Origin of the sequence: Paraburkholderia sp. BR10872, assembly GCF_040965835.1 — a bacterium.
In the GTDB taxonomy this organism is placed as follows: Bacteria; Pseudomonadota; Gammaproteobacteria; order Burkholderiales; family Burkholderiaceae; genus Paraburkholderia; species Paraburkholderia nodosa_A.
The window spans coordinates 1-56,459 of sequence record NZ_JBFRCN010000032.1 but is presented as its reverse complement, the minus strand read 5'-3'; the positions used below and the strand labels follow the sequence as shown (position 1 = coordinate 56,459).

Below are 56,459 nucleotides of genomic sequence, written 5' to 3'. Positions count from 1 at the left end.
CTCGTTCGGCCTGCAGATCGGCGCGCAGTCCAAAGCCATCATCTTCGCGTTCATGAACCCGGTCGCGCTCAACGATTTCACGAGCAGCCAGGGGTGGTCGGCAGGTGCGGACGCCACGGTTGCGCTCGTCACGGTGGGCGCGAACGGCAATGTCGATACCTCGACCGCGACGAGCCCCGTGGAAGCGTTCGTGCTGACCAACGCGGGCCTCATGGCCGGGGTGTCGCTGGAAGGCGTGAAGGTGTCGCGGCTCGTCATTTGACGCTGCCGCGCGCAGTGACGAGTTGGCATGAAAGGAGACACACGCATGGCGACGCTCACGTACCGCCGCAAACACAAGATTCACTTCTCGGAGTGCGATCCCGCCGGGATCGTGTTCTATCCGCAGTATTTCGTCCTCTTCAACGATCTCGTCGAATCGTGGATCGACGAGTTGTTGCCGCAGGAGGGCTATCACGGCGTGATAGGCGCTCGCCGCGTGGGCATGCCGACCGTGCGGCTCGAAGTGGATTTCAAGGCGGTCAGCAAGATGGGCGACGAGGTCTGGCTCTCGCTCGACGTCGAGCGCCTGGGCGGGGCGTCGCTCACGCTCGCGTGGGCCTGCACGGGCGTGGACGGCGTGCTGCGTATGGCGGCACGCCAGACCATCGTGACCACCTCGCTCGACACTCACAAGTCGATTGGCATTCCTGATGACATTCGCGATGCGATCGCGCGGGCGATGACGGCCGCCGCGCGCGATTGACCATTGGACCACGTTCAGGCGGCAGCGCCGAGTGCCGCTTGCAACGTGACAAACGTTTTTTCGTCGGTGCGTTCGAAATGCAGCGGCGTGACCGAAACGCGGCCGGAGTTCACCACGGCCGTTTCGCTGTCGGGCCCGTTTTCGCGCGGGCCGCGATTGAAGCGCAGCCAGTGGTAGTCCATGCCACGCGGGTCGATCTGCGGCACGACGTCGATGCCCTGCACGAGCCCGACGCCCTGGCGGGTGACCGTGAGCGGGCCTGCGGCGCTGGCGTCGATATCGGGAAAATTCACGTTCAGGCAGACCGGCGCGTCATGCGCGACGGCGGCGAGGCGGCGAATCACGTCCGGCGCGAGCGCGCGGGCGGTGTCCCAGCGCACCCGCTCGCGGTCGCGGAAGGTCTGGCTCAAGGCGATGGACGGCAGGCCGAGCAACAGGCCCGTCATGGCTGCGCCCACCGTGCCGGAGAACATCGTCTCCACGCCGAGGTTGCCGCCGCGGTTGATGCCCGAGAGCACGAGCGAAGGGCGCACGTCGCCCATCAGCTGGCGCACCGCCATCACCACGCAATCGCCGGGCGTGCCGAGCACCCCGAAGCGCCGCGCGCCGCGCCGGCTCACGCGCAGCGGCGTATGCAGGCTGATCGAGTGCGAGGTGCCGCTCTGGTCGTGCTCGGGCGCGACGACCCAGACTTCGTGCGCGAGCTCGGCGGCCACGGCTTCGAGCACGGCGAGGCCGGGCGCGTCGATGCCGTCGTCGTTGGTGAGGAGCACGCAGGGCAGTTTCGTATCGGTTGCGGTCATGGCTGGCTCTTCTTCGTGGCAAGGTCGGGGGAAAGGGGCATTATTCCAGAGTGCGTTCCGTGCTGCCGTGCGGGACTTTTGAAACGGATTCGTAGCCTATCCGATATAGACTAGCGCGTCGGCGCCATGAGGCGCGCCCTGCATCGAGGAGAAGTACGTGAAGCCGCAAGCCCTGCCGGACCTGGCCCGCATCCTGTTCGTTGTTGCCATACTCTGCGCGCTGACGATCGGCAGCCTCTATGTCATGCGCCCGTTCCTCCCGGGGCTGATCTGGGCCACGACCATCGTCGTCGCGACCTGGCCCGCCATGAAAGCCATCGAGAGGCGCTGCGGCAACCGCCGCTGGCTCGCCACGCTCATCATGCTGCTGATCCTTCTGGTCGTGATCGTGCTGCCGCTCTATGAAGCCATCTCGACGCTCGCGGTGCACGGCGGCGAGATCATGGAGCTGATCCGCAAATTGCCCGACTATGCGTTGACCGCGCCGCCGCAGTGGGTCAGCGACATTCCCGTGGTCGGCTCGCGCATTGCCGCCAAGTGGCAGGAGTTTTCGGACGCCGGCCCCGGCGGTCTGCTCGCGCAGCTCGAACCGTACGTTTCGATCGCGGCGCACTGGTTGATCGGCCACGCCGCTTCGGTGGGCGTGTTCGTCATGCACATGTTCATCACCGTCATCATCACGGGCATTCTGTACAGCAACGGCGAGCAGGCCGCCGACTATGTCACGCGCTTCGCCATTCGCGTGGCTCCCGCTTATGGCGAGCAGGCCGTCAAGCTCGCGGGCGCTTCTGTCCGCGCGGTGGCGCTCGGCATCGTCGTGACGGCGGTCCTGCAGTCGGCGCTGGGCGGCATCGGTCTGTGGGTGGCGGGTGTGCCGGGCGCGGGCGTGCTCACGGCCGTGATGCTCATGCTGTGTCTCGCGCAGATCGGCCCGACGTTGCCGCTACTCGGCGGCGCGATCTGGCTGTTCGTGCACGACGCGCATGTCACGGCGATCCTGCTCGCGGTGTGGTCGGTGATGGTCGCCATGCTCGACAACCTCGTGCGTCCGGTGCTGATCCGGCGCGGCGTCAATCTGCCGATGCTGCTCATTCTCTCCGGCGTGCTCGGCGGCCTGTTCGCCTTCGGCATCGTCGGGCTCTTCATCGGGCCGGTGATCCTCGCCGTTTCGTCCACCTTGCTGAGCGCCTGGATACGCGACCCGGCGGCGCAAGCCCACGGGGCGTCCAGTTCGGCCGCCCATCAGGACGTTTGACGCCGCGCACCCAACACCATCGATTAGCAAACGTCTCCTCTTGCCGACGCGCAGTTCGATTCGACGTTACGATGACGTCTGAACTTCGCTTCGGCATTCGTTAGAGCATTCATGCGGCGCTCGCGTAGGCATGCCTCGTGCCGTTCCTGGTCGCGGGCAGCGCACCGCGCGCACCGCGCATCGCTTCCAAGGAGACGAAATGGCTCAGTTCAACTGCGATATCTGCGGCGTGCGCCCCGCGACGGTGCGGGTCGCCGTGTTGCAGGACGGCAGGCGGCGCTTTCTCGATGTCTGCGACTATCACTACGCGCAACTCACGCGGCATCAACGGACCTTGAGCCCGCTGGAGGCGCTGTTTCGCGCCTCGCAGCAGGGTGACGGCACGGACGATGCGGGCGGCCCGGCGGCTGAACCTACGCCACAGGCCATGGAAGCGGGCGACGGCGCCATCGTCGAACGCTATTTCAGCGACGTGGCGCGTGAATTGCTCCAGCGCGCGGCGGAGCGGGCGGTGCAGTTCGGGCGGCGCGAAGTCGACACCGAGCATCTGCTTTACGAACTCGCGGGCAACGACGCGGGCGCGGCGATCCTCAAGCGCCTCGGCATTCAGCCCGACGATGTGCGCGCGTTCATCGACGCCAACGCGCAAAAGCGCGAAGGCGCGCCCGCGCGGGAGGACGGCCGTATCGGCGTCTCCCCGCGCCTGAAGGGCGCGCTCGACCGTGCGTTTCTCGTCTCGCGCGAACTGGGTCACAGCTACGTCGCGCCCGAGCATCTGCTCTTCGGGCTCACGCAGGTGCCGGAAAGTTTTGCGGGCCATCTGCTGGGCCGCTACGGCGTCACGCCCCAGAAGGTGTTGCAGCGGCTCGTGGAGGCCCAGGGCGACAAACGCGAGCGACCCGCCGCGAAGGGGCCGAGCGCGACGCCGCAGCTCGACCAATACAGCCGCGATCTCACCGCGCTCGCGAGCGAGGGCAAGCTCGACCCCGTGATCGGCCGTTCGAGCGAGATCGAGACCGTGGTGGAAGTGCTCGCGCGCCGGCGCAAGAACAATCCGGTGCTGATCGGCGAACCGGGGGTGGGCAAGACCGCGATCGCCGAAGGCCTCGCGCAACGCATGCTCAACGGCGACGTGCCCGAATCGCTGCGCGGGCGGCGCCTCGTCGAGCTGAACGTCAACGGGCTGATCGCGGGCGCGAAGTATCGCGGCGAATTCGAAGAGCGCGTGAAAGGCGTGATGGAGGAAATCTCGGCGCAGCGCGAAAGCCTCGTGCTCTTCATCGACGAAGTGCACATGATCGTCGGCGCGGGCCAGGGCGGCGGCGAGGGCGGGCTCGACATCGCCAATGTCTTCAAGCCCGCGATGGCGCGCGGCGAACTGAACCTGATCGGCGCCACGACGCTCTCCGAGTACCAGAAGTACATCGAGAAGGACGCGGCGCTCGAGCGGCGCTTTCAGCCCGTGTTCGTCTCCGAGCCGAGCGTCGATCAGACGATCAACATCCTGCGCGGCTTGCGCGACAAGCTCGAGGTGCATCACCACGTCACCATTCGCGACGACGCGCTCGTTTCGGCGGCCGAGCTCTCGGACCGCTACGTGATGGGGCGCTTCCTGCCCGACAAGGCGATCGATCTCGTCGACCAGGCGGCGGCACGCGTGCATCTTTCGGCCACCTCGCGACCTGCGGCGATCCTCGAACTCGAGGCGGAGCTGGCGCAATTGCGGCGCGAGCAGGACTACGCGGCGACGCGCAAAAATTTCGAGCGCGCCCATACGCTGGACGAGCCGATCGCCGACAAGGAAAAGGCGCTCACGCAGGCCACCAACGACTGGAAAGGTCAGCTCGGCACCGTGACCTCGGACGTGACGAGCGAAGACGTCGCGGAGATCGTCTCGAAGCTCACGGGCGTGCCGGTCACGCAATTGACCGCCGAGGAGCGCACGCGGCTGCTCGAAATGGAAGCGCGGCTGCATGAGCGTGTGATCGGGCAGGAACAGGCCATCGTCGCGGTCAGCGACGCGGTGCGCCGTTCGCGCGCCGGGCTGCGGCGCGGCCGGCGGCCCACGGCAGTCTTCCTGTTCCTCGGGCCGACCGGCGTGGGCAAGACGGAGCTTGCGAAGGCGCTGGCCGAAGTGGTGTTCGGCGACGAAGACGCCATCGTGCGCATCGACATGAGCGAGTACATGGAGCGCCACGCGGTGTCGCGGCTGATCGGCTCGCCGCCGGGTTACGTCGGCTATGACGAAGGCGGCCAGTTGACCGAGAAGGTGCGCCGCCGACCCTATTGCGTGATCCTGCTCGACGAAATCGAGAAAGCACACGCCGACGTCTACAACGTGCTGCTGCAGGTGTTCGACGACGGCCGGCTCACCGACGGCAAGGGGCGCGTGGTCGACTTCAGCAATACGGTCGTGATCGCGACGAGCAATCTCGGCTCCGACGTGGTCTCCGGGCAAAAGCGCTCGGGGCCGGGTTTTCTGTCGAGCGCAGAAGGGTCGATGCAAGGCGCGGTGATGGGCGAGCTGCGCCAGCATTTCCGGCCCGAGTTCCTGAATCGCATCGACGAGATCATCATGTTCCAGCCGCTCACGAGCGACGAGCTGCGCTCGATCGTGCGGCTGCAGCTCGAACAGGTCCGGCGGATGGCACACAGCCAGGACATCGACCTGACGTTCGACGACAGCGTGATCGATTACCTCGCGGCGGAGGGATATCGGCCGGAATTCGGCGCGCGCGAGTTGAAGCGCAAGATGCAGCAGGCGGTGGAGAACGAGCTGGCGAAGGAAATGCTCAAGGGCGGCGTGAAAGAGGGCGCCAAAGTCGTATGCCGTTACGACGCGGCGGGCAAACGCATGGCATTCGCGTTGCAGGGGGCGGCCGCAAGCTGATGCAGGCGGCCGGGCGGCGTTGCCCGTGCTCGCGCGCCTAACGCACCAGCTTCGGGCGCGAGACGGGTTTGACGCCCGGACGTTCGACGGCCCGCCGGATCCTGGCGAGCAGGTCGCCCTCGTGGAATCGCCGGTCCTGCGCAAAACGCTCGGCGACCGTGAGATAGGCGCCGTGCAGGCGGCTCATGATTTCCTCGCCTTCGGACTGCCGCAGGCCGAGGCGCCGGGCGAAGGCATGGAGTTCCGCCGGCAGCGGGAACGTCTTGCTCCGGTTGAGGCCGAGCGCCATGCGCCCATCGAGATCCGGATAGATGTCCGTGCAGACCACGTCGAACACCGGAGCGAGCCGGCGCGGTCCGGTCGGATCGATATAGAGGATTCCCAGGTTCTTCATGTGGGCGTCGCCGTCGCGCAACAGGCACGAGAGGGCGATGCGCTCGAACAGGCGGCGTTTCTGCGCCGGGTCCGATCGTGTATAGATGTCCACGGCCTTGGCGATCATCTCGTAGCTGCCCTCGTATTTCGCCTTGCCGGTGAGCACGCTCATGTCTTCGAATCCGATGGGCGTGCCGTCCGCCTCGCGGTCGAAGCGTGACATGACGAAGAGTTTGCCGTCTTCGGAGAGCCAGAAGTCCGGGACTTCGAGCGCGGCTTCTTTCGCCACCGACATGCAGAAGTATTCGTTGCGCGCGAGCCCGGGGAAGTCGTCGCCTTCGGCCTTCACGATCACCGTGCGCAGGGGCAGCGCCGTGTGTTCGGCGGGGCGCGGGGCGTTTTCTGCGGCGAGCGGGACGACCGCCTTCGGCTGCACGCCGGAGATGCCCGAGCCGAGTGCATAGCGGTCGATCAGGCGCTCGAACAGCCGGCCCGACGGCGAGGAAAGCAATTCGTCCAGACGTTCGCCGTCGCTCTGCGGCACCCGCTCTCCCGGCACGGAATAGGTGAGCCGCCCGATTTGATTGGTGCCGGCGAGAAAGAGCAGAAACATGTCGCTCGGCGCACCGTAACGCGCGAGCCGTTCCTCGATGACGAAACGCAGGTAGCCCTCGGGCCGGTTCATCGCGAAGATGCCCATCAGGTCGCCGCTCGCGTAACTCTGGCGCCGCACGGGCATGGTGAGTGATACGGCGGCCATGTCGGGCGCGTCGCCGTAATTGAAGACGAAGCGGCTCTCGCGCGCCAGCAGACCGCTCGGTCCCTGCGGCGTATGGACTTCCAGGTTGCGGATTTCGCGCAGGAGCCGCTCGAGGTCGAATGAGGCGCTCGCAGTCATTCGTCGTCCCTGAATATGTCGTTCAGGTCCTCGAGGATGACGGTATCCATGGGGCGAAGCACGACTTCATAGCCGAGCGCGTTCACGAGCCGGCAGAGTTCGCGTACGCCGACGTTGCCTGCGTGTTCGGCGTTCGTGACGGTGCGACGGGCGACGCCGGCCTGCTCCGCCAGGGCCTGCTGGGTCAGCTTGCGCTCGCGGCGCGTCGCGCGCAGGCCTTCTGCCAGGCGCTCGGCGTTGGAGATCGAGAGGTTCGCGGGTTTTTTGCGCATCATAGTGCGCATTATAGGTCGTTATCCAGCAGCTTGCGCAGAATTCTGCGCACCCAATCAATCGGGATTCGTGGCGGAAAATGCGCGCAATTTTGCGCAAGATGGTGGATAAAACGCCGATATGCGCAATATCGTGCGCATATCGGCGTTTCAGGGGTCAATGCGTGTTCGTTGAAGATTCAACGGTTTACGTCGTATTTTCCCGCCAGGGGCCGCTTCACATCGACCGCAGCGCCGAGCGCTTGAGCTTGCCGGTCTCGGTGCGCGGCAATGCGTCGATAAAGGCGATCAGGCGCGGATATTTGTACGCCGCCACCGCGTTCTTCACGAAGTTCTGCAACTCGGCGACCAGGGCGTCGCCGGCGCTGAAGCCCGGGCGCAAGACGACGAACGCCTTCACCACCTGGCCACGCACTTCGTCGGGCACGCCCGTTACGCCGCACTCGGCCACGGCGGGGTGCTGCATGAGCACCGTCTCGACTTCGGGACCCGCGATGTTGTAGCCCGACGAAACGATCATGTCGTCGGAGCGGGCCTGGTAGAACACATAGCCGTCGGCGTCGATGGATACGGCGTCGCCGGGCAGGTTCCAGCCGCCGCGCACGAACACGGCCTGGCGTTCGTCGGCGAGATAACGGCAGCCGGTCGGGCCGCGCACGGCGAGATTGCCCGTCACGCCGGGCGCCACCGGCTGCAGGTCATTGTCCAGCGCCTGCACCACGTAGCCAGGCACCGCGCGGCCGATCGAGCCGGGGCGCACATCGGCGCCGGCGGACGACACGAAAATATGAATCAGCTCCGTGCCGCCAATCCCGTCGATCATCTCGATGCCCGTCGCGTCGCGCCATAGATCGCGCGTGGCCTGCGGCAGCGCTTCTCCGGCGGATACCGTCTTGCGCAGGCTGGCCAGGTCGTACTGCGTGACGAGCGCCGCCATCTGCCGGTAGAACGTGGGCGCGGTGAAGACGATCGTCGCGTGAAAACGCTGGATCGTGTCGAGCAGCAGCGCCGGCGTGAGCTTTTCGATCAGCACCGTCGACGCGCCGACGCGCAGCGGAAAACACAGCAGCCCGCCCAGTCCGAACGTGAACGCGAGCGGCGGCGTGCCGCAGAACACGTCCTCGGCCGTGGGCTTCAGAATGTGGCGCGGGAACAGGTCGCACATGGCGATCACGTCGCGGTGAAAGTGCATGCAGCCCTTGGGCGTGCCCGTCGTACCGCTCGTGAAGGCAATCAGGCAGACGTCGTCGCTGGCCGTGTCGCAGGCCGTGAAGTCGGCGGGCTTGTCTGCCGCGAGCGCTTCCATCGTGCCCGGCGCGGTGTCGTGAAAGTAGCAGACCTGCTTGATGCCTTCGCAAAAGAACTCGTCGGCGGGGTCCATGCATCGCGCGAGCTCTTCAGTGAGCCGCACGTCGCACAGCGCCGCGCAAACCTGCGCCTTGTCTGCGATCTGCTTGAGTTCCTTTGCACGCAAGAGCGGCATGGTGGGAATCACCACGAGCCCCGCCTTGAGCGACGCGAGAAACGCCACCGCCATTTGCAATGTGTTCGGCCCGCGTAACAGGACGCGGTTGCCCGGCTTCAGTCCCATGTCTTCCACCAGCACGCGGGCGCTGCGATTGACGAGCGCGAGCAGTTCGGCGTACGTGGTGGCTTGTGGCTTGCCATCGATATCCGACCAGATGGCCGGGCGTTCGCCGTGTCCCGCCTCGATCGCGCGGTCAAGCAACTCGACCGCGCAATTCATGCGCGCAGGGTAGGCAACATCGGGATTGTCGAGCAGCATGTCGGGCCACTGCGACTCGGGCGGCAGATGATCGCGTGCGAACGTATCGACATGGGCGGTGGGTTGCATGGCGTCTCCGGCTGTCTGTATGAGCTGATCGTGCTGTTGCGCGGGCGCCGGTCTACTGGCGCGAGAGACGCGCGTCGTCGGGAATCACGGCCGTCGCTTCGATTTCCACTTTGGCGTCATCTTCCATGAGGGCCACCACCTGCACCGCGCTCATGGCGATGTCGTAGTCGCCGATCAGCTCGCGAAACGCAGTGCCAATTTCCTTCAGCGATGCCAGGTACTCCTTCTTGTCGGTGACGTACCAGGTCATGCGCACGAGGTGCTCGGGCTTGCCGCCCGCGGTTTCGAGAACGGCAACGATATTGCGTAGCGCCTGCACGGCCTGGGCGCCGAATTCGCGGCTCGTGAAGCGCGCGTTCTCGTCCCAGCCGATCTGGCCGGCGATATAGACCTGCGTGCCGGCAGCGGCGACGCCGTTGGCATAACCGCGCGGCTTGACCCAGTCTGCGGGAAGAAGGGCTCGTTTCATGTTTCGTCCGGTTCCGTAGTGAAGCGTCGCGCAGCAGGCGCTTACGCGGCGTTGTATGCCTTGAGCAAGTCACGCCCGACAATGAGCTGCTGCACCTCGGTCGCGCCTTCGTAAATGCGCAGCGAGCGAATCTCGCGGTAGAGCGACTCGACGATGTTGCCGCTTTGCACGCCCATGCCGCCCCAAAGCTGCACGGCCGCATCGATCACCTGCTGCGCGCCTTCGCTTGCATGCCACTTCGCCATGGCGGCTTCGCGCGTCACGCTTTCGCCCTGGTCGCGCAGCCACGCCGCGCGATAGACGAGCAGGGCGCTGCTGTCGATGGTGAGCGCCATCTGCGCGAGTTTTGCCTGGGTCAGCTGAAAATCGCCGAGCGTCTGGCCGAACATCTTGCGCGAAGCGGCGCGCGCGAGCCCTTCGGCCATCGCGCGGCGTGCGAAGCCGAGCGAAGCCGCGGCGACCGAGGTGCGGAAAATATCGAGTGTGCGCATGGCGATCTTGAAGCCTTCCCCCGGCGCGCCGAGCATCTGGCTGCGCTTCACGCGCGCGCCGGTAAAGCGCAGGCGCGCGAGCGGATGCGGGGCGATCACGTCGATGCGTTCGGCGATTTCGAGCCCCGGTGTGTCGGCATCGACCACGAACGCGCTGATGCCGCGCGAGCCCGGCGCCTCGCCGGTGCGGGCGAATACCACGTAGAAGTCGGCGATGCCGCCGTTCGAGATCCACGTTTTTTCGCCGTCGAGCACGTAGTCGTCGCCCTCGGCGCGTGCGGCGAGCGCCATCGCGGCGACGTCGGAGCCTGCTTCGGGCTCGGAGAGCGCAAACGCGGCGATCGCCTCGCCGCGCGCGACGCGCGGCAGATAGCGCGACTTTTGCGCTTCGTTGCCAGCCAGCGAGATCGCGCCGGAACCGAGGCCCTGCATGGCGAGCGCGAAGTCGGCGAGACCCGAGTGTTTCGCGAGCGTTTCGCGCAGCAGGCAGACGGCGCGCGTGTCGATCGTGTCGCCATGGCCGCCATAAGCGGTGCCGCCCACGCCGTAGCGTAGCCAGCCGGCTTCGCCCAGCTTGCGCACGAGCGCGCGGCAGGTCGCATCGACGTCGTCGTGCGGCACGTGCACGAGATGCTCACGCGCCCATGCTTCGATTCCCGCGCCGAGCGCGCGATGGCGATCTTCGAAGAACGGCCACGCGAGTGCGTCGTGGAGATTCGTTTCAACGGCAGCGTTCAATTCAATCCCCTTCGAAAACCGGGCGCGTTTTGGCCGCGAACGCCTCATAGGCGCGGCCGAAATCGCGCGTGGCCATGCAGATCGCCTGCGCCTGCGCTTCGGACTCGATGGCCTCGTCGATGCTCATGGTCCATTCCTGATGCAGCATCGTCTTGGTGATGCCGTGCGCAAAGGTCGGACCGGAGGCGAGATCGGCGGCGAGTTTCTGTGCATCGGCGAGCAGCATTTCGGGCTCGCAGATGCGGTTGTAGAAGCCCCATGCGTGGCCTTCTTCTCCGCTCGCGGAGCGGCCCGTGTAAAGCAGCTCGGCTGCGCGGCCCTGACCGATGATGCGTGGCAGGATCGCGCACGCGCCCATGTCGCAGCCCGCGAGCCCCACGCGCGTGAAAAGGAACGCGAGCTTGCTGCGCGCGGTGGCGTAGCGCATGTCGGAGGCCATGGCGAGAATCGCGCCCGCGCCGGCGCAGACGCCGTCCACGGCGGCGATGATCGGCTGCGGGCAGTGGCGCATGGCTTTCACGAGGTCGCCGGTCATGCGCGTGAACATCAGCAGTTCGGGCATCGGCAGATCGATGAGCGGCGCGATGATGTCGTGAACGTCGCCGCCCGAGCAGAAGTTTTCGCCCGCGCCATGCAGCACGATGGCCTTCACGTCCGTCGCATAGGCGAGCTGGCGAAACAGATCGCGTAGTTCCGCATACGATTCGAACGTGAGCGGATTCTTGCGTTCGGGGCGGTTCAGCGTGATGCTTGCGACGCGGCCTTGAACCGACCAGCCGAAATGTTGCGCCTCATAACCGGCAAGCGTGACGCGGTTGCCCGCGAAGAGCGCTTCGGCGCTGGAACGTGTCGTCAAGATATGTCTCCCGGATCTTTGCAATTTCAGTGTGATCAGCTTTCGAGCCCGTTGCGCAGATGCTGTTTGAGCTTGCCGAGCCGCTCGTGCATCTTCGACTTCTCGTCGAGCGAGAGGCCGCCGAACAGTTCCACCACCCATTGCTCGTGCGCGGCCGCCATGCGGTCGAACAGGGCGCGGCCCTCGGGCGTGAGGCGCACCACGAAGGCGCGCCGGTCGTCGGGGGCGACGTCGCGCACGACGAGGCGTTCCTTTTCGAGCTGATCGGTAATGCCCGTGACGTTGCCGCCCGTCACCATCAGGCGGCGCGAGAGTTCCGTCATGCGCAGACCTTCGGGGTGGCGCTCGAGCTGCGCCATCAGGTCGAAGCGCGGCAGCGTCGTGTCGAACTCGACGCGCAGGCGGCGGCGCAATTCGGCCTGCACGAGGTTCGTCGTGGTGAGCAGGCGCAGCCACAGGCGCAGGCCCATGTGGCTGTCGGCGCCCGTGCTCATTTCCATGTCGACGACATTCTCCGCCGGCTTTTCGACGCCCTTGCGCGGCGCTTTCGTTGCGGCCTTCGCGGTGGCGTTCTTGCGCGTGGATGCGGGCGATGTCATGTGATTTCTCCACCGGAAACGGATAGGGACTGGCCCGTGATCGCGGACGATCCAGGCGCGCAAAGCCACAGCACGGCGTTGGCGACTTCTTCCGGCGTGACGAAACGCTGCTGCGGGTTGTGGCGCACGAGAATGCTGCGCGCCTCGGCTTCGCTGCGCGAAGTCTTGCGCGTGATCTGTTCGAGCGACGCCTGCAGCAATTCCGTTTCCGTGTAGCCGGGGCACACGGCGTTCACGGTTACGCCCTGGGTGGCCACTTCGAGCGCAAGCGCGCGCGTCAAGCCGATCACGCCATGTTTCGAGGCGCAATAGGCGGCGACATACGGATAGCCGACCTGGCCCGCCGTGCTCGCGACATTGACGATGCGTCCGGCCTTGCGCGCGAGCATGCAGGCCAGCACCGCGCGCGTGCACAGAAACGCACCCGTGAGATTCACGTCGAGCATGCGCTTCCACAGCGCGAGGTCGGTTTGCGTGAACGGCGCGGCCTGAGCCTGGCCCGCGTTGTTCACGAGGATATCGACGGCGCCGAGCGATTGCGCCGCATGCACGAACGCGGCGTTTACGGCGTCTTCGTCGGTGATATCGACGCTCACGCAAGCCACGTTCTCGCCGCCGCCGAGCGCGGCACGCTGGGCGTCGAGCCGCGTGGCGTCACGGCCCATCAGTGTGACGCGCGCACCGGCATGCAGGAGCGCGGCGGCAGTCGCCGCGCCGATGCCGCTGCCGCCGCCGGTCACGACGGCATGACGATCGTTCAGGATTGCCTGGTTCATGCTCACACGGTTCCTTCGGCGCGTTGCGCACGCTCGATCGGCGACAGGCCGGCCGCGGCTGCCGCTGCGGCGCGTTCGCGCTCGATGTTGCGTTCGAGTTGGGTCTTGGCCGCCATGTACTGGTTCGGCCACTTGATGTCGAGATAGCCGATGCGCGCCGCTTCGGTGAGCGTCCACGAGGGGTTGGCCAGGTGCGGCCGCGCCACGGCGCACAGGTCGGCGCGACCGGCAGCGATGATGCCGTTCACGTGATCCGCTTCGGAAATCGCCCCGACAGCGATCGTCGCGATGCCCGCTTCGTTGCGGATGCGGTCGGCGAAAGGCGTCTGGAACATGCGGCCGAAGACGGGTTTTTCTTCCTTGCTCACCTGGCCCGACGAAACGTCGATCATGTCCGCGCCTGCCGCCTTGAACGCGCGCGCGATTTCGATGGCGTCGTCGGGCGTGTTGCCGCCTTCCACCCAGTCGTGTGCCGAGACGCGTACTGAAATGGGCTTGTTTTCCGGCCAGACCGCGCGCATCGCCTTGAAAACCTCGAGCGGATAACGCAGCCGGTTTTCGATCGATCCGCCGAACTCGTCGGTGCGCTGGTTCGTGAGCGGCGAGAGGAAGCTGGAAAGCAGATAGCCGTGCGCGCAGTGCAATTCGAGCCAGTCGAAGCCCGCTTCGTCTGCCATTTGCGTGGCTTGGACGAATTGCGCCTCGATGTCGCGCAGTTCCTGGGTGCTCGCTTCATGCGACCACTGGCTCACACCGCGCAGATATTGCTGCGGCGAAGCGGAGACGAGCGGCCAGTTGCCGTCGTCGAGCGGCTGGTCGATGCCTTCCCATGCCACGCGCGTCGAGCCCTTGGCGCCGGAATGGCCGAGCTGCATGCCGATTTTCGCGTCCGAGTTCGCATGCACGAAATCGACGATGCGCTTCCACGCCTGCAGATGCTCGGGCGCATACATGCCGGGGCACGCGGGCGTGATGCGGGCCTCGGGGGAGACGCAGGTCATTTCGGTCATCACGAGCGCGGCGCCGCCCATGGCGCGCGCGCCCAGATGCATGAGGTGATAGTCGCCGGCCACGCCGTCATGGGCGGAGTACTGCGCCATCGGCGAGACGATCACGCGGTTTTTCAACGTCACGCCACGCACCGTAAAAGGCGTGAACATGGGCGGCACGGCGCGCGCCTCGCCACCCGCACGTTGCGCGAGCCACGTTTCGAAGCCGGACAGATAATGCGCGTCGCGCTCGCGCAGATTCTCGTGCGAGATGCGCTGCGAGCGCGTGAGCAGCGAATAGGCGAACTGCTCCGGATCGAACTTCGCGTAGCGGTCCACGTGCTCGAACCACTCCGTGGAATTGCGCGCGGCGTTCTGGATGCGCAGGACGTCCACGCTACGCACGTTCGTGTAGTGCGTGAGCGCCGCGCGCAGATCGCCGGGATGCGCTTGCATGCTGTTGGCGAGTTCGATCGCGTCTTCGAGCGCGAGCTTCGTGCCTGAGCCGATCGAGAAGTGCGCGGTGTGCGCCGCGTCGCCCATCAGCACGACAGGCGTTTGCTTACCGTCGGCCGCGGTTTTCCAGTGCACCCATTCGCGATTGACCACGCGGGGAAAGCGGATCCATTGCGACGAGCCGCGCAGATGCGACGCGTTCGAGCGCAGCGCGTGGCCGTCGAGATAACGCGCGAACAGCTTCTCGCAGAACGCGATGCTGTCTTCCTTGCTCATGGTGTCGAGGCCGGCTGCGCGCCACACCTGATCGGGCGTTTCGACGATGAACGTCGACGTGTTGTCGTCGAAGCGGTAGGCGTGCGCCTGGAACCAGCCCCATTCGGTTTCTTCGAACGCGAACGTGAACGCGTCGAAGAGTTTCGACGTTCCGAGCCAGACGAAGCGGCAGTTGCGCAAATCGATATCCGGCTGATACGTGGCGGCGTACTTCTGGCGCGTGGCGCTGTTCAGGCCGTCGCTCGCAATGATGAGGTCCGCGTGGGCGACGTCGTCGTCGGTGATCTGCGATTCGAATACGAGCTTCACACCGAGCGCCTCGCAGCGCGCCTGCAAGATGTTGAGCAGACGCTTGCGGCCAATGCCGCAGAAGCCATGGCCCGACGAGCGGATTGCGCTGCCGCGAAAGTGAATCTCGATGTCGTCCCAATGATTGAAGGCGTCGAGAATTTCGTCCGCGCTTTCGGGGTCGGCCGCGCGCAGGTTGCCCAGCGTCTGGTCCGAGAACACCACGCCCCAGCCGAACGTGTCGTACGGGCGGTTCCGTTCGATTACGGCGATTTCGTAGTCGGGGTGACGGCGCTTCATCAAAAGGCCGAAATAGAGGCCTGCGGGCCCGCCACCCATGCAAACAATGCGCATGCTCGCTCCTTCGTTCAGTCTGCAAGGCCAATGTAGGTTCAATTACTTTAGGTGTCAAGTAATATGCGAGCGAGGGCGGGATGACCCTGGGCGCAGCGGCGAAACATCTGAATATTTGTGGAACCCTTGGTGCGGCGCGGCGTCAACTCGCCAATGACGCAAGCAAAGGGAACACGCAGGCTTTCGTGCGCCTTTCCACGAGACGCGACGGCCCAAATGCCGCGACGGTGCAGACGCCGGGACGCCATAGGATGTGGCACCAGAAACGGGCGGACGCCGATTCCGTGTGCATGGCGCGCACCGTCCGGGGCTGCGCGCGCGACTGCGTGCAACCGTGAAGTGGGCGAAATGCTTACCATGGGTTACGCAGGCCCATTGCGCGTCGAGCTGGCATTAAAGTCGCTTGGTGAGGCGGCGCTCCGGCGCGGCCTTTTACGGAACCCTTTCATGCGTTGCGCGTGTGGCCATGAATCGATCAGGCATCCTTACAAAAATAGCCGTAAAGCTGACAGCTTCATCGAATCGAAGTCGCGCACCCCTTCAATCGTAATCTTCGACACGAACGGGAGTCGTCACCCATGAGTCAGACAGCGAAGCGATCGCTCGAAATCGACTTTTTCCGGGGTTTCGCTTTGATTTCCATCGCGCTCGATCACATTCCTTCCAGCGTGCTTTCGCATGCGATGCTGCACAACTTCGCGTTCTGCGACTCCGCGGAAGTGTTCGTGTTCGTGAGCGGCTATGTATGCGCGGCGAGTTGGCTCGCCATTGCCGGACGCAAGGGCGAGGGCGCGGCCAACCGGCGCTTCTGGCGTCGCGGGCGCGAGATCTACGCCGCCTACCTGTGCACCGCTGCGCTCATGCTGCTGTCGGGCGCCGCCGCGGTAATGATGCGGGTGGATTCGCCGCTGGTCGCAGAGTCGGGTTATCTGCGCTTCGCCGCGCAGCCGTTCACGATGCTCGCCAATATCGCGGTGTTTCGCGACCAGCCGTATCTGGCCGGCGTCTTGCCCATGTACATCGTGCTCGTGATGCTCCTGCCATTCGTGATGCCACTTGCGCGCCGCTCGCCCGATCTCGTGCTCGTGGGCAGCTTCGTGCTGTGGTTCGGCGGGTGCTGGCTCGTGGGGTATTTGCCTACCGCGCCCGGCGCCATCTGGCCGTTCAACCCGTTTGCCTGGCAGGCCATGTTCATGCTGGGGCTGCTGTGCCGCATCTATCCGGTGTCGCATGCGTTCCAGGTCTCCTGGACGGGCCGCGCGTTGACAGCGTTCGCGCTGGTGCTCGTCGCCACGTTCGCGTTCATCCAGTTGTTCGCCGATCTGGACCCTCAGCCTGGCTACATGAAGCAGAATCTCGCGAGCGTGCGCATCGTGAACTTCGCCGCCGTGGCGTGGCTCGCCGCGCAGGCGGTGCGCAAGGGCTGGATAGCGTGGCTTGCGCAGCGGCTGCCGGCCGTCGTCACCGTGGGGCAGCAGGGCCTCGTCTGTTTCGTGGGGGGCGCGGTGGCTTCGAACGTCATCGACACGCTGCTGCGTGCAACGCATGTCACCGCTTCGTTGCCCGCACGGCTCGCGGGCGACGTGCTCGCGGTCGGCGCATTGCTCGCGCTCGCGGGTGGCATGCGGCGCCTGAAAGCGGTACGGCCGCGCGTCGCGCTTACGTGAAGCGCGACGGCAACGATTCAACGCACGACGCGCTCACGCCTTGCCAGGTTCGCGCACATCAGTGACGGGCAACGAGCCGAAGGCATCGCTCAACGCATAGTCGATCAATTGTTGCGCGGCCGCTTCGGGCGTGGACAGCAAACCGTTCTGCTTGAGCTGTTCGAAGCGCTCGCGCATCGGGAACTGGTCGACGCTCGTCGCGCGGATCATCTTTTGCATGCCGGTATCGATCACGCCAGGTGCGATGCTGCAAATGCGCAGGCCGGCCGGCGCATCGAGGGCGACGGCGCGCGCGTGGTGGTCGAGCGCGGCCTTGGTCGCGCAATACACGCTCCAGCCCGCATACGCGTTGCGCGCGGCGCCGCTCGAAATATGCACGATGCGTCGTGATGCGCTCGCGCCGGGCGCAGACGTGGCGGCGAGCGCATTCGCGAGCATCAACGGCGCTGCCACGTTGAGCGTCACGGCGCGTGCGATGGCGAGCGGGTCCTGCGCGCCGAGCGGGGCAATCGGCTCGACGCTGCCCGCGTTGTTGAAGAGCAGCACGCACTGCGCGCCGAGCGCGAACGCATCGAGCGTGTCGCCCGCCAGCCAGCGTTCGAGTGCGGCGGGATCGGCGAGGTCCACGACGGCCTCGGCGAACCGTTCCGGATGGCGGGAAGCCAGTTCCGCATGCGCGCCACGGCCGAGGCCGAGCACCTCGATGTCCCGTTGCAGCAGCGATTGCGCGAGCGCCGCACCCAATCCGCGCGTATGGCCGGTCACGATGGCGCGAATGGTGGAACGGGGGGCGGATGTCGAAATCGTCATGGTGTCGTGATGATAAAGGGATGCGATCCTTGCGTGCGCAAGGTGTCGATGCATGAAATCGAGGGATTTTGCCGCGCGCCGCGTGCAGTCGCGGTGTGGCGCGGCACACGACGGCGGACGCGAAACGGGGCGCAACAAACGATTGCCCGGTTGGATCGGCCGTGTTTTCGGTATCATAGCGTCCGGTTCCATATGGAAGAGATCTGGACGTGAAAGCCGCATCGCAACAACGCCGTACCCTGAGCTTCAAGGAAGGTCTTCTTGAGATCAAGAAGAGCATGGGGGGCGGCTCAGGCCAGCCAGCCGAAGAACAGGCGCAAAAATCGCAAGGCAAGCCCGCTCACAAGGGCGCGAAGGGCCATGGCGGCTCGCACGCCCCGAAGGGCCCGCGTGCGCCGAGAGAGGGTTCGGCGGCTGCTGGCGCAGCCGGCGGCAAGGACGAGCGTGCGCGCTCGCGCCATGGCCGGCCTCAGGGCGCGCGAGCGCAGGAGCAGAATCAAGGTGAGCAGGGGCAGCGCGCGCAGCAGCCGCGCCGGCCGCAGCAGCCGAAGCCGGCCCGCGGACCTGAGGCGGCCGAGCGTTCCGGGCAGCAGCAACGCCGCCGTCCGGCGCGTCCCCAGCAGCCGCCGGCCGCGAATCTGAGCGAGGCCGAAAAGGCGCGCATCGAGCGCAATCGCCAACTGAACACGGTCTGGAATGTGTTCGCGAAGCACTACCCGGCTTTCCGCGACCGTTTGCCGCTCAAGATCGGCGTGGCCGAGGACCTCGTCGCGCGTCACCCCGAGTACGAGCGCACGATGATCGTCGCCGTGCTCAAGCGCCATGTGAACCATCCGCGCTATCACGAGCGCGTGGCCGCAGGGGGCTCGCGCTACGAACTCGACGGCACGGCTTCGGAAGGTCCGGGCATCGACCCGTCGCACGTCGGCCGCGCAAATGCGGCGCTGGCGCGCCAGAAGGCCAAGGCCGAGGCGCAAGCCAAGGCGCGCGAAGAGGGCAACGCCCAGCCGGAGGTCAAGACAGAGGCCAAGGCCGAGGCGAAGACCGAACCCGCGCCCCAGCTCGAAGCCCAGAGCGTAGAACCGCAAGCGCCGTCCAGCGCGCCGGAAGCCGCGGTACAGCAACCGGAAAACGGCGAGACGCCCGCAAGCGGCGCCTGAGCCCGCGCGCCGGAAGTTCCCTCGTCGAAACGCCCCTCTCGCGGCACCGCCGCGCGAGGGGCGTTCGCACGTCTGGCGAGGCGCTGCCGATCGATGCGCGCGCAACCTTCGGCGCGCACGTCGGCCTTCGTATCGGGAACTCGGGTGCTTTCGATGCGCATCGCATGGCCGCCGATCCCACGCGAGGCAGCCTGAGCGAAGCAGGTAGCAGTGTTAGCGCGCGCTGGCCGAAGCGGTGCCTTGCGCGGCAGCCTGCGCGGAGGCCGCCGATGTCGCGGAGGGTGCAGCGGCAGGGCCGGATGCGCCGATCGCGGCCGTTGCCGCCGCAGCCGCAAAGGCGGAAGCCGCCGATGCCGCCAGCCCGACGCTCGCCCGCGCATCGCTCGCGGCAGGCGTGCTAGCGGTGTCGAGCACCCGGCTGAACTCCACGGCGCGCGTGCGGATCTTTTCCGCATAGGCCTTCGAGCCGCCATAGTTCTTCATCGCGGCATTGAGGTCGCCGCCGGCCGCGCGCTGGTAGCCATAGAGGATCGACGAGCCCACGTCGATGTTGACCTCGGGGTCGGTGAGATCCTTGTTGTGCAGGAGATTGCGGTGCGCCGACGGCACGACCTGCATGAGTCCGGTCGCGCCATTCGCGCCGTGCGCCTTCTCGCGAAAGCGCGACTCGATCGAGATGATGGCGAGCAGCACCGCGGGCGGCAGCGAATATTTCTCGGCGGCGCCCGTGACGGCTTGCGAGATTTGCGCCGCTTTCCCTTTCGCGATACCGAACTTTTGCGTGAGGTATTTCGAAACCGCGCCGGACATGGCGCTGGAGCTTGCGGGAGCAACCTCGCTCGCAGCCGATGCGCTGACGACGTCGCTAGCGGGCGCCTGCTGCTGCGCCTGCGCGGCCGCGGTCTGCACGAGGCCCGGAAACAGGACGAGCAGGCAGAGGAACTGCCTCATGGCCGGTGCATAGGAGAAAAAGAAGGCGCAAGTATAACCGGCCCCGATTAATGAGGCCGGCTGCGTGTCATCCCGTTTTCACATCCCTGACAGGTGTCGTGCCGGGCGCGGCGCCCGGCGCCCGGCGCGGCTTGAGGCCGAGTTCAGGCCGGGTTCAGTCCTTCCGCACCGAAGCCTTCCAGATTTCGTCGATACTCGCGGCGAGCGCGGCATCGAACTCGGCATCGCTCATCGACTTCGTCAGGTCGTTGATCAGCGCGCGCGAAAAGCTTGCAATCATGCGATGGTTTTTGGCGAGACGCTCGCACGCGTCAGTACGCGAGTAGCCGCCCGAGAGCGCCACCACGCGCACCACGCGCGGATGTTCGATGAGCGGCAGGTAGAAGTCGGGCGTATCGGGAATCGTGAGCTTGATCATCACGTTCTGCGAGGCGGGCAGCGCGTCGAGCCCTTTGAGCAGTTCGTCGCGCAACAGCTTCTCGGCCTTGGCCTTGTCGGGGGCCTTGATGGAGACTTCGGGCTCGAGGATCGGCACGAGTCCGTGCGCGGAAATCTGCGCGCCGAATGCGAATTGCTGCGCGGCGATGGAAGCGATGCCGGAAGGCGAGGCGTGCTCGATCACCGAGCGCATCTTGGTGCCGAAAATGCCGGCCGTCACCGCACGTTCGAGCAGGGCGTCGAGGCCCGGAATCGGCTTCATGAGGCGCACGCCGTCGGACTCGGCCTCCAGCCCCTTGTCGACCTTGAGGAACGGCACGACGCGGCGTTCGTTCCAGAGGAAGTCGGGCACCGGCTTGCCTTGCGCCTGGCCGTCCATGGTCGCCTCGAACAGGATCGCGCCAATCACCTTCTCGCCCGTGAATGCGGGGGCGCTGACGATGCGCACCCGCATTTCGTGGATGAGGCGAAACATTTCGGCGTCGCCGCTATACGCGCTTTCGGGGATGCCGTACTGGCGCAGCGCGCCAGGCGTCGAACCGCCGCTCTGGTCCAGCGCGGCGATGAAGCCCGGTTTGTCGCGCATCTGCGCCAGCATTTGCTCGTTTGCCATCGTCGTATCTCCCGTATTTGGGGCGCCCTTGCGGGCGCGGTTACTCGAATCGGGTCGCCGCCTGCTGCGACGAGTGTACTTGCGCCGCTGCGCCGCGTCTTTGCCATTATGTGGGCATGGCCGCGCAACCGCGCTGAAGCAGGGGGAACGATAAACCGCAGCAATTACGGTGCCAGGGAAGATCGCGGCAAGCGCCGTCACACGATGACTTGCGCCTGCGCGCTGCGGTCGTTCGCGAGCAGCGCCGAGAGCTTGCGCAGCGCGGCCTGCAATTGTTCGCGCCCGCCCGTCGCGCCCAGAGAAATGCGGATCGCGTTCGCGGTCTCCGGGCCTTGCTGGAAAGCCGTGGAGGGCGCCACGGCGAGGCCTTCGGTGCTCGCGGCCGCCGCCAGTTCGCGCGCCTGCCAGTAGCGCGGCAGCGCGTACCAGAGGTGAATGCCCGCGCCCGCCGACGATCCCAGCGTATGCGCCGCGATGCGCTGGCGCTCGCGCGCTTCGGCCTTCACGTCCGCGAAGATCTGCTCGGCCACGCCTTCCTCGATCCAGTGTGTGGCGAGCGCGTTGGTGAGCGGCGCGGCCATCAGCGAGAACGTGCGCAGCGCGGTCACGAGGCGGGTGCGCGCGTCTTCGTCGGGCAGCGCGAGATAAGCCGTGCGCAGGCCGGGCGAGAGCGTCTTGGAAAGCGTCGCGAGATAGCAGACCTGAGCGGGCGCGAGCCGGGCAAATGGCGCTGGCGCATCGGGCGCGAAACGCCAGTAAGGATCGTCTTCGACGATCAACGCGCCGCAGCGCTGCGCCACCCGCAGGATTTCCAGGCGGCGTGTCTCCGGCATGGTCGCCGTCGTCGGGTTCTGCAACGTGGGGTTCACGTAGATGAAACGCGCCGCGTGCTTGCGGCAAGCCGCTTCGAGCGCGTCGGGGCGCATGCCGTGGTCATCCACGGCAACGGGGGCGATGCGGCGGCCCAATTGCGCCGCCGCGTGCGGCAGACCCGGATAGAGCAGCGGCTCGGCGAGGATGACCTCGCCCGGCTGCGTGAGCGCAAGGATCAGCGCGGCCAGCGCCGCCTGCGCGCCGGGACAGACCACCACGCGATCGGGCGCGACGTGGCCGAGCACGGGCTGCAGCCACTTCGCGCCCGCCTGCCAGTCGGCGCGGCCGCCGCCGCCCATGTGGTAAGTCATGAGCAGATCGGCGTCGCTGCGCACCAGCACGCGCGCCATGCCTTCGCGCAGCAGCGCGTTCATGTCGAGGTCGGCTGGCGCAGGCGGGATGTTCATGCTGAGGTCCACGCGTTGGAGCAGCTCGGCGCGCGGCGCGGCGATGAACGTGCCTAGCGGCCCGCGCGCCTCGATCAGGCCGCGCCGCCGGGCTTCGTTGAAGCCGCGCGTGACGGTGGTCAGATCGACCGCAAGCAGGGTGGCGAGACTGCGCTGCGCGGGCACGCGCTCGCCGGGGCGCAGCGTGCCGTGCGCCACCGCGGCTTCGATGAAATCGGCGAGCCGCAGGTAGCGCGGGCCGTTGCCGGACTGCATCGCCGTGGCCCATGCATTGATATCTCCGGCGCTTTCAGCAGGTCGGTCGTGTGTCATTCTGTCGCGGATGTATGCGTCATGTCTTACTCTAGCATGCGTGCATGAAGCGCGTAAATCCATACATATAGGCTATGTATGGCTTCTGCGGCGGCCCTCCAAAGCCGCTCGTGCGGCAGCAGAGTGAGCACGTATGGATGGGTTTGCGCGAACGTCAACCTTGGAACCAGACATGCGCAATCCAGACCCTCGCTCGGGGCGGGCCGCTACCGCCGGCCCGCCTTCTTCATCACGTCCACTCCTCATTACCCGCTTTCTGCGGCGCGCCGCTCTCGGCGCGGCGGGCATCCCGCTCGTGCTGCTCAGCGGCTGCAACATGGCGCTGCTCGCCCCGAAGGGCGACATCGGCGTGCAGGAAAAGAATCTGATCCTGATCGCGCTCGGCTTGATGCTGCTCGTCGTGATCCCCGTGATCGTGCTCACGTTATGGTTCGCGTGGCGCTATCGCGCCTCCAACCCGAACGCGACTTACGCGCCGCGCTGGTCGCATTCCACGGTCATCGAAGTGGTGGTGTGGACGATTCCCTGCGTGATCGTGCTCACGCTCGCCGTGCTGATCTGGCGCACGACGCATTCACTCGACCCGTATCGCCCGATCGAATCGCAGACGAAACCCGTGCGCGTGGACGTGGTTGCGCTCAACTGGAAGTGGCTCTTCATCTATCCGGATTACGGCGTGGCCTCTGTGAACCAGCTGGCGATTCCCGTGGATACGCCCGTCGAGTTCAACCTCACCGCCGAGTCGCTGATGAATTCGTTCTTCATCCCGCAGCTGGGCAGTCAGGTGTATGCGATGCCGGCCATGCAGACGAAGCTGCATCTCATCGCGAACGAGCCCGGCATCTATGCGGGCCGGTCGGCGGCATTCAGCGGCCCGGGCTTCTCCGACATGCATTTCGAAACGCTGGCCAAGAGCCGCGCCGACTTCGACGCCTGGATCGCGCAGGCGAAGGCATCGCCCACGATGCTGAGCCGGGCGGCCTACGAACAGCTCGCGTTGCCCGGCGAAAAGACCCCAGTGACGCTCTATTCGAACGTCGCGCCGGGCCTGTTCGACGGCGTGGTCGGCAAATACATGCGGGACGTACACGGCAACCCGATTTGCGGCACGGTCCCCGCGGTCCCGGGCACAGCCCCCAGCGCAGTCCCTGGCACAGGCGCCCCGGCGCTCACGCTCAACCGTAGCGCCATCCTGGCAGCGGAGTAATCACACCATGTTCGGAAAACTCACGCTCGACGCCGTTCCCTGGCACGAGCCGATCATCATGGGCACGGGCGCCGTCGTGGCGCTCGGCGGCCTCGCCTTGCTCGCCGCGATCACGATCGCGGGCAAGTGGGGCTATTTGTGGCGCGAGTGGATCACGTCGGTCGATCACAAGCGCATCGGTGTCATGTACATCATTCTCGCGGTCGTCATGCTGCTGCGCGGTTTCGCCGATGCGATCATGATGCGCGCGCAACAGGCGCTCGCGTATGGCGACGCCGCGGGCTATCTGCCGCCGCATCACTACGACCAGATCTTCACGGCGCACGGCGTCATCATGATCTTCTTCGTGGCGACGCCGCTCATTCTCGGCTTGATGAACGTGGTCGTGCCCCTGCAGATCGGCGCGCGCGACGTGGCCTATCCGTTCGTCAACTCGCTCTCCTTCTGGCTTTCGGTCGTGGGCGCGGTGCTCGTGATGGTCTCCATGTTCGTGGGCGATTTCGCGGCCACGGGCTGGGTGGCGTATCCGCCGCTATCGGAGCTTGGCTATAGTCCGACAGTCGGTATGGACTACTACATATGGTCGCTGCAGCTATCGGGTCTCGGCACCACGCTCTCGGGCATCAACTTCATCGTCACGATCCTGCGCATGCGCGCGCCGGGCATGAAGATGATGCAGATGCCGGTGTTCGTGTGGACGGCGTTCATCACCAACATCCTGATCGTCGCGGTGTTCCCGGTGCTCACCGCCACGCTCGCGCTGCTCACGATGGACCGCTACTTCGACATGCACTTCTTCACGAACGAGCTGGGCGGCAACGCGATGATGTACATCAACCTGATCTGGGTCTGGGGTCACCCGGAGGTCTACATCCTCATCCTGCCTGCGTTCGGTGCGTACTCGGAAATCATCGCGACGTTCTCGGGCAAGCCGCTGTTCGGCTACAAGTCGATGGTCTACGCCACGTCGTCGATCGGCATCCTCTCGTTCTTCGTGTGGCTGCACCACTTCTTCACGATGGGCTCGGGCGCGAACGTCAATGCGTTCTTCGGCATCATGACCACGGTCATTTCGATCCCGACCGGCGTGAAGCTCTTCAACTGGCTCTTCACGATGTATCGCGGGCGCATCCGCTATCACAGCGCCACGCTCTGGACCATCGGCTTCATGGTGACGTTCGCCGTGGGCGGCATGACCGGCGTGCTGCTGGCCGTGCCGGGCGCGGACTTCGTGCTGCACAACTCGCTCTTTCTCGTTGCGCACTTCCATAACGTGATCATCGGCGGAGTGGTATTCGGCTGTCTGGCGGGCGTGAGCTTCTGGTTCCCCAAGGTGTTCGGCTTCACGCTCAACGAGTTCTGGGGCAAGGTGTCGTTCTGGTGCTGGCTGATTGGCTACTGGCTCGCGTTCACGCCGCTCTACATCCTCGGCTTCGAAGGCATGACGCGCCGCATGAATCATTATGAGGTGGCCGAGTGGCATCCGTGGCTCGTGGTGGCGCTCGTGGGCGCGGTGTTCGTGGGCCTCGGCATTCTCTCGTTCATCGTGCAGATCGTGGTGAGCCTGCGCGATCGCGAGGCCAACCGCGACGTGACCGGCGACCCGTGGGATGGCCGCAGCCTCGAGTGGTCGACCGCTTCGCCTGCGCCGTTCTACAACTTCGCCGTGCTGCCGGAGATCACTTCGACGGAGCAGCACTGGGACAACAAGGAAGCGGGCCGCGCCTACGTGCAGCCGGCGAAGTACGAGGATATCCATATGCCGCGCAACACCGGCGCGGGCTTCATCATCGCCGCGTTCAGCCTGCTGTTCGGCTTTGCGATCGTGTGGCACATGTGGCTGTTCGCGGCGGCGGGACTCATCGGCATGATCGCCACGTTCATCGCGCGCACCTACAACCAGGACGTGGATTACTGGGTCCCCGCCGCCGAGGTCGAGCGCATCGAGAACGCGCGCTTCAGGCAACTCGGCATCCAGCGTTTCGATCAATCCGAGCACATCGAGGAGATGGCATAAACCATGGCTCACGCTGCTACTACTCACGCCCATGGTCATGCCCATGGTCATGATCACGACGACAGCGCCAGAACCACGCTGGGCTTCTGGATCTACCTGATGAGCGACTGCCTCATCTTCGCGACGCTCTTCGCCACGTTCGGCGTGCTCGCGAATGCGACGGCAGGCGGTCCGGGCGCGAAGGAACTATTCGAACTGCCTTACGTGCTCGGTGAAACGCTGCTGCTGCTTGCGAGCAGCGTCACCTTCGGCATGGCCATGCTGAATCTCTACGCGCAGCGGCGCGGACAGGTGAACGTGTGGCTCGCCGTCACGTTCCTGTTCGGGGCGGGCTTCGTCGCGATGGAGGTGAACGAGTTCGCCAAGCTCATCGCCGATGGGGCGGGGCCCGGCACGAGCGCCTACCTTTCGGCGTACTTCACACTGGTCGGCACGCACGGGCTGCACGTCACGGCGGGTCTGTTGTGGATCGCGATCATGATGCACCAGACCTTCAAGTTCGGTCTGACCGGCACGGTCCGCCGCCGCCTCGCCTGCCTGAGCCTCTTTTGGCACTTTCTCGATCTCGTGTGGATCTGTGTATTTACGTTTGTTTACCTGCGAGGTTTCCTGTGAGCCAGTCCCATGCCACCCACCACGCCGTGCATGACGCGTCGCACGGCAGTTTCAAGGGCTACATGATCGGCACGGTGCTCTCGCTCGTGCTGACGCTCGCGTCGTTCGGCGTGGTGATGTTTCGAGTCGTTTCGCCGGCCTTCGGGCTTGCGGCCATCGTCGTGCTCTGCATCGCGCAGCTCGTCGTGCAACTCGTGTATTTCCTGCATATCGGCGCATCGCGCAGCCAGCGCGCCAACACGGGCATCTTCATCTGCACGGCGTTCCTGATCGCGGTGATCGTCGGGCTTTCGCTGTGGGTCATGCACAACGCAAACGTCAACATGATGCCCACGCAGATCTCGATCGACCGCGCCATGGCGCACGACTGACGTGTGACGTTGCGTCCCCGAATACGGGCGCCGGAACCGCGGGCACGGTGCATGCGCTATGTGAAGCGTCGCGACACACCGTCGCTTTTACGTGGAGTGTGACCATGAACAAGGACCAGGTGAAGGGCACGGCTGAAAAGATGAAGGGCAAGGTCAATGAGGCCGTAGGCCGCGCAACCGACAACCCGGCGCGCGAAGTGAAGGGGGACCTCCAGCAGGGAGCTGGCCAGGCACGCAAGAACGTTGGTGACATGAAGGAGGCCGCAAAGGACGTGGAGAAGGACACGAAGCGCCATCACTGATAAACGATCGCTAACCCACCGCGCCGCCGCCTCGAAAGGGGCGGCGGCGTCATGCTGTCCGCGCGTGGCGCGTTCGGCGCTCAGGCCGGCGAGATCCACAATCAAGGAATCAGCCCTTTCGCACGGCCGATGGCGACTGCCTGGGTACGATTGCCCGCGCCGAGCTTGGCGTTGATCTTTCGAAGATGCGACTTCACCGTCAGCTCGGAGACGAACAGCTTCTCCGCGATCACGCGGTTGCGGTGGCCGGCCGAAAGCATCCTTAGCACGTCCAGTTCGCGCGCCGTGAGCGCGTCGGCGGGAGAGTCCGCGGCGTAGGGCGAAAGATCGGCGGCACCCGTTGAGTCCGCCATGCGCGCGCGGGCGGGCGCCACGCCGTCCAGCAACTGCGCGACGAACGCGGGCACCACGCCAAGCGAGCCGATTTGCGTGGGACCGCGCTCGGCCCATGCGTCAAGCAGGCGCATCAATGCTTCACCTTCATCGAGGAACGCGCGCACGAAGCCTTCGTGGCTCGCCATGCGCAGCGCACGGTCACGCCCGGCTGGCGTGTGCTGCGCTCGCACTTCGGCAGCGCCACGGTGCTGACCGTCTTGTTCCAGTCGTTCGCGGGCTATGCAGTCGTCGCCTGCGGCATCACGTGGATGCCCGTGTATTTCCGCCTCGGACTGGGCTTGCCGCCCGCACGCGCAGGCTGGCTGTTCGGTCTCCAGGTGCTTTTGCAGGTGCCGGTCGGGTTCGCGCTGGCCACGCTCTCGCACGCGCTGCTCAGGCGCAACGTTTCGACGCGCATCGCCCGTGGCGGGCTTTCTGTGGCTGCAGCCCACAAAGGAGGGCCGCGGGGCGCGCTGACATCCGCGTGCCCGATTCGACCGAAAGATTATCTCGGCCGGGTTCCTGGTAATTCGCAGTGCAATCCATTCCGCCAACGAGCGGATACCGACAATAGAAGAGGAGACATGCATGCGTTTGAAGCTGATTAGCCAGGGTGTGATGGGCGCGACGTTCGCAATGGCCGCGAGCGCCGCTTGCGCCCAGACGAGCGTGACGCTCTACGGCGTGGCCGACACGTTCTTCCAGTACCTGAACAACGGCGGCTGCAGGCGAACTATTCGTATGCGAGGCCGAAAACGCCACCGTCGCATTCACTCGCTGCTGCGCTCGGCACCGCGCATGCGTATAACGTCACGGAGGTTGGCGCGACGATTCAGGCCACCTCGTTCGACGCGATCCAGATCGCCGGTATTCAGCGCAACATTCACGGCGTTAGCGACGAGACGCTGGGTGTGGAGCTTGGCTGCGATCACCGGATATCTAAGCGCACGAGCCTTTACGCGCGTGCGGGTTATCTGAAGAACCACGGCCAGGCGATGATGAGCTGGCCCGGCATTTCCGTCACGACCCCGCATTCTTCGCAAACGCTTGCCGTGCCTGGCATCTCGCATCTTTTCCGAAACACATTACTACGGAGTGCAAATAGATAGCGGCGCGGCATGACAGCCTCGATCTGCCTTCATTTTGCCATGTGCAACAGGAGGACAGCGGCACGGCGAAACGCCCTCAAAACAGGTATGCTGCAGGCATCCCGTGTGTTCCGCGCGGGGCACGAACGTGGAGCTCCCGATGTCTGCCAATCCTGCCAGTGTGTCCTCCGGACTGCGCGAAGTCTGGTTGATCCGTCATGGTGAAACGGAATGGAGCCTCTCCGGGCAGCACACCGGCCGCACCGATATCGCGCTCACCGGTCACGGACGCGAGCAGGCGCGCTCGCTGGCGCCGTCGCTCGCCGCACAGCACTTCGACGCGGTGCTTTGCAGCCCGATGGCGCGGGCCATCGAGACCTGCCAGCTCGCGGGCCTCGGCGACCAGATGACGATTTCGGCCGACTTGCACGAGTGGGACTATGGGATTTACGAAGGCCTCAAGACAGCGGATATCCGCAAGACCGAACCCGACTGGAGCGTGTGGCATTCGCCCATCGCGCATGGCGAGGATCTCGCGCGGGTTCAGGCGCGGGCGGCGTCGGTAATCGAGGGCCTGCTGGCCATGCGGGGCCGCGTGGCACTCTTTTCACACGCGCATTTCCTGCGCGCGTTGGGGGGCTGCTGGGCTTCCGGTTCGGCGGCGCTCGGCGAGCATCTGTATCTCGACACGGCTTCGGTGAGCATTCTCGGCTTCGACCACGAAAGCCGCGCCATCCGCCGCTGGAATGCGCTCGGCGAGCGCAGGGCGTTGATGTAAAGAATTCCTGACGCGCGCGCTCGCTCAGCGCAAGGAGCACGACAGCCAGTGCGCGATGCGCACGCCGTCCAGACGAGAACCCTCGGGCGTGGCGCTCCCTAGCATTGTGACGATCACGGGCCGCCGGCCGTGCACCATCATGCGCATCACCATGTTGTGGCCGGACTCGTTGATGAAGCCGGTTTTCTGCACGCTCGCGCGGACCTGCCCGTAGCGCACCAGACGATTGCTGTTCACATACTGCAACTGCCCCTGGCCAGTGGCCATGCGTTCCTCATGATCGATCGAATAGCGGCGAATGAGCGGGTAGCCATTGGCTGCGCGCACGAGGCTCGCCAGTTCGCGCGCGGTTGAAACGTTCTGCGGCGAGAGTCCCGTCGCGTTGACGAAATGCGTGTGCTTCATGCCGAGGCGCTGCGCTTTCGCGTTCATTGCCGCGATAAACGCAGGCTGGCCGCCTGGATAATCGCGGCTGAGCGCCGAAGCCGCACGGTTTTCCGACGACATCAGCGCAACGTGCAGTATATTCGCGCGCGTGAGCGACGCGCCCACGCCGAGGCGCGAATGCGTGAATTTGAGCGTGTCGAGATCGGCGGCCGTGACTGAGAGCCGCTGTTGCAGGGGCGCATGCGCACTATCGAGCCAGACGATGGCCGTCATGAGCTTCGACACCGATGCGATGGGCGCCACCGTGTCGGCATGGCGCGCGTAGAGCGGCGTGTGGGTGTTTTCGTCCACAACGTAGACGGCATGCGAAAAGAGCTGCTTGCGCGACGCCGGCGTAAAGCCGCAGCGGGCGAGCAGGCGAGGAGCGTGCGCGTTTTTGGCGCTCGCGTGCACGGCGTGTTGCGGCGCGGGCGGCGGCCCATGTCTGGGCTTCGCGCGTTTGGTGCGGCGCTTCGGCCCGGAGAGTTTGGTGGAGGGCGCATCGGCGGGCATCGAACGATGTGCGGGCTTCGTCTTGTGCGCGACTCTCTTCTTCTTCGTGGCCGTTGCGTGGTGGGTTCTTTCGGCCGCGCTGCGATGAGCGGCGGCATGGGCGCTGGCTGGAACCGCGCCTGCCGCGAGGGCCGCGACAATCAGGGCGAGCGGGCTGGGCAGCAATCGAAGTCGGGAAGCGAAAGGCATCGACGGATGGGCTTGAACGTTGGGGTCTGCGCTGTGCGCGTCGAGATTTTGGCGGCATTGTTCGAGCGGGATCGACCGATGAAGTTCCATTCCGGTTCCATAATCGTCTTTCAGTGGGATCATCGTCGTATTGAACGGGCGGCGAGCGGGTCCGTATACTCCGTCATGCCAAGGGGGAACAGGGATGCTCAATCAACTCTCCGACACCTTCCTGCTCGTCTTCGCTGGACTCTTTCCCGTGATCAATCCGCCCGCGGCGGGGTTCATCGTACTGAGCATGCTGCCGCATGCGACGGCCGGCGAACGCGCATTTCGCGCGCGGATCATTGCCATCAACAGCCTGTTCATTCTGCTCGGGGCGCTGCTCATGGGCGCCTATGTGCTCTCGTTCTTCGGCATATCGATACCCGTGTTGCGGGTTGCGGGCGGGCTGGTCATCGCGTTCGCCGGCTGGAACCTGCTTCACAAATCGCGCGAAGGCGCGGAGGCGGCACACTCGCAGGCGCCGCCGGATTCGGCGCGCCAGGCGACGCTGCGCGCCATGGCGTTTTATCCGCTCACGCTGCCGGTCACTGTCGGACCGGGGTCGATTGCGGTCGCGATTGCGCTTGGTACGGGTCGGCCGCGCGGTCACGTGCAACTCGTCAATGTCGTCGGCGTGCTGCTCGCCCTGGTCGTTCTTTGCGGCTGCATCTATCTGTGTGTGCGCTTCGCGGGGCATGTCGGCAAGCGGCTCGGACCGGTCGGGACCGAAGTGCTCATGCGCTTGCTCGCGTTTGTGCTGCTGTGCATCGGCCTGCAGATCTTGTGGCTCGGGATCGAGGATCTGCTCGAGTCGGTGCCGCTTTCGGTGAGCGTCAAATAGCGCAGTGCGCCCACACTTCTCGTCGTGTTGCACCGCATGAAAGGGAAAACCACGAGCCCATAACATCAGACGTCTGATGTAGATTGGAGCCCAATGTCGCCAACCCACGCAATCTTGCGGAAGCCATGCGCCTGAGCGTCGATCAGTCGATGTGCGAGCGAATCCAGGATTCGCTGCTGGAAATGATCCGCGAGCGCTCGCTCAAGCCCGGCGATCAAATCCCACCGGAGCCCGAACTTTGCGAGCTGTTGGGCGTGGGCCGCTCGAGCCTGCGGGAGGCGGTCGCGCAGATGATTTCCCACGGTCTGCTCACGCGCGTGCACGGCAAGGGGACCTTCGTCAGACAAATCACACTCAAGCTGCAAGGCGGTCTGGATGATCTGATGTCTGTGACGGACATGATACGCAGTGTTGGTGCAGTGCCTTCCACGAGCCGTCTGCAGGTGCGGACGATCGCGGCTTCCGGCAGCCTCGCGCAAAAGCTCGGCATCGCCGAAGGCGAACCCTGCGTGCGCTTCGAGCGCGTGCGGCGCGCCGACGATGCAATCGCCGCTTACTGCATCGACATCGTGCCCAAGGCGCTGCTCGAAGGGCAGGAACTGGGCGAGTCGCTGTTCGGCACGCTGGAGCGCGCGGGCGTTCGGCTCTCCCACACCCATAGTTCGATCCAGCCGACCGTTCTCACCCCGCGGGATTTGCCGGAATTGCAGGAGAACATCGGCATGTTCCTGCTGATCGACGAAGTGGATTTCGACGAGACCGGCCGCGCGGTCTGCTACAGCAACGACTACTACAACGCCAGCATTTTCAAGTTCGATCTCGTGCGCAAGCGACGTTAGGCGGGCCAGCGGCCCATTTCCGGACAGGAAGAACGTATGCACTTCGAAGCTTTCAGCTCTGCCGAATTGACCGAGTATCTGCTGGGCATTCCGGCCGTCTGTGCAAGGCTTGGCGACGACAGGGAATTGCAGGTCGTCGAAGTGGGCGACGGCAACCTGAACTACGTCTACTTCGTGAGCAGCACGCGTGACCCGCGTTTGAGCGTCGTCGTGAAGCAGGCGCCGCCGTACCTGCGGCTGGTTGGCGAAGCGTGGCCCTTGCCGCGCGAGCGCATGGAGCGCGAAGTGGCGGCGTTGCGCCGCTTCGGCGCGTTGTGCCCCGAGCACGTGCCGAGCGTCTTTCACGCGGATAGCGAGAAGTTCCTGATGGTGATGCAGCGGCTCGATTCGCATCGCGTGCTGCGCGGGGGGCTGATAGACGGCATCGTGTATCCGCGGCTCGCCGATCACATTTCCACGTTTCTGGCCCGCACGCTCTTTCACGGGTCCGATCTCTATCTGGCGCCGGATGCCAAGAAAGCGGCCGTCGGCGGCGACATCAACACGGAATTGTGCAAGATTACCGAGGAACTCGTCTTCACGTTTCCGTTCGAAGATCATCCCTCGAATGTCTACAGCCCCGCGCTGCCGGTTGCTGCAATCGAACGGCTGCGCACGCACGAGCCGCTGAGGCTCGCGGCAGGCGAGATGAAGTGGGCCTTTATGAACCATGCGGAAACGCTCGTGCACGGCGACCTGCATACCGGCTCGATCATGGCGAACGAGCATGAGACCTATGTGATCGATCCCGAGTTCGCGTTCTATGGGCCGATGGGCTTCGACACGGGCGCGTTCATTGCGAACCTGCTGCTCGCGTATTACGCGCGCGACTGGCACGACCGCGAGACGGGGCGCGACCCGGCCGCCTACCAGGGCTGGCTGCTCGAACAGGTCGAGGCTGTGTGGAACGCCTTCGCGAAGAAGTTCGCGCAGATCTGGCGGCTGCACGAGCGCGAGACCGGCCACGCGTACATTGGCGGGCCGGCGGGCACGCGTGCGGCGGAGGCCTTCCGCGACGATTTCATCAAACGCCTCTTCGCCGATACGCTCGGCTTTGCGGGCTGCAAGATGATCCGCCGCATCGTCGGCATGGCGAAGGTGGCGGAAATTACGAGTATCGAGGACGATACGGTGCGCGCGCGCGTGGAAGTGCGCTGCCTGAAGCTCGCCGAAGCGCTGCTGACACGGCGCCGCGAGTTGGTGTCGATCGAGGCGGTCACGGCGCTGGCCGTACAGGTCCTCACCGAATCGGCGTAATCGAATACAGGCTGCCGCATGAGCGGCAGCGTCCGGACAACCGGCATCGACGGAGAACGTATGACGTTGCAGGCGCAACAATCGAGTCTTCCGCCCACCATCGAGTGGCGCGACGGCACCCTTTATCTGCTCGACCAGACGCGTTTGCCGCGCGAATGTGTGGTCGAAGCCGTGGGCAGTGTCGAGGCGGTCTGGCGCGCGATACACGAGCTGCGCGTTCGCGGCGCGCCTGCGATCGGTGTGGCGGCCGCCTATGGCCTGTGTGTGGCGATGCGGCACGAGCCAACCGATCCGCGCGATACGTTCCTCGCGCGTCTCGAAGCGCACGCCGCGTTTCTGGACAGCGCGCGGCCCACTGCTGTGAATTTGCGTTGGGCGCTGGAGCGGATGCTCTCGCGCGCACGCGCCGAGTCCAGTGCGACGGGCGCCGCGCTTTATGAAGCGCTCGTTGCCGAGGCTAAGCGCATTCATCAAGAAGATATCGAATTGTGCGCGCGGATCGGCGAAGCCGGACGTGCGCTCATCGCACCCGGCAGCGGCGTGCTCACGCACTGCAATGCCGGTGCACTGGCCACGGCGGGTATCGGCACGGCGACTGCGCCCCTCTATTGCGCGCACCGCGACGGCGTCGCGTTTCGCGTCTACGCAGACGAGACGCGGCCGCTCCTGCAAGGCGCGCGGCTCACCGCTTACGAATTGCAGCAAGCGGGGCTCGACGTCACGCTGATCACCGACAGTATGGCGCCGACCCTGATGGCCCAGGGGCTCATCGATCTCGTGATCGTCGGCACCGATCGCGTGGCCGCGAACGGCGACGTCGCGAACAAGATCGGCACGCTCGGCGTGGCGATCGCGGCGAACCATTTCGGCATTCCGTTTTATGTGGCGTGTCCTTCGTCCACGCTGGATCTGCGTACCCCCAGCGGCGCGGACATCGTGATCGAGGAGCGCGGAGCGGCGGAAGTGACGCATCTCGCGGGACAGCGCACCGCGCCTGAAGGCATTCAGGTGCGCAACCCCGCGTTCGATGTCACGCCCCATACACTCGTGACCGGCATCGTGACGGAGCGCGGCATCGTGCGCGCGCCGTTCGAGGAGAGCCTTGCCGCACTCTTCGCTAACGGAGCCGCGGCGTGAGCGGCGCGAGCGAAGGGCGTCGTGCGGGCGAAACGGCGGAACGTGCGCGCGATGTGCGGGCGGAAACCGAAATGCGCCAGCAGATCGTCGATACCGCGCGCGAGATGGAGCGTCTCGGCATCAATCAGGGCACCTCGGGCAACGTGAGCGCGCGCTGGCATGACGGACTTCTGGTTACCCCGAGCGGCGTGCCGAGCGCCGCGCTCACGCGCGAGCGCATCGTCTGGATGCCGCTCGACGTGCGCGACGACGATCCGCTCTTTGAAGCGCAACGCCCTTCGTCGGAGTGGCGTTTTCATCGCGACATCCTGCGCGCGCGCGCCGACGTGAACGCCGTGGTCCATACGCATTCACAAGCCGCGACGGCGCTGGCCATTCACAGTCGCGGCATACCCGCGCATCACTACATGGTGGCCGCGGCGGGCGGCAATTCGATTCGCTGCGCGCCGTACGCGACGTTCGGCAGCCAGGCGCTCTCCGATCACGCGCTCGAAGCGCTGCACGAGCGGCTCGCGTGCCTGCTCGCGCATCACGGCGTCATCGCGCTCGGGCGCGATCTCGCGCGGGCGTTGTGGCTGGCGAACGAAGTGGAGGTGCTCGCAAAGCAATATTTGCTGGCCTGCCAGCTCGGCGAGCCGCCGCTGCTTTCCGACGCGCAAATGGAGGAAGTCATCGAGAAGTTCAAGGGCTACGGCCCGCGCAAGTAATACGCGCTCGCGCGCGTCCAGGCAGTCGTTGCATTGCAAAACACACGCGGTACAAACGATTACGCAGTCGGTTGGCGGTTCGCAGGTCAGTCAAAAACCAGCAGATCAAAGACAGGAGACGGTGATGGCGTGGAGTTCAGCAGGGTTCGACAGTTGGGTGGCGCGCAGCGCGCGCATGGGAGCTACGGCCGGCGTGACGATGTTCGCCGCCGCGGCAATGCTGGCAGGCTGCTCGAAGAGCGAGTCGCCTTCGACCAGCGCGGCTGCGTCCGACGCCGCCGCGGCGAGTGCACCGGCGCAGGCCGTGGCGGCGGCGCCGGCAGTCACGAAGATCAAGGTAGGCTTTTCGATCGCCACGCTCAATAACGCGTTCTTCGTCGGCTTGAAGAATGGTGTGGAGCGCGGCGCGGATAAGCAGGGCTTCGATCTCGTGCAAACGAACGCGAACGGCGACGCGCAGCAGCAGGTCAACGACACGCTCAATCTGCTGAGTCAGGGCGTGCAGGCGATCGTGCTCAACCCGATCGATTCGAAGGCGATCATCCCGGCGGTCGAGAAGGCCAACTCGATGAACGTCCCGGTGTTCATGCTCGACCGCGGCTCGGACGGCGGCAAGGTGACCTCGTTCGTTGCTTCGGATAACGTAGCGCTTGGCGCCACCGGCGCAAAGTGGATCGCCGACCAGTTGAGCAAGCGTTATGGCTCGCCCAAGGGCAACGTGGTCGATCTGATCGGCCTCATCGGCACGACGGCGGCGACCGATCGCGAGAAGGGCTTCTCGGAAGAAATCGCGAAGTATCCCGACATCAAGGTCGTCGCGCGTCAGGAAGGTGGCTTCGATCAGGAGAAGTCGCTCAACGCGATGACGAGCATTCTCCAGAAGTATCCGCAGATCGACGCGGTATTCGGCGCGAACGACGACAACACGGTGGGCGCGGAAAAAGCCATTGACAATGCGGGCCGCTACAAGCCGCTCGGCGACCCCGGCCACATCATGGTGATCGGCGCGGACGGCACGGCGCAGGCGCTGTCTGCGATCCGTGCGGGCAAGCAGGACGCGACGATCTCGCAGAACCCGATCGGCATGTCCGCCAAGGCGATGACGTTCATTACCGACTACGAGGCGAAGAAGGACGTGCCCTCGAATTACGCGTGGCCGACCTATCTGATCGACAAGTCGAATATCGATTCGGACGGCGTGAAGCAATACGGTCTGTGGGCCCTCGAAGTCAAGCAGTAACGGGCGGTCTTAAGCGCCGGCCGCGCGTGACGTGTGCGCCGGCGCCAGGGATGAACGGATGAAACGCGAATCAGGTTCGGCAATGGACGTATCGCAGCAGGAGAACACCGGCGCAGGCGGCGAGAGGGGCGCGTCGCCGCTGTTGCGCATGAGCGGCATCGTGAAGAGCTTTCCCGGCGTGAAGGCGCTGCGAGGCGTGAGCCTCGAGTTGCATGCGGGGCACGTGATGGCGATCGTCGGCGAGAATGGCGCGGGCAAGTCGTCGCTCATCAAGACGCTCTCCGGGGCTTACGAGCCGGACGAAGGTACGATCGAGATCGACGGCGTACGACTCGCGCGCGGCACCCAGGCCGCGATCGACGCGGGCGTGGCCGTGATCTATCAGGAGCTTTCGCTCGTCAACGACATGACGGTGGCCGAAAACCTCTTTCTTGGCCGCATGCCGCGGCGCTATGGCCTCGTCGATCATCGCAGCGCCAACGCCATGGCGCGCGAGGCGCTGTCCCAGGTCGGGCTGGAAGGCGTGCCACCCGCCATGCGCCTCGGTGATCTGCCGCTCAACAAGCGCCAACTCGTGGAGGTCGCCAAGGCGCTCGCGCGCGACGCCCGCATACTCGTGATGGACGAGCCCACGGCCGCGCTCCAGCATCACGACATCGAGCATCTTTACGCCGTCGTGCGGCGACTGCGGGCGGCGGGCATGGGCATCATCTTCATTTCGCACCATCTCGAAGAAGTGTTCGAACTGGCCGATTCGGCCGTGGTGATGCGCGACGGCGCGACGGTCGGCGCGCGGCCCATGCCGGAGTGGAACGAACCGGCGCTCGTTCAGGCAATGGTCGCGCGCAATCTCGACTCGTTCTATCCGTGGGAGGCGCGGCCCTATGGCGACGTCGTGCTGGAAGCGCACAACGTGGCGAGCGAGCCCGTGCTGCGCGACGCGAGTTTCAGCATTCGCGCGGGCGAGATCGTGGGCATCGGTGGCATTGCGGGCGCGGGGCGCACCGAGCTTTTGAAGACGCTTTGCGGCGCGCTCCCGCTTACCCGTGGCGAACTGCGGCTGCGCGGGCGCAGGCTCGCGCTGCGCTCGCCCGCGCAAGGCATGCGCGCGGGCATTGTCTACACCGCCGAGGACCGCAAGCTCGAAGGGCTCGTGCTCGACGCGAGCATCGAAGAAAACGTCGCGCTTTCGAGCCTGCGGGCGCTGGTGCGCGGCGGCTTCGTGAGCGCGGCGAGAAAGCGCCGCCTCGCGCGCGAGGCGGTCGAGCGCTTCGCGGTGCGCGCGCCTTCGGTCACGTCGCTCACCGGCAACCTTTCGGGCGGCAATCAGCAGAAGGTGATTCTCGGGCGCGCGAGCGCGACCTCGCCGGCTGTGATCCTGCTCGACGAGCCCACGCGCGGCATCGACGTCGGCGCGAAGACCGAGATCTATGCACATATCGTCGCGATGGCGCGCGCGGGCGCGGCCGTCGTGCTCGTGAGCTCCGAACTGCCCGAACTGCTCGGCATGTCGGACCGCGTGCTCGTGATGTATCGCGGCAGCATCGTCGGCGAAGTGGCGCGTGAGCACGCGAGCTCGGAGACGATCATTCAATGGGCTACCACCGGAGTTGCAGCATGACGTCCACCACGGTTCGACCGCGTGAAGAAACACCAACCCTGCAACAGCGCGTGCTGCGCCAGCTGCGCAGCGGCCTGGGGCCGCTCATTGCGGCGCTCGTGCTGATCTGTATCGCGCTCTCGCTGGCGTCGCCCGAATTTCTCACCACGAGCACGCTCACCAACATCATGGTGCAGGTGTCCGTGGTCGGCATCGCGGCCGTGGGCGGCACGTTTGTGATCATCACCTCGGGCATCGACCTTTCCGTGGGCTCCCTCGTCGCGCTGAGCGGCATGGTGGCCGCGACTGTCATGGCCGGCGCGAGCCCGGACGCGGTCGGGCTCGGCGTAGCAGGGCTCGTGATCGCGCTCGTCACCGGCGCGGCGGTGGGCGCGCTCAACGGCTTTGGCATTGCGTGGCTGCGGCTCGTGCCGTTCATCGTCACGCTCGCGATGATGGCAATGGGGCGCGGCCTTACGCTCGCGATTTCGGATGGGCGCACGAAATTCGACTTTCCCACCGTGTTTACCGCGTTCGGCGCGAAGACGTTTGCGGGCCTGCCCGCGCCGATGCTCGTGATGCTGGCCGTATTCGTCATTGGCCACGTGTTGCTGCGCAAGACCGAATTCGGCCATCAGGTGTTCGCCGTGGGGGGCAACAAGGAAGCGGCGCGGCTCGCGGGCATTCCGGTGAGCCGCGTGATCTTTCTTACCTACATGTTAGCGGGCGTGACCGCTGCCATCGCGGGCATCGTCCTCGCGGGGCGGCTCAATTCGGCGTTGCCGTCGGCGGCCAACGGGCTCGAGCTGCAGGTGATCGCAGGCGTCGTGATCGGCGGCACCTCGCTCGCGGGCGGGCGCGGCTCGATCGTCGGCACGTTCATTGGCGTGGTGCTGATCGGCGTGATCAATGTCGGGCTCTCGCTGCTCGGCGTCAATCCGTTCTGGACGCAGTTCATCCAGGGCGGCGTGATTCTCGCGGCCGTCTTGCTCGACGCGCTGAGCCAACGGCGCAAGCTTTGAACGGAGAAGTCAACGTGAGCGGTGGTGCGAACGCCACCCATTACTGGAGACGCGACACGTGAAAAAGATCATTAATCATCCTGATCAATTTGTCGACGAGATGATCGACGCCTTGCTGCTCGCCCATCCGGGCTGGCTCAAGCCGGTCACGGCCGACCGCCGCGCGCTCGTGCGTGCCGACGCGCCGAACGCGGGCAAGGTCGGCATCGTGACGGGCGGCGGCTCCGGGCACCTGCCGGGCTTTCTCGGCTACGTGGGCAAGGGGCTCGCGAGCGGCGTGGCAGTGGGCAACGTGTTTTCGTCGCCATCGTCGGAGCAGATCTACGAGGCCACCAAGGCGGTGCACGGCGGCGCGGGCGTGCTCTACCTGTACGGCAACTACGGCGGCGACGTCCTCAACTTCGATCTCGCCGCGGACCTGGCCGACGCGGACGGCATCGAGACGCGCACCGTGCTCGTTGCCGACGATGTCGCTTCCGCGCCGCCCGAGCGGGCTTCTGATCGCCGCGGCGTAGCGGGCATGGTGTTCGGCTTCAAGTGCGCGGGCGCGGCGGCCGAACGCGGCGACACGCTCGACGAAGTCGCGCGCATTGCCGCGAAGGCGAACGGCGCGACGCGCACGATGGGCGTGGGCCTTTCGCCGACGATCCTGCCGGCGGCAGGCAAGCCCACCTTCACGCTGCCCGATGGCGAAATGGAGATCGGCATCGGCATTCATGGCGAGCCGGGCACGCACCGCGGCAAACTGGAGAGCGCGGATGCCATCGCCGAACGGCTTGCGGGCGCGATAGTCGGCGACTTGCAGGCCACGGCGGGGGCGAGCGTGGCGCTGCTCGTCAACGGGCTAGGCGCGACGCCGCTCGAAGAACTGTATCTGCTGTACCGGCGCGCCGCGCAGGCCGTTGCCGCCGCCGGGCTGCGCGTGGCGCGTGCTTATGTAGGCGAGTACGTGACGAGCCTCGAAATGGCGGGCGCCTCGATCTCCGTGATGCAACTCGACGAGGAACTCGACACGCTGCTCGATGCGCCGGTGCGCTCGCCGTTCTGGCGCGAAGGCTGGCGCGTGGACGAGCGAGGTGCGCGATGAGTCTTTCGGTCAGCGAAGTCCGGGCGCGGCTCATCGATGCGTTGAACGCGATGCCCGCCAGCGCGGAGGAACTGCGCGAACTCGACGCCGCGCTCGGCGACGGCGACCTGGGCGTCACCGTGAAGGCGGGCTCGCTCGCGGCAGCCGATGCCATTGCGAAGCTGCCGCCCGACGCCGCGCTGGGCGACGTGCTGATCGCCACGGGCAAGGCGTTTTCGACGGCGAACCCTTCGACGTTCGGCGCGCTCGTGGGCGGCGGGCTGCTCGCTGCGGCGAAGACCGTGACGGGCAGCCATGCAGCGGGCCGGCCCGAAGCGCTCGCGATGGGTCGCGCGGTGGCCGCGCGCATAGCCGAGCGGGGCAAGTCGCAGCTCGGCGACAAGACGGTGCTCGATGCACTCGTGCCGAGTCTCGATACGCTAGAAGCGTTCGAATTGGGCGCCGACGAGCGCACGCTCCTCGACGCGATGATCGACACGGCGGAGCGACAGGTGCTCGCCACGGCCGCGTTGCAGTCGAAGAAGGGACGCGCGGCGTGGGTGCAGGAACGCAGTATCGGTCACGCCGATCCCGGCGCAACGGCCTGGCTCAGGTTTCTTCAAGCCTGGCGAGGGTGAGCTTCGCCACTCAACGAACAAGCATCTCGGCCACGCCGGCCGCCGCCAAAAACACGACGACAACGAGCGGCGGCACCTTCCAGCGCGTGAGCAAAAAGAAACCGATGACCGCGACCGCAAAGTCGATCCGTGACTGGACGGCGCTCGTCCACACCGGCGAATAGAGCGCCATGGCGAGCAGCCCGACCACGGCTGCATTCACGCCCGCCAGCATGGCCGCCATGGAGGGATGGGCGCGAAGCGCTTGCCAATAAGGCAGCGCGGCGAGCACGAGAAGCAGGCCTGGTAAAAAGATGCCTGCTAGTGCCACGAAGGCGCCCAGCGCATGACTGGATGGGCCGCTCATGATCCATCCAAGGAAAGCCGCGAACGTGAAGAGCGGACCGGGCACCGCTTGGGCGGCTCCATAGCCGGCAAGAAAGTCGTTCGGCGAAACCCATCCCGTCGCCACGGTCTCACGCTGCAGCAACGGCAGCACCACGTGACCGCCGCCGAACACGAGGGCGCCCGAGCGGTAGAAGGCGTCGAACACGCGGACGGTATGCGTCGTGTCGAATGCGGCAAGCGCCGGAAGCCCGAAAAGCAGGGCGCAAAAGAGGACGAGCGCGACCAGACCGGCGGTACGCGACACGCGGAACTGCTGCGTATGCTGACGCGTGCCGGCGATGGTTCCCGCAGTCGTGGACCGGCACAGCACGATACCGAGCGCGGCGCCCAGCACGATGACGATCAACTGTGCATACGCCGTCGTCATGACAGCGAGAAGCACGACCGCAATGAGTGCGATGCCGGCGCGGCGGTGGTCGGGGCACAGGCGGCGCGCCATGTCCCATACGGCTTGCGCGACGACGGCAACGGCGACGAGTTTCAGTCCGTGAATCAGCCCGTTCCCCACGGGGCCGCCGAGTTCAGGCGCGACGATGGCAAAGGCGATCAGGAGTGCAACGGATGGCAACGTGAAGCCGCACCAGGCTGCCAGGCCGCCTCGCCAGCCGGCGCGCAGCAGACCGATCGAAAATCCGGTCTGACTACTGGCGGGACCGGGGAGAAACTGGCAGAGACCGAGCAGATCCGTGAAGGTTGCGTCGTCGAGCCAGCGACGCCGCTCGACGAACTCGCGACGGAAGTAGCCGATATGGGCGATGGGACCGCCAAAGGACGTCAGGCCCAGCTTCAGAAAGACTCGCAGGACTTCAAGCGCGGAGCCTGCACGGTCCGGCTCTGACGTCGACATATCTGTTTCCATGGAACTCAGTCGTAACGAATACAAACATAGATCGATTTTGCGGCGATCATACCCGATCCGCTGGCACGATCGCAGGCCGGGACTTTCACAGCGTTGATCCGGTGGTTCGCAAACAACACACGCCAATGGACGGTTTAAAGCGTCATTCCTCTGCGTAAATCGAGCCGGTAAAACGCTGAATTCTTCTCGTTGATGCTTTCGTTCGCGCGCTGCGCGCGTCAACTGTCTATGCTCGTTGTAATTGTGCCGACACAGCGCCCCGGAGGGAGTCATGCAAGCAGATCCGAAAGTCATCGAATATCTCAATGCGGAACTGAAGAACGAGCTGACGGCGATCAATCAGTACTTTTTGCACGCACGACTTTACGGACACTGGGGTCTCGCAGGACTCGGCAAACACGAATACGACGAGTCGATCGAGGAGATGAAGCACGCGGACAAACTGATCGAGCGGATACTCATGCTCGATGGCCTGCCCAATCTGCAGGACCTTGGCAAACTTCTGATCGGCGAGGACGTTCGCGAAGTGCTCGAGGGCGATCTCAAGCTCGAACGCACTGCGCAGGCACAGTGCAAGGAAGCCATTACTTACTGCGAATCCGTTCGGGACTTTGTCTCAAGGGAAATTTTCGTCGAGATCCTGGACGACACCGAGGATCACATCGACTGGCTGGAAATCCAGCTCGGGTTGATCGACAAGATCGGCCTGGAAAACTATCAGCAATCGGCGATGGGCTCGGCTAGCTGATAGGCGATCCGGCGTGGAGCATGCCGGGAAAAAGCGTGGATGCCGCTTGCGGGGCACCCACGCACCTCTGCTTCAGGAAACCAGTGGTCGACAACGTTTAGTCGTTGTACTTCGTGAGGGCATCGAGTCGTTGCCACCTGCGTCGCTCGTTGCCGTGACGCTCTTGCCCGTCGAATCGATCAGCGTGACGTTCGCACCTGCTAGCGCGTCGCCGACTGCTACGGTGCCGCCGATGCTCGAAGGAGTGGCCGTCGAGGTGGACGTTGTCGACTCGCTGCTGCCACCGACCCCGCACGCCGCGAGAGTTCTCCTGGAGAAACGAGCACCTGGAATGCCGGCAGCCGGACGGCAAGAAGAATGGCGCGTGCAGCGTCAATACCCAAACCCTGGAAAACGTCTTAAGGATAAATGTTTCGGCAATTACATCGGGCAATAATGAAAGATTTGTGTAATGAAATCGATGGCAAGTCTATGACAGCTGTGTTGCTGGAAACGTTTTCGGACTCCCAGGACGCGCCCGTAAGGACCGTGCAGCGATGTAATAAAAATCTCGCCGGCAGATGAACAATTTGTATGAAGAAATAAATAATGCCGCCGATAACCCAGATATGTCCCGTGCTGCTTCCGGTGTTCGTGTGGCGGTGCACCGGTGTCAGGCGTCACGGACGCCAGGCGTTTGCGCTTGTTCGTTGAGTCGAAACACGATTGCCGGACTTTTCGACGTTGATACCGCGTCGAGCTGGGCACGAACTCGCTTAAGCATTCTGGTTCTTTCATTCTCACCAAAGTGAATCATGAATTTCAGCAACATGAAGCTCGGCACCAAACTGATCAGCGCTTTCATCCTGGTTTCGGCGATCAGCGCTGCGGTTAGCGGGATCGGTCTGCGCAACATGGCGCAAATCAGCGCAAATGCAGACAAGACGTATCGAGAGGATCTTGTTGGACTGAACCTGATCCAGCAGGCTAACGCGGACGTACTGCGAGTCGGAACTTATCTGCGCAATGCGGTTCTGGCCACAACGGCCGAGCAGCGGGCTGGCTCGCTGGACCAGGCCGACAAGGCACTGGCCCAGGCGCGTGATCACCTGAACCAGGCAGAACCGCTCGTCTATACCGACAAGGGGAAGGCGACCTTCGGCGAGCTTGATCAGGGCTGGCAGGACTACATCCAGGCCTTCAACGAAATGAAAGGCAAGATCAATTCTGCCGCGTTACAGGACCGGGATGGCCTGACTGAATACATGCTGGGTGAGTATCACAACAAGGGTTTCAGGACGCTCGTCCTGATGGGCAATCTGGTTACCCTGAAACAGGGCGACGCGCAAAGGACGGCGGAATCCAACGACGCCGTGTACGGCGAAGGCCGCAATCTGATGCTTGTCCTCGTGGCGATGTCCGTCTCGATCGGCCTCGGTATCGGCATCTGGATGATGCGTAGCGTCACCCGGCAACTGGGTACCGAGCCTGCAACCGCCGCCGCCGTGGCCAGAAGCGTGGCCGCGGGTGACCTGAACGTGAGCATCGACCTGCGCGCCGGCGACACAAACAGCCTCATGGCATCGCTGAAGTCCATGTGCGAGGCCCTGATGCGGGTTGTGTCGGAGGTGCGCGAAAACGCTGAAGGTGTCGCGACTGCGAGCGCGCAGATCGCACAAGGCAATCTCGAGCTGTCGAGCCGCACCGAAGAACAGGCCGCGTCGCTCGAAGAAACCGCGTCGAGCATGGAGCAACTGACCGCGGCGGTCCGCCACAACACGGACAATGCAACGCAGGCTGCCACGCTCGCGGGTACAGCCTCGGGTGTGGCGCAGCGCGGCGGCGAGATCGTTGGTCGCGTCGTCGAGACGATGCGCGACATCTCCACGAGTTCGACGCGAATGTCCGAGATTATCGGTGTCATCGAGGGCATCGCCTTTCAGACCAACATCCTCGCACTGAATGCAGCAGTCGAGGCGGCGCGCGCTGGAGAGCAAGGGCGCGGCTTCGCCGTCGTAGCGGGCGAGGTTCGCACGCTCGCGCAGCGCAGTGCGACTGCCGCGAAGGAAATCAAGGAACTGATTTCCGACTCTGTTCACCGGGTGGAAGCAGGCTCGAGGCTCGTCGAAGAAGCAGGCGGCGCAATCAAGGAAGTCGTGCAATCGGTGAAGCGCGTGACCGACGTCGTGGGCGAAATCTCGTCGGCATCGAGCGAGCAAAGCACCGGTATCGAGCAGGTGAATCAGGCGGTCAACCAGATGGACCAGGTCACGCAGCAGAACGCCGCGCTCGTGGAAGAGGCTTCGGCAGCCGCGCAGACGATGGCGCAGCAGGCGGAGAGCCTACGCAAAGCGGTGGCCTTTTTCAGGTTCAATGGCAACGGAACGACTTCATCTCCGGCGACGAAGCTGCAGAAGGCCTCGCAAACCGTCTCCCGGAACCGCCTCACGTCCTCTCCGGCAACAACGAGAAAGGTCGCCGTGGTGGCTGAGCCGTCCGGGGGCGGGAGTAAGGTTCTGGCTGCCACCGCTGCCGGCACATCGGACTGGCAGACATTCTGAACCGGGCTGCGAGGTTTGGGCGGCGATTCAGAACAGAGCGCAGGCAGGTCGAGTGGACGAAGAGCCACGATGACGCTCGGCGTATGTTGCCGTAGCCGGCGACGAGGAACTCCCGGATGGAGACACGCGGGCCGCGTTACGAGCGGGCCCGTTGAAGTAGCGCGAGACACGACTGCAGCAGCAAGTGCAGTGTGTCAAAGGCCATCTTGCTGTCTCCAGGCCTCGGTTGTCGCCGGCTTCGGTGCATTTCAAATCCGCAAGGCCGTGCATTACCCCGCGATGGAGAGCGGCAGGATCCGAATGTTAACTTCTGTCCGGATCGCAATCAAAGACCATGAGATCTTCCGCTTCCCCCAACGTATCGAAGGTAGTTGTGAAGTCGCTCGAGTCCGCGGGAATAGACCACGTGTTTCTGGTCCCCGGAAAGCTGATTTACCCGCTTCTGGCTGCGATTGATGATTCACCATCCATTCGCGGCATCGTTGGCGCTCATGAGACGGGCAGCGCTTTCATGGCCGATGGCTATGCGCGCGCTAGCCGCAAATTCGGCGTTTGCGCAGGAATTTCCGGTCCCGGTACCATGAACTTCGTGCCCGGCATGGCAGCCGCGCAGGCAGACCGGATTCCGATGCTCTATATTGCGGGAGCGATTTCGTCGACAGCGGAGGGTAAAGGGGCGTTCCAGGATGCGACATCAGGCGGCATCTATGAAAGTGGCGTGGTCAGAGGTCTGATGACGGACGTGGTCGAGCTGAAGAACAAGGATAATGTTCAGGCGGAGCTACGTCGTGCGACGGACGGGCTGAACTGGATGCGTCGGGCGCGGTCATTCATCAGTATCCCTGTTGACGTTCAAAAGCAGGACGTCCCTCCCGGTCCGCAGGTAGCACGGCGACCCTACGCCCAGCACGAATTCAATCTGGGTGAAGCGCCCCCTGACCGTACCGCGCTGGATGCCCTGTGCCGCCTCTATCTGCTCCAGTCGAAGAAAGTCGCGTTTCTGATTGGTAGTCGCGGGAATGACGCGGAAACTGCAAGGGCGCTTCTTGAGGTTGCCGAGAAATTTCACGTTCCGGTCGCGACGACGCTGGCAGGCAAGGGTGCCTTTCCCGAGGGACACGAACTCGCGCTGGGCATCTACGGGTTCTCAAGCCATTCGCGCGCCGCACGTGTGATCAATTCGGACGAGCTTGACGCGCTCGTTGTATTTGGCAGCGATCTGAACCAGCGCGACAGCATGAACTGGAGCAGGAAGCTGACCGAGGGGAAGGATCTGCTTGTCTTCGATGATGGCTTTGATCAGCCGCCGATGGGGCACATTGCCCAGCGCAGCATTTTCTCGGGAATCGGGGCTAGCTTCCGGTTGCTTGCCCGGATCAACACGGGCGCCAGCGACGATTTCCAGAAAGTGCTCGAAAGAAGGAGGGCATGGATCGCCGGGGTCAGCCAGACTCCCCTGTACGACGGCCAATTCGAGGATTTTTCCGCGCAGCAGACCTCCAGCGGTAATGAATCGCTTTATCCTGGCGCCGTCATCAAGCGCCTGTGCAAACTGTTGCCCACCAACAGCAACGTCGTGGTGGACTCCGGTGCCCATCGTATATTCATGGCCCACTACTGGCTGTCGTCGGGTATGGGCAACTACTTTTCGTCCAACGCTCTCGCGCCGATGGGCTGGGCTATTGCAGCCGGAATTGGCGTCAAGCTTGCGTCCCCCGAACGCCCTTGCGTCGTAGTCACAGGCGACGGATGCATGATGATGCACGGAACGGAGATTCAGACGGCAGCTCGCTACGGCGTCAAAGTGATCTACGTCGTCCTGAACAACTCTGCGCACGGTGCAATTCACATCGATGCGATGAGGGGCGGTCTGATTTCGGAGCAGTTCACCAGACTGCCCCGTCATAGCTGGACCGCGTTTGCATCGTCGTTTGGTGTGGCGGCACGCGTGGTTAGCGGAATCGACGAGCTGGACGATGTTCTTGGTGAAGCAAGTCGATATGACGGCCCGTTCCTGATTGAAGTCATGACAGGGGTCTTTCCCGCGCCGAACCGGTACTATTCGGAAGCGGGGGCCTGTTCCTGAACAACTTCAACTGGGCGAACAACAACGAGTCGGCCATCGGCGCATCGTCCAACTATTGCATCGCGCGGCAGAGCTTCCGCCGCTGCTACGCGTATTTGTCGCCTACCGTGTTGCGAATGGGATGCGTGTCGTAGACGATGATCATCTGCTCGATGCGACCGCACTCAATCCGCGGCGGTTCTCACCTTGCGGTTACCGTCCACGTTTGCGATTCGCTGGTTGCTGCCACGGCTGTCGGCGATCAATCTCGCGCTGCCCCGCACAGAGTTGCGCATCTATACATCGGCGGACGATACGCCGGACTTCACTACGCCCGATGTCGACGCCGTGGTCGTGCGCGGAGCCGGACATTGGGCGGGGATGGACGCGATACCGTTGTTTGAAGAGCGCTTGACGCCGATGTGCACGAGCGAGCTGGCCGCATCGCTGAAATCCGCAGCGGATCTCACTAGAGTCAAATTGCTTCATCCGGGACACGGTCATGGAGAGTGGCGATGCTGGTTGGATCATGTTGGCGCGCCCCAGAGCGACGCCGATGGCGGGCTCGTGTTCGATACCCTCGAATTAACGCTCACCGCCGCGGCACAGGGGCATGGCGTCGCAATCGGCGACCCTCGCATGGCGAAGGAGCGCCTTGAGGCGGGGGCACTCGTTATGCCGTTCAGCGAGGTTGTGCAAAATGGACTGGGCTATTTCCTCGTCTATCCCTCGCAACGCGCCGCTCAGGCCAGGATTCGCGCACTCGCCGACGTCTTGACCCGGCTCGCGCAGGAAGACCCGACTAAGCCGGCCCAATAAGCGGCTGTCGGGTCGCTTACTTCGGCTGAACGTGGATTCATTTCGCTTTGCCAAATGCGTCCGCGATTTGCCGCGCGCGCTTGACCTCGTCGCTGTGCAGATAGATCGAGGTCGTCGAAACGGAAGCATGCCGCAGGTTGTCGCGCACCGTGGTGAGTTCGGCGCCGCGCCCGAGCGCGTGTGTGGCGTGCGTGTGGCGCATCCAGTGCGGACTCGCGCGGCGCAGCTTTTCCGCGAGCGGCGCATGATCGGCCTCGATGGCTTTGGCGGCCAGCAGGAAGAAGCGCCGCAGCACCCCCCACAGACGCACGCTGCTGATCGCGGCGTCGCTGTCGGCCTCGAGACTGCCGATGACCGGCGTCGCCGGATTCCAGCGCACGGACACGACCGGCAGGTCACGTTCGGCCAGATAGTGCGCGAGCGCCTCCCACGCGAGCGGCGGCAAGGCGACGCGCGCAAGCTTGTTTCCCTTGCCCGTCACGCGCAGCCAGTGATCGCCGCGTGCATCTGTTTCGACGTGGCCGAGCGTGGCTCCAACCAGTTCGCTCGCGCGCAGGCCGGTCGCATAGCCGAAATCGAGCAGGAAGCGCAGCCGCTGAGCCGCCGGCGCTGACCAGCCGTACGACCACTCGAGGCCGTCTGCGATCGTGCGCACGAGCGCCCATTCCCCTTCGCTGAATGCGTGTGATGTATCGAGTGCTTGCGCGCCGCTCGCGCCGCGCACTTTCACGCCGGAAAACGGATTGGCGAGCACGTAGCGCTGCTCGATGAGCCAGCGGAACAGCGCGCCGAGGATAGATAGCGCATGCGCGACCGAGCGCGCCGAGAGGCTGCCGTTGAACGGCCGCCAGTCCGGCGACGTGCGTGCCCGCACGGGGCCGACCCAGCGTCCGCGCGGAGAGGGATGGCGCAGGAACGCGCGGTAGGCGATGGCGTCTTCGGTCGAGAGCGACGAGAGCGCGCGGCCCCGCTCGACGATCGCCCAGAGGATCAGCCGTTCGGCTTCCTTCCGGTAGGTACGCTGCGTGGCGGGCGACTCGTGCAGCGCGAGCCAGGTCTGGATCGCTTCATAGTCGTTCGACGCATCCAGCGTGCAGGTCGCGCGGGGTGCACGGAAAGTGCCTTCGGAGCCGTCGACTTCGTGCGGCAGTTTGAGTGACTCCCACGGTGCGATGTCGCCGCGTTGGCTCGCCACGATGAGCGCGCGCGCCTTTTCCGTGAGTGCTGGCCAGGCCGCAAAGAACGCCTCGATCGCGCGGGCGCTCGCCACACCGAGTCCCGGCACGGCCTTCCACCACTGGCGGCGGCGCGGGATACGCACGGTGAGGTCCGCGAGCGTGGTGATGCCGTGCGCGTACAGCACCCGCACGGCGCGCGGCGTGAACCACTGCGCGATGTCGTCAGCAATCTGGGGTTCGGGCGGGCGGGCGTTGCGCAGGCTGTCGATTGCCTGCGCGACAGCCTTGGCGTGCCGCTCGCGTTCCTCCACGGGATGTTCGAACAGCGCCACCAGATCGTCGCGATGCGCCGCGCGCGCGAGAGCGACGAGCCTGCGCCGGATGCGTCCGAGCACGCCACGCGCCGATTTCCCGTCGCCGAGCGCCGAGGGGAGATAACGCTCGACGGCGGGCCGCACGGCGAGGCCTGCATACCACGCGCGCAGCATGGCGAGTTCGTCGGCGTCGGGGAATCCGGGCGGCTCGGTGGAAGCGGGTACGGCAAGGGGTGTGTGACGCGTTTTCATCTGACGAAGTTTAGCGTAGAAATAAGCCTCTAGTGATAAGAAGGATTATCTTTCTAGTTGTATATGGTCTGTCTGACCATCTTCACGTTTCTTTCACGCTGGCCAGGCCGGCATAAGTGTGGCGACGCTCGTTGCCGGCACGCCGTTCACGGCGGGCGATATCCAGGCGGCGGCATTGTCCGAATCGCAGCGCAATGCGCTGACTCCCGATCAGATCATCGAAATGATGAAAGCCGGCAACGAGCGGTTTCGTACCGGCAAAATGAAAAAGCAGGACTGCCTCGCGCAGAAGAGGGCGAGCGCCAGCGGCCAGTATCCTGCAGCAATCGTCCTCAGTTGTATCGACTCGCGCGCGCCGGCCGAGATCATTCTGGATATGGGAATTGCTGTCGCGCGATCGAATATTCAAGGTGCGATAGCCGCTATCCGCCGCGGGAGTCCGATTCTCTCCGATCTGGAAAACAAAGGAAACGCGAAGATGGTGGGCTCACTACGGCCGTAACCATCGCAAGCCAATCGGTACAGCGAGAACCTTCCTGTAAAGCGCGATCAACGCGCCGGTCGCCGCCACGCCCGCGAGGCGCCAGAACGGGCTGGCAATCATGCAGGCCAGCCACGCGACGATCGCCGCGCCGATCATGTCGAATGGCCAGTGCACGCCGACGAAGATGCGAGCCCAGGCAACGGCGATATCGACGAACAAGGCAAGCAAGCCGATTCCCCGCTTCCCGGCGTACAGGAGGGTGAACGAGACTGCGCAAAGCAGCGTCACATGATCGCTAGGAAACGAAGAATCGGGCGCATGGGCGAGAAACGTATGGCCCGTTGCGCTGGCGAAAGGGCGGGGGTGATACCACGCCAGACCGATCAACTGGTTGATGCCGAGAGCCAGCAAGCCGGCAAAGCAGGCGCGCACCGCCAACGCGCGGCGTTCGTCCGAGCCTGTCAGCCATAGCGCCACCAGAATGGCCGGGACCAGCAGGATCGCATAGTCCGCGATCAGCGTGCCCGCGGTAATGAGCCAATGTGGCGTCGCGGGGGTGGCATTGAGTGCGATAAAAAACGTTCGGTTCAGTGTTTCGACTGCGTCCATGGGGGCCCTCTGTTTTCACGCCCGTTCTTGCGTTAACACTTGAAGGGGGTTCCGGTTGTCAAAGGCGATTCTACGCATCGGCCCCTTAACAAAACCTTAACAGGGGTGACCGCGTTCCACGGTCCGGCCGCCGTGGACGGCATGACATGGCCAGTTTTGTCAGTATGTCGGCCGGTTTGATCAGTCTGTCAGGCGCCGGTTGGCGCTAGGATTGCCACGGCGTGCCTTGGGTACTTCCTGAACAGGTCGGGACCAGAGGTAGATACAGGCTGCGTCGGCGCTTCACAGGCGACAGACAGATAACTGAGGAATCCATATGAGCAGGGAAGTCGTGGTGGTGGGCGGTGTGCGGACCGCGATCGGCAAATTCGGCGGCAGCCTGAAAGATGTGCCGCCAACCGAACTCGGTTCAATCGTCGTGCGCGAACTGCTCGCACGAAGCCGCGTCGAGGCAAAGGACGTGGGGCATGTGGTGTTCGGCAACGTGATCGCCACCGAGCCGCGGGATTTCTACCTGTCTCGCGTCGCCGCGATCAATGCCGGCATTCCCGAATCGACGCCTGCGTTCAACGTCAACCGGCTGTGTGGTTCCGGCCTGCAGGCAATCGTTTCCGCCGCGCAAACCATTCTGCTCGGCGATGCTGACGTGGCGATCGGCGCTGGCGCCGAGAACATGAGCCGCGCGCCGTATATCACGACCGAGGCGCGCTTCGGCGCACGTATGGGCGACGCACGCCTCATCGACATGATGCTGGGCGCGCTCAATGATCCTTTTCACACCGTGCCGATGGGCGTGACCGCCGAGAATGTCGCGGGCCGTTACGGCATCACGCGCGAGCAACAGGACAATCTTGCGCTCGAGTCGCATCGCCGCGCAGCGCGAGCGATCGCCGAGGGCCGCTTCGCCAGCCAGATCGTGCCGGTCAAGCGCACGGTGAAAGGGCGCGAGACCGTCTTCGACACCGACGAACATTTGCGCCACGACGCAACGATCGACGACTTCGCGAAGCTCAAGCCCGTATTCGCGAAGGAGAACGGTACGGTCACGGCGGGCAACGCCTCCGGCATCAACGACGCAGGCGCAGCCGTGCTGCTGATGTCGCGCGAAGCGGCCGAGGCGCGCGGCCTCGCGCCGATGGCAAAACTCGTGGCCTATGCACATGCGGGCGTCGATCCGCTTTACATGGGCATCGGCCCGGTGCCGGCTACGCGTCTTGCGTTGCAGCGCGCGGGGCTGTCCGTCGCGGACCTCGATGTGATCGAATCGAACGAGGCGTTTGCCGCCCAGGCATGCGCGGTCACGCAGGAGCTGGGTCTGGACCCCGAAAAGGTGAACCCGAATGGCTCGGGTATTTCGCTCGGCCATCCCATTGGCGCGACCGGTGCATTGATCGCCGTGAAGGCGCTGCACGAACTCAAGCGCATTGGTGGCCGTTACGCGCTCGTCACGATGTGCATTGGCGGCGGGCAGGGCATTGCCGCCATTTTCGAAAACGTCCAGTGAGATGAGTGCACCTTCGGGCGCGCCAAATAAAGCCATGCAAATCGAAACATTGGGAATCGTGGGCGCCGGGACGATGGGTTCCGGCATCGCGCAGGTCGCCGCGCTCGCTGGCGTGCGCGTGATTGTGGTCGACGTCAGCGAAGCCGCGCTCGACAAAGGTCTTACCGCGCTGAAGGGAAGCCTCGATCGGCTCATCGCGAAAGACAAGCTGGACGCGGCGGCGAGCGAGGCCGCGCTTGCCCGCATCGAGACGTGCACCGATTATCAGCGCCTCGGTGCTGCTGGGCTGATCATCGAAGCAGCCACCGAAAACCTCGAACTGAAGCTGCGCATTTTGAAGCAGATTGAAGCAGTCGCGCGTCCCGACGCCATTCTGGCTTCCAATACGTCTTCAATCTCGATCACCACGCTTGGCGCCGCGCTTGCCGACCCGTCGCGCCTTGTCGGCATGCACTTCTTCAATCCGGTGCCGTTGATGCCGCTCGTCGAGATCATCCGGGGCCTCGAAACCGGTAGCGCCGCAGCGGAGGCGGTCCACGAGTTGACGGTGCGGCTCGGCAAGTCGCCGATCAGCGTGCGCAATTCGCCGGGCTTCGTGGTCAACCGCATTCTGGTGCCGATGATCAACGAGGCTTTCTTCCTGCTCGCGGAAGGCGTCGCGCCAGCCGAGGATATCGATACCGGCATGCGTCTCGGAGCGAATCAGCCGATCGGGCCGCTGGCGCTCGCCGATCTCGTTGGACTCGATGTGGTGCTTTCGGTCATGGACGTTTTTTACCATGACTTCGGCGATTCGAAGTACCGCGCGTGCCCGCTGCTTCGTGAACTGGTGGCCGCAGGACGTCTGGGTCGGAAGACTGGGCGCGGGGTCTATCGTTACGGCTAGAAAGATTGGGCGGAGGTCCGCGGGCGGTAAGCCCGCGGTCGTTGAAGGTGATCGGTGAGATGGGATGGGATGCAACGAGTTTTGTCGTTTGCGAACATTATAATGTCCCGGCCAGATACAGATGTCCGATCTCCGGCTCAATAGATGGAATGGTCGCCTCCCGCCTTAATGGGCCGTCCAGCGCCGCAGTCTCGCGTCCTGAACATGCGACATTGCTGGTTCGGCAGTCCAGCCGCCAAGGAGAACCAGATGGAACCCACGACCATTGCCATCGACCTGGCCAAGCGCGTTTTCCAGATTCATTACGTCGAGACCGAGACCGGCGCAATCCGCAGCAAGGTACTCAAACGCGCCCAGCTCGTGCCGTTCTTCGCCAACCGGCCTGCGAGCCGTGTCGTCATGGAGGCCTGCGGCAGCGCCCATCACTGGGCACGGGTGCTCGCGCGGCTTGGGCACGACGTCCGGCTCATCGCAGCCCAGTTCGTACGGCCATTCGTGAAGTCAAACAAGAACGACGCGGCCGACGCTGCGGCGATCTGGGAAGCTGCCCAGCGTCCCGGCATGCGGTTCGTGGCCGTCAAGACCGAAGACCAGCAGGCCATGCTGGCGATGCACCGGATACGCCAGCAACTGGTCCGGATCCGCGTCATGCAGGTCAACCAGCTTCGAGGGCTGCTCTACGAATTCGGTATCGTGCTGCCGCAAGGTCGCCGGGCATCGATCGAGGCCGCCAAAGTCGCGCTCGCGTCACAGCCCGACCAGTTGCCAGCCATGCTTGCAGACAGCCTGCAGGATCAGTTCTCGAGGCTTCGTGCGCTCGACGAAGAGATCGCGCGGATCGAACAGCGCATTCTCGGCTGGCGCCGCAATGACGATGCATGCAAACGCATCTCGGAGATTCCCGGCGTGGGCGTGCTCACGGCAACCGCTGCGGTATCGGTCATCGGACAGGCACAGACGTTTCGCTCCGGACGGGAATTTGCCGCCTATCTGGGGCTCGTACCGCGACAGAACAGCTCCGGCGGCAAGGTGAAGCTCGGCAGCATCAGCAAGCGTGGCGACGTGTATCTGCGAACGCTGCTGATCCACGGTGCGCGATCGGTCATCGTAAGCGCAAGGCACTTGCCGGAGCGCTTGCGCCAGATGCTGTCCCGTCGTCCAACGAACGTCGTAGCTGTTGCACTCGCCAACAAGATGGCGCGAACAATCTGGGCGCTCCTCGCGTACGGCCGAACGTATGAAGCAGCACAAGCGCAGTGACCACGCTTCAAAGGCAGTAACCCCATTCACGGTTGCACAGGTGTACTGAGTGATGGCAAGACAGGTTGGACCGCGCAAAGGCAAGCCTGAGACATTTCTCGGACCTCGAGTCCGCTAATTAGATTAGGACCTTTGCGGCGAAATCCATCGGGGCCGGCGGGCATGCCCGCGATCGAGTCCGGATATAAGTCCGCAACCACCCTCCTCGCCACGCACAATCACCTTGCAAATGGGAGGCGACCATATAAGAAATGTCCGGTTTTTAAAGGGTTTTCTGTCTTTCTGGTGTTAAGCCTCCAGCGTGTTGAAGGGGCAGGTGTGAAGCAGCAGGGCACTTGAGTTCGTTTAGCGAACTGTTGCAGACCGCTTGCCTGGTTTACCGGACTGGATGGTTGGCGTTTTACGTTGCGTCACGGCCACGATTGCTGCGTTCATGTCCGCTTGCGTGAACTCGCGCGACTTCTTCGTGCCCGGAACACGTTCGGCCCTGCGTACCTCGATGCCGCGGTTCGTGCGTGAGGGCGAGCCCGAGGCCCGCCGGCCATCGCGCTGCGCCTGCAGCGCCTGCGCCACCTGCAGCGCGTGGGTCAGCCGCTTGTGCTCAATGACCGCGCCCTGATCCACCTCGGTGAGCCGGTCATACTCGCGGTATGGCAGCACACGAGCGTCGGCCCGCAGCTCGATACGCCCGTCCGGGTACTCCCACACCTCGATGTGGCGGTGCACCAGCTTGCGGTTCTGCGGCGTGTCGTCCAGCAGGTACATCACGCGGTCGTACTGCACCGTCAGCGACTTCGTCACGCGTCGCGCTTCGCGCCAGGTGAGCAGGGCGTCCAGATCCTCGTCGGCGCGCAGTGGGTCGCCTCGAAGTAGCTGAAGGTCGACTCCGTCGCCGTAAAGTGCAGGTGCATCAGGCGGCTGGTCGCATCGTCCACGTACACCAGCAGCGTGCAGGCCGCGGCGCGTTCCTCGAACCAGCGGTGGTCGCTGCCGTCGATCTGGATGAGCTCACCCAGGCACGCCCGCCGTGCGCGCGGCTGGTAGACCTTCGGCGGACGCTGCGCGCGCGGTATCCATAGCCCCGCGTCGCGCATCCATCGACGTACCGTCTCCTTCGCCAGCCGGATGCCGTGACACTCGCGCAGCTTCTCGCACGCCAGCGTCGGCCCGAAATCGGCGTAATACTCACGTACCAGCGCCACGGCCCGGGCACGCAGGTCAACAGGCAGCTCCCGGTTGCCGGGCCGCCCACGTCTGGCCGACACCAGGCCCGCCGGGCCACAAGCCTCATAGCGCCGGCACAGCCGGCTGATCTGCCGTTCACCGAGCTGCAGCCGCTCAGCCGCCTGAAAACACCGCAGGCGGCCTTCAACGACCGCCTCGATGACCTTGACCCGCTCGAGTTCGTGCATGCTTGCCGTGATCAGCTCACGTCCGTTCATGGTTTGCCCCTGGTCGACGCCTCACGCGAGCGTGCGCCTCAACCAGGGCAGGAATCGGACATCACTAATGAGCCAGAAGGGGGTGCGGCGGAATTCTTGGACGGGTTTATGTCGTCAGCCCGAGGCTCTCCCGGTATTCAATCGGACTGAGTGCGCCAAGCGAGATCTTGATCCGTTTCTCGTTGTACCAGCGAATGTACGAGTC

Annotated in this window: 51 protein-coding genes and 3 pseudogenes (1 of these 54 running past the window's edge); 32 read left to right on the top strand and 22 right to left on the bottom strand. The window is 64.7% G+C overall.

Annotated features, from left to right (window positions below; all coding sequences use genetic code 11):
• A protein-coding gene (locus tag AB4Y43_RS23685; protein WP_069261939.1) for a YSC84-related protein crosses the window boundary here: on the top strand, positions 1-262 show its end. Its footprint begins 329 nt before the window's first position; only the last 262 of its 591 coding nucleotides appear in the window; the start codon falls outside the window, past its left edge; the stop codon is at positions 260-262.
• 27 nt (positions 263-289) lie between these two features.
• Positions 290-745: an acyl-CoA thioesterase gene (locus AB4Y43_RS23680; protein WP_368728913.1), complete on the top strand. Its 456-nt coding sequence runs from the start codon at positions 290-292 to the stop codon at positions 743-745.
• A gap of 14 nt (positions 746-759) precedes the next feature.
• Here the strand turns inward: AB4Y43_RS23680 and surE are convergent, their stop codons facing one another.
• On the bottom strand, positions 760-1,548 hold the full coding sequence (surE, locus tag AB4Y43_RS23675) for a 5'/3'-nucleotidase SurE (protein WP_133186902.1): 789 nt from the start codon (positions 1,546-1,548) through the stop codon (positions 760-762).
• Between the two features lie 157 nt (positions 1,549-1,705).
• On the opposite strand from surE, the gene ydiK reads away from it, so the two are divergent.
• Together ydiK and AB4Y43_RS23665 are read left to right on the top strand one after the other, a co-directional pair.
• Complete coding sequence (gene ydiK, locus AB4Y43_RS23670) at positions 1,706-2,803, top strand: AI-2E family transporter YdiK (RefSeq protein ID WP_368728912.1); 1,098 nt, start codon at positions 1,706-1,708, stop codon at positions 2,801-2,803.
• Positions 2,804-3,002: 199 nt separating this feature from the next.
• Positions 3,003-5,693: an ATP-dependent Clp protease ATP-binding subunit gene (locus AB4Y43_RS23665; protein WP_368617945.1), complete on the top strand. Its 2,691-nt coding sequence runs from the start codon at positions 3,003-3,005 to the stop codon at positions 5,691-5,693.
• 37 nt (positions 5,694-5,730) lie between these two features.
• On the opposite strand, the gene AB4Y43_RS23660 is transcribed toward AB4Y43_RS23665, so the two are convergent.
• The 9 genes from AB4Y43_RS23660 to AB4Y43_RS23620 all read right to left on the bottom strand — a co-directional run bounded on the left by AB4Y43_RS23660 (position 5,731) and on the right by AB4Y43_RS23620 (position 15,385).
• On the bottom strand, positions 5,731-6,966 hold the full coding sequence (locus AB4Y43_RS23660) for a type II toxin-antitoxin system HipA family toxin (protein WP_069261935.1): 1,236 nt from the start codon (positions 6,964-6,966) through the stop codon (positions 5,731-5,733).
• Positions 6,963-7,250, bottom strand: a complete 288-nt coding sequence (locus tag AB4Y43_RS23655) for a helix-turn-helix domain-containing protein (RefSeq protein WP_342946094.1) — start codon at positions 7,248-7,250, stop codon at positions 6,963-6,965. The genes AB4Y43_RS23660 and AB4Y43_RS23655 overlap by 4 nt, the downstream gene beginning before the upstream one ends.
• Before the next feature lie 205 nt (positions 7,251-7,455).
• On the bottom strand, positions 7,456-9,093 hold the full coding sequence (locus AB4Y43_RS23650) for an AMP-binding protein (RefSeq protein ID WP_342946095.1): 1,638 nt from the start codon (positions 9,091-9,093) through the stop codon (positions 7,456-7,458).
• 52 nt (positions 9,094-9,145) lie between these two features.
• Entirely contained in the window at positions 9,146-9,562 is a 417-nt protein-coding gene (locus tag AB4Y43_RS23645) for a RidA family protein (protein WP_342946096.1), read from the bottom strand.
• A gap of 41 nt (positions 9,563-9,603) precedes the next feature.
• Complete coding sequence (locus AB4Y43_RS23640; protein WP_342946097.1) at positions 9,604-10,791, bottom strand: acyl-CoA dehydrogenase family protein; 1,188 nt, start codon at positions 10,789-10,791, stop codon at positions 9,604-9,606.
• Position 10,792: 1 nt separating this feature from the next.
• Complete coding sequence (locus AB4Y43_RS23635) at positions 10,793-11,647, bottom strand: enoyl-CoA hydratase family protein (RefSeq protein WP_342946098.1); 855 nt, start codon at positions 11,645-11,647, stop codon at positions 10,793-10,795.
• Between the two features lie 35 nt (positions 11,648-11,682).
• A complete protein-coding gene (locus AB4Y43_RS23630) occupies positions 11,683-12,246 on the bottom strand; it encodes a MarR family transcriptional regulator (protein WP_342946099.1) in 564 nt (187 codons plus the stop codon).
• Complete coding sequence (locus AB4Y43_RS23625; RefSeq protein WP_342946100.1) at positions 12,243-13,022, bottom strand: SDR family oxidoreductase; 780 nt, start codon at positions 13,020-13,022, stop codon at positions 12,243-12,245. Before AB4Y43_RS23625 ends, AB4Y43_RS23630 begins: the two co-directional genes overlap by 4 nt.
• A 2-nt stretch (positions 13,023-13,024) precedes the next feature.
• Positions 13,025-15,385 carry a bifunctional salicylyl-CoA 5-hydroxylase/oxidoreductase gene (locus AB4Y43_RS23620; RefSeq protein ID WP_342946101.1) on the bottom strand — a complete coding sequence of 787 codons (2,361 nt, stop codon included), beginning with the start codon at positions 15,383-15,385 and terminating at the stop codon, positions 13,025-13,027.
• 578 nt (positions 15,386-15,963) lie between these two features.
• Here AB4Y43_RS23620 and opgC point away from each other — a divergent pair.
• Entirely contained in the window at positions 15,964-17,052 is a 1,089-nt protein-coding gene (gene opgC, locus AB4Y43_RS23615; protein WP_342946102.1) for an OpgC domain-containing protein, read from the top strand.
• A 33-nt stretch (positions 17,053-17,085) separates the two neighbouring features.
• On the opposite strand, the gene AB4Y43_RS23610 is transcribed toward opgC, so the two are convergent.
• Complete coding sequence (locus tag AB4Y43_RS23610) at positions 17,086-17,862, bottom strand: SDR family oxidoreductase (RefSeq protein ID WP_342946103.1); 777 nt, start codon at positions 17,860-17,862, stop codon at positions 17,086-17,088.
• Positions 17,863-18,071: 209 nt separating this feature from the next.
• On the opposite strand from AB4Y43_RS23610, the gene AB4Y43_RS23605 reads away from it, so the two are divergent.
• On the top strand, positions 18,072-19,022 hold the full coding sequence (locus AB4Y43_RS23605) for a ProQ/FINO family protein (protein ID WP_342946104.1): 951 nt from the start codon (positions 18,072-18,074) through the stop codon (positions 19,020-19,022).
• A gap of 213 nt (positions 19,023-19,235) precedes the next feature.
• On the opposite strand, the gene AB4Y43_RS23600 is transcribed toward AB4Y43_RS23605, so the two are convergent.
• The 3 genes from AB4Y43_RS23600 to AB4Y43_RS23590 form a co-directional block, all read right to left on the bottom strand.
• Positions 19,236-19,973: a transglycosylase SLT domain-containing protein gene (locus AB4Y43_RS23600; protein ID WP_342946105.1), complete on the bottom strand. Its 738-nt coding sequence runs from the start codon at positions 19,971-19,973 to the stop codon at positions 19,236-19,238.
• A 154-nt stretch (positions 19,974-20,127) separates the two neighbouring features.
• A complete protein-coding gene (locus AB4Y43_RS23595) occupies positions 20,128-21,024 on the bottom strand; it encodes a fructose bisphosphate aldolase (RefSeq protein ID WP_342946106.1) in 897 nt (298 codons plus the stop codon).
• Between the two features lie 197 nt (positions 21,025-21,221).
• Positions 21,222-22,616 (bottom strand): PLP-dependent aminotransferase family protein, encoded by a 1,395-nt coding sequence (locus AB4Y43_RS23590; RefSeq protein ID WP_368728911.1) that lies wholly within the window; start codon positions 22,614-22,616, stop codon positions 21,222-21,224.
• Positions 22,617-22,788: 172 nt separating this feature from the next.
• On the opposite strand from AB4Y43_RS23590, the gene cyoA reads away from it, so the two are divergent.
• The 5 genes from cyoA to AB4Y43_RS23565 all read left to right on the top strand — a co-directional run bounded on the left by cyoA (position 22,789) and on the right by AB4Y43_RS23565 (position 27,128).
• Complete coding sequence (gene cyoA, locus AB4Y43_RS23585; protein WP_368617954.1) at positions 22,789-23,823, top strand: ubiquinol oxidase subunit II; 1,035 nt, start codon at positions 22,789-22,791, stop codon at positions 23,821-23,823.
• Between the two features lie 7 nt (positions 23,824-23,830).
• On the top strand, positions 23,831-25,840 hold the full coding sequence (cyoB, locus tag AB4Y43_RS23580) for a cytochrome o ubiquinol oxidase subunit I (RefSeq protein WP_368728910.1): 2,010 nt from the start codon (positions 23,831-23,833) through the stop codon (positions 25,838-25,840).
• 3 nt (positions 25,841-25,843) lie between these two features.
• Positions 25,844-26,455 carry a cytochrome o ubiquinol oxidase subunit III gene (gene cyoC, locus AB4Y43_RS23575; protein WP_368728909.1) on the top strand — a complete coding sequence of 204 codons (612 nt, stop codon included), beginning with the start codon at positions 25,844-25,846 and terminating at the stop codon, positions 26,453-26,455.
• Complete coding sequence (gene cyoD / locus AB4Y43_RS23570; RefSeq protein WP_368684218.1) at positions 26,452-26,826, top strand: cytochrome o ubiquinol oxidase subunit IV; 375 nt, start codon at positions 26,452-26,454, stop codon at positions 26,824-26,826. Before cyoC ends, cyoD begins: the two co-directional genes overlap by 4 nt.
• A gap of 104 nt (positions 26,827-26,930) precedes the next feature.
• On the top strand, positions 26,931-27,128 hold the full coding sequence (locus AB4Y43_RS23565; protein ID WP_069261918.1) for a CsbD family protein: 198 nt from the start codon (positions 26,931-26,933) through the stop codon (positions 27,126-27,128).
• A gap of 101 nt (positions 27,129-27,229) precedes the next feature.
• On the opposite strand, the gene AB4Y43_RS23560 is transcribed toward AB4Y43_RS23565, so the two are convergent.
• Positions 27,230-27,649, bottom strand: a complete 420-nt coding sequence (locus AB4Y43_RS23560) for a response regulator transcription factor (RefSeq protein ID WP_368728908.1) — start codon at positions 27,647-27,649, stop codon at positions 27,230-27,232.
• Positions 27,650-27,679: 30 nt separating this feature from the next.
• Here AB4Y43_RS23560 and AB4Y43_RS23555 point away from each other — a divergent pair, with 30 nt between their 5' ends.
• The 3 genes from AB4Y43_RS23555 (at position 27,680) to AB4Y43_RS23545 (ending at position 29,369) form a co-directional block, all read left to right on the top strand.
• A complete protein-coding gene (locus AB4Y43_RS23555; protein WP_368606510.1) occupies positions 27,680-28,111 on the top strand; it encodes a hypothetical protein in 432 nt (143 codons plus the stop codon).
• Between the two features lie 45 nt (positions 28,112-28,156).
• Positions 28,157-28,612 carry a hypothetical protein gene (locus AB4Y43_RS23550; protein WP_368728907.1) on the top strand — a complete coding sequence of 152 codons (456 nt, stop codon included), beginning with the start codon at positions 28,157-28,159 and terminating at the stop codon, positions 28,610-28,612.
• A gap of 139 nt (positions 28,613-28,751) precedes the next feature.
• The gene (locus AB4Y43_RS23545; RefSeq protein WP_133186972.1) at positions 28,752-29,369 is read left to right on the top strand and encodes a histidine phosphatase family protein; all 618 of its coding nucleotides are present in this window, start codon (positions 28,752-28,754) and stop codon (positions 29,367-29,369) included.
• A gap of 24 nt (positions 29,370-29,393) precedes the next feature.
• Here the strand turns inward: AB4Y43_RS23545 and AB4Y43_RS23540 are convergent, their stop codons facing one another.
• A complete protein-coding gene (locus AB4Y43_RS23540; RefSeq protein ID WP_368728937.1) occupies positions 29,394-30,497 on the bottom strand; it encodes a serine hydrolase in 1,104 nt (367 codons plus the stop codon).
• A 184-nt stretch (positions 30,498-30,681) separates the two neighbouring features.
• Here AB4Y43_RS23540 and AB4Y43_RS23535 point away from each other — a divergent pair, with 184 nt between their 5' ends.
• The 10 genes from AB4Y43_RS23535 to AB4Y43_RS23490 all read left to right on the top strand — a co-directional run bounded on the left by AB4Y43_RS23535 (position 30,682) and on the right by AB4Y43_RS23490 (position 40,907).
• Positions 30,682-31,362, top strand: a complete 681-nt coding sequence (locus tag AB4Y43_RS23535; protein WP_368728906.1) for a MarC family protein — start codon at positions 30,682-30,684, stop codon at positions 31,360-31,362.
• A gap of 83 nt (positions 31,363-31,445) precedes the next feature.
• Complete coding sequence (locus AB4Y43_RS23530; protein ID WP_256094478.1) at positions 31,446-32,201, top strand: GntR family transcriptional regulator; 756 nt, start codon at positions 31,446-31,448, stop codon at positions 32,199-32,201.
• A 36-nt stretch (positions 32,202-32,237) separates the two neighbouring features.
• Positions 32,238-33,497 (top strand): S-methyl-5-thioribose kinase, encoded by a 1,260-nt coding sequence (gene mtnK, locus AB4Y43_RS23525; RefSeq protein ID WP_368728905.1) that lies wholly within the window; start codon positions 32,238-32,240, stop codon positions 33,495-33,497.
• Between the two features lie 60 nt (positions 33,498-33,557).
• Positions 33,558-34,634: an S-methyl-5-thioribose-1-phosphate isomerase gene (gene mtnA / locus AB4Y43_RS23520; protein ID WP_368617964.1), complete on the top strand. Its 1,077-nt coding sequence runs from the start codon at positions 33,558-33,560 to the stop codon at positions 34,632-34,634.
• Between the two features lie 71 nt (positions 34,635-34,705).
• On the top strand, positions 34,706-35,341 hold the full coding sequence (locus tag AB4Y43_RS23515) for a class II aldolase/adducin family protein (protein ID WP_342946120.1): 636 nt from the start codon (positions 34,706-34,708) through the stop codon (positions 35,339-35,341).
• A gap of 124 nt (positions 35,342-35,465) precedes the next feature.
• Complete coding sequence (locus AB4Y43_RS23510) at positions 35,466-36,581, top strand: sugar ABC transporter substrate-binding protein (RefSeq protein ID WP_069261910.1); 1,116 nt, start codon at positions 35,466-35,468, stop codon at positions 36,579-36,581.
• 82 nt (positions 36,582-36,663) lie between these two features.
• Positions 36,664-38,202 (top strand): sugar ABC transporter ATP-binding protein, encoded by a 1,539-nt coding sequence (locus tag AB4Y43_RS23505; RefSeq protein ID WP_368728936.1) that lies wholly within the window; start codon positions 36,664-36,666, stop codon positions 38,200-38,202.
• Positions 38,199-39,203: an ABC transporter permease gene (locus tag AB4Y43_RS23500; protein WP_069261908.1), complete on the top strand. Its 1,005-nt coding sequence runs from the start codon at positions 38,199-38,201 to the stop codon at positions 39,201-39,203. The genes AB4Y43_RS23505 and AB4Y43_RS23500 overlap by 4 nt, the downstream gene beginning before the upstream one ends.
• Before the next feature lie 58 nt (positions 39,204-39,261).
• Entirely contained in the window at positions 39,262-40,290 is a 1,029-nt protein-coding gene (locus AB4Y43_RS23495; RefSeq protein WP_368728904.1) for a dihydroxyacetone kinase subunit DhaK, read from the top strand.
• Positions 40,287-40,907 carry a DAK2 domain-containing protein gene (locus AB4Y43_RS23490; RefSeq protein WP_368684227.1) on the top strand — a complete coding sequence of 207 codons (621 nt, stop codon included), beginning with the start codon at positions 40,287-40,289 and terminating at the stop codon, positions 40,905-40,907. Before AB4Y43_RS23495 ends, AB4Y43_RS23490 begins: the two co-directional genes overlap by 4 nt.
• Before the next feature lie 10 nt (positions 40,908-40,917).
• Here the strand turns inward: AB4Y43_RS23490 and chrA are convergent, their stop codons facing one another.
• Entirely contained in the window at positions 40,918-42,141 is a 1,224-nt protein-coding gene (gene chrA / locus AB4Y43_RS23485) for a chromate efflux transporter (RefSeq protein WP_256094477.1), read from the bottom strand.
• Between the two features lie 283 nt (positions 42,142-42,424).
• Here chrA and bfr point away from each other — a divergent pair, with 283 nt between their 5' ends.
• The 3 genes from bfr to AB4Y43_RS23470 all read left to right on the top strand — a co-directional run bounded on the left by bfr (position 42,425) and on the right by AB4Y43_RS23470 (position 47,527).
• On the top strand, positions 42,425-42,901 hold the full coding sequence (bfr, locus tag AB4Y43_RS23480; RefSeq protein ID WP_368728903.1) for a bacterioferritin: 477 nt from the start codon (positions 42,425-42,427) through the stop codon (positions 42,899-42,901).
• A 794-nt stretch (positions 42,902-43,695) separates the two neighbouring features.
• Positions 43,696-45,441: a methyl-accepting chemotaxis protein gene (locus tag AB4Y43_RS23475; protein WP_368728902.1), complete on the top strand. Its 1,746-nt coding sequence runs from the start codon at positions 43,696-43,698 to the stop codon at positions 45,439-45,441.
• A 334-nt stretch (positions 45,442-45,775) separates the two neighbouring features.
• On the top strand, positions 45,776-47,527 hold the full coding sequence (locus AB4Y43_RS23470; protein ID WP_368728901.1) for a thiamine pyrophosphate-binding protein: 1,752 nt from the start codon (positions 45,776-45,778) through the stop codon (positions 47,525-47,527).
• A gap of 85 nt (positions 47,528-47,612) precedes the next feature.
• Here AB4Y43_RS23470 and AB4Y43_RS23465 read toward each other — a convergent pair.
• Positions 47,613-47,687: pseudogene (locus AB4Y43_RS23465) on the bottom strand (nuclear transport factor 2 family protein); the annotation flags it as partial.
• 5 nt (positions 47,688-47,692) lie between these two features.
• On the opposite strand from AB4Y43_RS23465, the pseudogene AB4Y43_RS23460 reads away from it, so the two are divergent.
• Positions 47,693-48,325: pseudogene (locus AB4Y43_RS23460) on the top strand (LysR substrate-binding domain-containing protein); the annotation flags it as partial.
• 37 nt (positions 48,326-48,362) lie between these two features.
• Here AB4Y43_RS23460 and AB4Y43_RS23455 read toward each other — a convergent pair.
• Positions 48,363-50,069, bottom strand: coding sequence for a phage integrase family protein (locus tag AB4Y43_RS23455; protein ID WP_368728900.1), 1,707 nt, complete (start codon positions 50,067-50,069; stop codon positions 48,363-48,365).
• Positions 50,070-50,187: 118 nt separating this feature from the next.
• Here AB4Y43_RS23455 and AB4Y43_RS23450 point away from each other — a divergent pair, with 118 nt between their 5' ends.
• Positions 50,188-50,571 (top strand): hypothetical protein, encoded by a 384-nt coding sequence (locus AB4Y43_RS23450; protein WP_368684233.1) that lies wholly within the window; start codon positions 50,188-50,190, stop codon positions 50,569-50,571.
• Here AB4Y43_RS23450 and AB4Y43_RS23445 read toward each other — a convergent pair.
• Complete coding sequence (locus AB4Y43_RS23445; RefSeq protein WP_368728899.1) at positions 50,560-51,162, bottom strand: phosphatase PAP2 family protein; 603 nt, start codon at positions 51,160-51,162, stop codon at positions 50,560-50,562. The genes AB4Y43_RS23450 and AB4Y43_RS23445 overlap by 12 nt on opposite strands.
• A 316-nt stretch (positions 51,163-51,478) precedes the next feature.
• Between AB4Y43_RS23445 and bktB the strand changes: the two genes are divergently transcribed.
• From bktB to AB4Y43_RS23430, 3 genes are all read left to right on the top strand, one after another.
• Positions 51,479-52,666, top strand: coding sequence for a beta-ketothiolase BktB (gene bktB / locus AB4Y43_RS23440; protein WP_368728898.1), 1,188 nt, complete (start codon positions 51,479-51,481; stop codon positions 52,664-52,666).
• 34 nt (positions 52,667-52,700) lie between these two features.
• Complete coding sequence (locus AB4Y43_RS23435; RefSeq protein WP_368684235.1) at positions 52,701-53,552, top strand: 3-hydroxybutyryl-CoA dehydrogenase; 852 nt, start codon at positions 52,701-52,703, stop codon at positions 53,550-53,552.
• 249 nt (positions 53,553-53,801) lie between these two features.
• On the top strand, positions 53,802-54,812 hold the full coding sequence (locus AB4Y43_RS23430; RefSeq protein ID WP_368728897.1) for an IS110 family transposase: 1,011 nt from the start codon (positions 53,802-53,804) through the stop codon (positions 54,810-54,812).
• A 345-nt stretch (positions 54,813-55,157) separates the two neighbouring features.
• Here the strand turns inward: AB4Y43_RS23430 and AB4Y43_RS23425 are convergent.
• Together AB4Y43_RS23425 and AB4Y43_RS23420 are read right to left on the bottom strand one after the other, a co-directional pair.
• Positions 55,158-56,254 (bottom strand): annotated as a pseudogene (locus AB4Y43_RS23425) (helix-turn-helix domain-containing protein).
• Between the two features lie 106 nt (positions 56,255-56,360).
• A partial coding sequence (locus tag AB4Y43_RS23420; RefSeq protein ID WP_226200766.1) for an IS3 family transposase occupies positions 56,361-56,459 on the bottom strand: 99 nt, incomplete at its 5' end.

What these genes read in the sequence shown, in the direction of transcription:
- AB4Y43_RS23680 (WP_368728913.1), top strand. Translation starts at nt 290, where the DNA reads ATGAAAGGAGACACACGCATGGCGACGCTCACGTACCGCCGCAAACAC.
- surE (WP_133186902.1), bottom strand. Translation starts at nt 1,548, where the DNA reads ATGACCGCAACCGATACGAAACTGCCCTGCGTGCTCCTCACCAACGAC.
- AB4Y43_RS23665 (WP_368617945.1), top strand. Translation starts at nt 3,003, where the DNA reads ATGGCTCAGTTCAACTGCGATATCTGCGGCGTGCGCCCCGCGACGGTG.
- AB4Y43_RS23660 (WP_069261935.1), bottom strand. Translation starts at nt 6,966, where the DNA reads ATGACTGCGAGCGCCTCATTCGACCTCGAGCGGCTCCTGCGCGAAATC.
- AB4Y43_RS23655 (WP_342946094.1), bottom strand. Translation starts at nt 7,250, where the DNA reads ATGCGCACTATGATGCGCAAAAAACCCGCGAACCTCTCGATCTCCAAC.
- AB4Y43_RS23650 (WP_342946095.1), bottom strand. Translation starts at nt 9,093, where the DNA reads ATGCAACCCACCGCCCATGTCGATACGTTCGCACGCGATCATCTGCCG.
- AB4Y43_RS23645 (WP_342946096.1), bottom strand. Translation starts at nt 9,562, where the DNA reads ATGAAACGAGCCCTTCTTCCCGCAGACTGGGTCAAGCCGCGCGGTTAT.
- AB4Y43_RS23630 (WP_342946099.1), bottom strand. Translation starts at nt 12,246, where the DNA reads ATGACATCGCCCGCATCCACGCGCAAGAACGCCACCGCGAAGGCCGCA.
- AB4Y43_RS23625 (WP_342946100.1), bottom strand. Translation starts at nt 13,022, where the DNA reads ATGAACCAGGCAATCCTGAACGATCGTCATGCCGTCGTGACCGGCGGC.
- AB4Y43_RS23620 (WP_342946101.1), bottom strand. Translation starts at nt 15,385, where the DNA reads ATGCGCATTGTTTGCATGGGTGGCGGGCCCGCAGGCCTCTATTTCGGC.
- opgC (WP_342946102.1), top strand. Translation starts at nt 15,964, where the DNA reads ATGAGTCAGACAGCGAAGCGATCGCTCGAAATCGACTTTTTCCGGGGT.
- AB4Y43_RS23610 (WP_342946103.1), bottom strand. Translation starts at nt 17,862, where the DNA reads ATGACGATTTCGACATCCGCCCCCCGTTCCACCATTCGCGCCATCGTG.
- AB4Y43_RS23600 (WP_342946105.1), bottom strand. Translation starts at nt 19,973, where the DNA reads ATGAGGCAGTTCCTCTGCCTGCTCGTCCTGTTTCCGGGCCTCGTGCAG.
- AB4Y43_RS23595 (WP_342946106.1), bottom strand. Translation starts at nt 21,024, where the DNA reads ATGGCAAACGAGCAAATGCTGGCGCAGATGCGCGACAAACCGGGCTTC.
- AB4Y43_RS23590 (WP_368728911.1), bottom strand. Translation starts at nt 22,616, where the DNA reads ATGACACACGACCGACCTGCTGAAAGCGCCGGAGATATCAATGCATGG.
- cyoA (WP_368617954.1), top strand. Translation starts at nt 22,789, where the DNA reads ATGCGCAATCCAGACCCTCGCTCGGGGCGGGCCGCTACCGCCGGCCCG.
- cyoB (WP_368728910.1), top strand. Translation starts at nt 23,831, where the DNA reads ATGTTCGGAAAACTCACGCTCGACGCCGTTCCCTGGCACGAGCCGATC.
- cyoC (WP_368728909.1), top strand. Translation starts at nt 25,844, where the DNA reads ATGGCTCACGCTGCTACTACTCACGCCCATGGTCATGCCCATGGTCAT.
- AB4Y43_RS23565 (WP_069261918.1), top strand. Translation starts at nt 26,931, where the DNA reads ATGAACAAGGACCAGGTGAAGGGCACGGCTGAAAAGATGAAGGGCAAG.
- AB4Y43_RS23560 (WP_368728908.1), bottom strand. Translation starts at nt 27,649, where the DNA reads ATGGCGAGCCACGAAGGCTTCGTGCGCGCGTTCCTCGATGAAGGTGAA.
- AB4Y43_RS23545 (WP_133186972.1), top strand. Translation starts at nt 28,752, where the DNA reads ATGTCTGCCAATCCTGCCAGTGTGTCCTCCGGACTGCGCGAAGTCTGG.
- AB4Y43_RS23540 (WP_368728937.1), bottom strand. Translation starts at nt 30,497, where the DNA reads ATGCCTTTCGCTTCCCGACTTCGATTGCTGCCCAGCCCGCTCGCCCTG.
- AB4Y43_RS23535 (WP_368728906.1), top strand. Translation starts at nt 30,682, where the DNA reads ATGCTCAATCAACTCTCCGACACCTTCCTGCTCGTCTTCGCTGGACTC.
- mtnK (WP_368728905.1), top strand. Translation starts at nt 32,238, where the DNA reads ATGCACTTCGAAGCTTTCAGCTCTGCCGAATTGACCGAGTATCTGCTG.
- mtnA (WP_368617964.1), top strand. Translation starts at nt 33,558, where the DNA reads ATGACGTTGCAGGCGCAACAATCGAGTCTTCCGCCCACCATCGAGTGG.
- AB4Y43_RS23515 (WP_342946120.1), top strand. Translation starts at nt 34,706, where the DNA reads ATGCGCCAGCAGATCGTCGATACCGCGCGCGAGATGGAGCGTCTCGGC.
- AB4Y43_RS23510 (WP_069261910.1), top strand. Translation starts at nt 35,466, where the DNA reads ATGGCGTGGAGTTCAGCAGGGTTCGACAGTTGGGTGGCGCGCAGCGCG.
- AB4Y43_RS23505 (WP_368728936.1), top strand. Translation starts at nt 36,664, where the DNA reads ATGGACGTATCGCAGCAGGAGAACACCGGCGCAGGCGGCGAGAGGGGC.
- AB4Y43_RS23500 (WP_069261908.1), top strand. Translation starts at nt 38,199, where the DNA reads ATGACGTCCACCACGGTTCGACCGCGTGAAGAAACACCAACCCTGCAA.
- AB4Y43_RS23490 (WP_368684227.1), top strand. Translation starts at nt 40,287, where the DNA reads ATGAGTCTTTCGGTCAGCGAAGTCCGGGCGCGGCTCATCGATGCGTTG.
- chrA (WP_256094477.1), bottom strand. Translation starts at nt 42,141, where the DNA reads ATGTCGACGTCAGAGCCGGACCGTGCAGGCTCCGCGCTTGAAGTCCTG.
- bfr (WP_368728903.1), top strand. Translation starts at nt 42,425, where the DNA reads ATGCAAGCAGATCCGAAAGTCATCGAATATCTCAATGCGGAACTGAAG.
- AB4Y43_RS23475 (WP_368728902.1), top strand. Translation starts at nt 43,696, where the DNA reads ATGAATTTCAGCAACATGAAGCTCGGCACCAAACTGATCAGCGCTTTC.
- AB4Y43_RS23470 (WP_368728901.1), top strand. Translation starts at nt 45,776, where the DNA reads ATGAGATCTTCCGCTTCCCCCAACGTATCGAAGGTAGTTGTGAAGTCG.
- AB4Y43_RS23455 (WP_368728900.1), bottom strand. Translation starts at nt 50,069, where the DNA reads ATGAAAACGCGTCACACACCCCTTGCCGTACCCGCTTCCACCGAGCCG.
- AB4Y43_RS23445 (WP_368728899.1), bottom strand. Translation starts at nt 51,162, where the DNA reads ATGGACGCAGTCGAAACACTGAACCGAACGTTTTTTATCGCACTCAAT.
- bktB (WP_368728898.1), top strand. Translation starts at nt 51,479, where the DNA reads ATGAGCAGGGAAGTCGTGGTGGTGGGCGGTGTGCGGACCGCGATCGGC.
- AB4Y43_RS23435 (WP_368684235.1), top strand. Translation starts at nt 52,701, where the DNA reads ATGCAAATCGAAACATTGGGAATCGTGGGCGCCGGGACGATGGGTTCC.
- AB4Y43_RS23430 (WP_368728897.1), top strand. Translation starts at nt 53,802, where the DNA reads ATGGAACCCACGACCATTGCCATCGACCTGGCCAAGCGCGTTTTCCAG.